The following is a 57,265-nucleotide window of genomic DNA, read 5'->3' as shown; positions in this document are numbered from 1 at the left end:
TGATTCGAGAAAGTCACGTCGTGAACCCCATTCTCCCCATGGACGTACCCTGGGCCTTCGAAGGGCACGGGTCGGCGTGGGTGGAATCCCCGCTCCAGTTCCTGTCCGCCGTGGAGGCCTACGCGGCGCACGGACTGTCCACCCAGGGCTGCATCCTGCTGCGCCAGGACTCGGCCGGGCTCGGCGACGTCCACGCCGCGCTGCGCGGCCTCTTCCCCGCCACCCCGCCCGCCGCGCTTGCGCGGCGTCCCACCCGCCCCAAGACCGCCGACTTCAACTGGGTCATCGGCGACGCCTTCTCCGGACAGGTGCAGCGGTCGCTGTTGCGGGCGCCACGCTGCCGCCTGGTGCTGGTCGACGACGGCCTGGCCGTGCGGCACCTGCTGCGGCTGCTGGTCTCGCCCACCGCGCAACCCGTGCTGCGCGCCCGGGTGAGACGCACCCCGAGCCGGCTGGCACTGGGCGCCGCGGCCGGGCACGTCCTGCGCCGGGCCGTGGAGGAGGGGCGTCTCACCGTCTTCACCATGCTCCCGCTGCCCGAGGACCTGTTGGCGGCGGCGAGCACCGCCGGGATCCGGGTGATGCGCCACGACTTCCCGCTGTTGCGCTCCCTGCCCCGGTACGATCACCCGGTCGAACACCGGGTCGTCCTGGGCACCGCCCTGGTCAACGACGGTCTGGTCCGGGCCCCGGAGTACCTGGGGTGGGTGGACCGCCAACTCGCGGAGGGTCCCGTGGCCTACCACCCGCACCGCCGGGAGGATCCCCGGGTCCTGGAGCGGCTGGCCGCCGATCCGCGGGTCCGGTTGGTCCGAGACGGACTGCCCGTCGAGCTGTCCCTGCGCGGCCTGGGACCCCGGCACACGGTCCGGTCGCTGCCCTCCACCGCCCTGGTCTCCCTGCGCCTGCTGGTGCGCGGGGCCGGGATCGGCGTGGACGGTGTTCCCGAGCACTGGTGGACGGATCTGGCGTCGCCCGGACTGCGCGAGGAACTGGCGGTGACCACCGCCCTGGTCAACGATGAGGAGCACACGGGTGGAGCGTGACGGCGACGGCCGGATCCGGGTCACGGCGATCGCCGACTCCGCTTCCCACCTCACGTGGTCGGCGGCCCTCCTGGGCTCCCTGCCCGAGGACACGTGGGACACCGGGCCGTGTTCTTGAGCGGAATCCCCTTGGAACCACCCCGGGCGGGAATGACGGCGGTGACACGCAAAGCACGGATCCGAGGGTGAACGAGGTGATGGAACGGGGTGCCGAAGCCGATCGGCCTCGATCATGCCATTCCCCTGGATGGGTGTCGTCCCTTTTTCCGGAAGCCGAACGATCCCCTTTCGTGAGCGTGTGCCTACGCGCGGAAGTCGGCCTCCTGGAGGGGATCGGCCCTGCTGAGCACAAGTCGCACGGGGATTTCCGCGACTTCTCGGGATTCTTTCAGGAGTGTTCCTCGGGGCCGCGTTCGCGCCGGGGCTCTCATGACACTCCTTCGGCGCTTCGTCTGTTGGCGCGGTAGATGCATGCGTTGTCTCGACCGTCTTGACGAAGGCTTCGGGGAAGGGCGGATGCGTTTTTCTCGCGGTGATGTGCGCCACTTTCGGTCGCGCGGGGCGGGGCGGGGTGAAGGGGGTCGGAGCGCCGTGCCCGATTGACCGAACCCGGTTCTAGTGCGTGGGTCACATCCTCTGTAGAGTGCGGCCCATGGATCTCAACGGAATCTCCGCCCTCGTCTCGGGCGGCGCGAGTGGCCTCGGTGAGGCCACCGCCAGGGAACTCGCCTCCGCCGGTGCCACCGTCGTCATCGCCGACCTCAACGCCGAACGCGGCGAGGCCATCGCCAAGGAACTCGGCGGCGTCTTCGTCGCCACCGACGTCTCCGACGAAGACCAGGTCAAGGCCGCCGTCCAGGCCGCCGTCGACACCGGCGCCCCCTTCCGCGTCGCGGTCTCCTGCGCCGGCATCGGCTGGGCCACCCGCACCGTCGACAAGTCCGGCAACCCCCACGACCTGGCCAGTTACCAGAAGGTCATCCAGGTCAACCTCATCGGCACCTTCAACGTGCTGCGCCTGTCCGCGGCCGAGATCGCCAAGACCGAGCCCCTCAACGAGGACGGCGAACGCGGTTCCATCGTCAACACCGCCTCCCTCGCCGGCATCGAGGGCCAGATCGGCCAGATCGCCTACTCCTCCTCCAAGGGCGGCGTCATCGGCATGACCCTGCCCGCGGCCCGCGACCTGGCGGCCGTCGGCATCACGGTCAACACGATCGCCCCCGGCATCCTGGAGACCCCGATCTACGGTGAGGGCGAGGCGTCCGAGCAGTTCAAGCAGCGGCTGGCCGCCCCGGTGCCCTTCCCCAAGCGACTGGGCACCGCCGCGGAGTTCGCCAAGCTGGCCCGCACCCTCCTGGAGGTCAGCTACGTCAACGGTGAGGTCGTCCGCATCGACGGCGCCCTCCGCATGCCGCCGAAGTAGGGGGAGACCGTGTCCGACGAGGTTCTCTACACGGCCGAGGACGGCGTCGCCGTCATCACCATCAACCGGCCCCAGGCCAAGAACGCGGTGAACGCCGCCGTCGCGCGGGGGATCGCCGAGGCTCTCGACGATCTGGACTCGCGCAAGGACCTGACGGTGGGCATCATCACCGGCGCCGGGGGCACCTTCTGCGCCGGGATGGACCTGAAGGCCTTCATGAGGGGCGAGGTCCCGCTGGTCGAGGGCCGCGGGTTCGGGGGGTTCGCCGAGTCCCCGCCCAAGAAGCCGCTGATCGCCGCCGTCGAGGGCTACGCCCTGGCCGGCGGGTTCGAGGCGGTGCTCGCCTGCGACCTGGTCGTGGCCGCCGAGGACGCCCGGTTCGGCATCCCCGAGGTCAAGCGCGGCCTGGTGGCCGGCGCCGGTGGTCTGCTGCGCCTGCACCACCGCGTCCCGCGCAACCTCGCCATGGAGTTCGCCCTCACCGGCGACTTCGTCGACGCCCCGCGCATGGCCTCGCTCGGCCTGGTCAACCGGGTCACCGCCAAGGGCGGTGCCCTGGACGGCGCCAAGGAGCTGGCGGCCAGGGTCGCCGCCAACGGTCCGCTGGCGGTGCGCGTCTCCAAGCAGATCATCACCGAGTCGGACGACTGGTCCACGGCCGACATGTGGGATCGGCAGAACGAGCTGGCGGGCCCGGTCTTCGTCAGCCGGGACGCCATGGAGGGCGCGACGGCCTTCGCCGAGAAGCGCGCCCCCGTGTGGCGGGGCGAGTAGTCCTCCCACACGTCACCCGTGGTTCGCGCGCGACGGTCGCCCTCATCGAGGGCGACCGTCGCCGTGCCGTCACTCCTTCGCGCCCGGTTCGTTCACGGCCGGCTCCTGAACGGCCGGGTCCCGCGTGACCGCCGGAGCGGTCGCGTCCGACCCGTCGCGCACCACCACGCGGGCGGCCCACCGTGAGATCGCCGTGGTCGGCCGCTCCATCGGACCGGCGCCCAGGGTGAGGCGCCACACCGTGGCGAAGACCAGGGAGGCCACCAGGGTGATCTCCACCGTGTACGTTTCCACCGGCCACGCCCATGCGGGCAGGAGCATCCCGTAGACGGCCCACAACAGCACCCCGTGGGCGGTGTAGAGGGTGAGGGTCATGGCTCCGATGGCCCCGATCGGGTACAGCGCGATCCGTGCCGGTCGGGTCTCGGCCAGGAGGAGGCACAGACCGATCACGGCCATCGCCACCCCGGTGTTGCCCACCACTTCGACGGTGGTGTTGCTGTGCGAGTAGGCCTCGAACAACGACCACCAGGAGACGTACTCGCCGTCCTCGGGCAGGAACCGGCTCAGCGGGCCGAGCAGCAGCCAGGACGAACCGTAGCCGAGGGCGGCCATGCCGACCCCCGCTCCGACCAGCCACAGGCGCACCCTCCGGGACCGCAGGCCGGTGCGGGCGACGATCATCCCGGCCAGGACGTAGGCCATGAACACCGCCGCCGGGTACAGGCCCAGGAACAGGAAGTCCAAAGGGCCTTCCAGCATGTCGAACGTGAACAGCGGCATGCCCTCCACGGAGTCCCCCTCCGAGAGGAGGTCCTCGCCGTCGGACCCCTCCAGGGAACTCCAGTACGCCTCCTTGGACTCCGCCCACTCCGGGTCCCCCCAGGTGGACGCCCACTCCGCCTCGTCCTCCTCGGTCCATCCCTCCTCGTCGGACACGCTCTGGAACCAGCCGTCCACGGGCATCAGGTACTGGGCGGCCAAGGTCGCCTGCGGGCCGATCAGCGCCACCGCCACGGCGAGCGCCACCAGGTGCCGGGTGCGCAGCCACAACAGGGGGATCGCCAGGAGGAAGAACACCCCGTAGAAGTGCAGGATGACCGCCAGGGAGCCCAGGACCGCCAGACCGTAACCGATCGCGATGAGAATGAGCGCGCGCACCGCGATCCGCACCCGGACCCGGTTGCGTTCCGTGCGGGTGCCGGGGCGGCTCCGCCCGGCCAGGAGCACCAGGGAGATCCCGGCCAGGAAGGCGAACAACGCCGCGGACCGGCCGCTCACCGCGATCGAGATCCACTCCACGAGGGTGCCGCCGAGCCCCTCGATCTCCTTCTCGGCGTCGTGGACGTCGACGCCCCCGGTCAGGAGGAGGGCCAACGGCACCCCCATGTGCGCGATGAACACCCCGAGCAGCGCGACCCCCCGAGCCGCGTCCACCCCCACCAGGCGTTCGCGTGGCCGGACGGCCCTCGGTTCCTCGGCGTCCCCCGCCGGCCCTACGGCCTCGACAACGGCCATGCGCCCCCCTGTGCGTCATTCCTCAACGTGCACTGCGATCAACGCGCACCGCGAGCCGGACGGTTCGGTGATGGAGGTCACCGAGGCCGGGGAGCCATCGCCCACCGGGACGAACAGTCATTACTCCGAAGGGTATCGGGGTCGATACTTTGTGTGTGTAGGCTGTCGGCGTACCCCGCCACCGTGGCGCCTCGGTGTTCCCGGTGCCGCACGGACACCTCCAGGAGGACCGACGTGAGCGACCCCGACCTCGGCGGCATGGACCTGACGGTCGTGGCCGTGGCGGACACCGAGCAGTACGTCCGGTTGTCCGCGTCCATGTTCGACGCCCTGCCCGGGCACGGTCACACCGTCGGCCTCGCCGTCGTGCGGTCACCCGTCGCCCCCGCGCCCGCCCGGCTGCGGGGCGCCGTCGCCGACACCGGGCTGGCCGGCCGTCGCGTACCGGTCCTGACCCTGCCCGAGCTGCGCCGTCTGATCCGCCGTCGGGTCCCCGACGTCGTCATGCTCAACTGCACCGCCCGGGTCACCGACGCCCTGTCCGGGATCCTGCCGACCGGTCGCCGCCGACCCGTCGTGGTCTCCACCCTTCCGGTGCCCGCGCTTCCCGCCGGCGAACACGAATGGCTCCACCGGTCCCGCGTCGACCTTCTCGTGCTGCACAGCCTGCGCGAGGTCACGGCGTTCTCCGAACTGGGGGAGAAGATCGGCGTCGGCGCCGAGGTCGCGCTGGCGGGGACACCGCTGCCCATCGTGCGCGAACCCCGCAGGGCCCGCCCGCACCGTGTGGTGTTCGCCGCCCAGGACCACGTTCCGGTGCCGCCGCGCCACCGCGAACGGATCCTGGAGGCGCTCGCCGACCTCGCCGAGAACCGGCCCGACCTGGAGGTCGTCGTCTGTCCGGGCGAGCGGCGGACGGCCGCCCCGGGCGGGGACTACGAGGAGCTGTGGCGTTCCCTGGTGGCGGCCGGTCGCGTCCACGACCACACGGTGCTCTTCCGGGCCGGTCCCGTCGCGGCCCAGTTGGACCGGGCACGGGGACTGGTCACCGTCGGTTCGCCGACGGCGCTGGAGGCGATCTCGATGGACGTCCCGGTGATCGTCCTGAGCGACGTCGGGGACGACGTCGGGGCGACGGTGTTCGAGGACGGGGACCTCTTCGGGACCCTCGACGACGTGCGCGCCGTGCGCTTCCGGGTCCCCTCGCCCCGGTGGGCGCGGGAGAACCACTTCCACCCGCCGGAGCGGGAGGACTGGACGCGCCGCCTCGCCGGGCTGGTGCTCCGTGCCCGGCGCGGGGAGCTCCCGGCCCGGCCGCCCCTGCTCGACGAGTCGGTCCACCGCCGCGCCCGCCGGCGGATCCTCGCCGATCTGGGCGGAGCCCCGTCCCTCCTGCGCCCGGGGCCCCGCGCACCCTGGCCCGCCCACTGAGCCCTCGCCGTCCGCACCCCACCCGAAGGCTGTCCGTCGCGACCGGCGGGTCCCGCGTCCGGGGCCGCCCGGCCCCCTCGGGGAGGCCGGGCGGGGGTCAGCGGAGGGTGACGGTGGGATCGGCGGCTGCCTCGGTGCGCCCGTCGATCAGGGTGGAGGTGTGGTCGGTGAGGGTGGTGTCGGCGACCGGGGCGTCCGGGAGTGCCTCCAGGAGCAGCGGCTCCAGCAGGACCGCCAGGGACGACGAGAACGCGTACGAGAAGTGGTTGTCGTCGTAGTAGGCCAACTGGTTGCCGATCACCCCCGGGCACCGACCGTCCCGGCACAGGTAGTCCGACAGGTCCACCACCCGCACTCCCGCCGGCAGGTCCTCGGCCTCCTCCAGGGGCGAGACCTCCGCCAGGGTGTACGCCCGGTCCTCGGCACAGGCCCCGGCGCCGCCGCGGTCGACGCAGTCGGCCACGTCGAAGGAGAAGCGGGGCGTGTCACGGACCGCGACCACGTCGATGTCGCGCTCCTCCAGCCACCGCCAGTTCTCCACGAACCCGGCCGGCACGTGCTCCAGGCTTCCGTCGCCCTGTTGCGTCAACGTGCCCAGGGTGAACACCGCGTTCGGGCGCATCCGCTCCAGCTCCGCCGTGACCTGGTCGTTCCAGGCGTTGCACTCCTCGTACACCGCGCCTTCGAAGACCTGCTCCTCGGCGCTGAACTGGCAGGCGTTCTTGGTCATGATCACCAGCCGCCACCCGTGGTGTTCGGCGATGGGCAGGAGCGCCTGGAACCAGTGCCGTGCGTGCGAGCTGCCGGTGAGGACCAGTGTGTACTCCGAGTCCACGGCCCCGAACTCACAGGAGATCAGCTCCGCGTCGGGGATGGTCACGTTGCACGCGCTGGTCTGGGAGATGGTGTCCCGCTTCACCGTGGTGGTGTCCGGATACACCGGAAGCGACGGCAGGCTCGCCGCCAGCTCCGGGCTCAGGTGCACGGCCGCCCCGGGGTAGGCGGTCGGGTCGGCGCTGAGTCGCGCGCGCAGCTCGCGCTCGTGCTCGATCCCGGCGTTCCAGAGCAGGGAGCCCAGCAGGACCGGGACCGCGAACAGCACACCGGCGGCCAGCGACCACGACGGTGACCGCCGGTCGCGCAGGACCCGGTCGACACCGCCGTCGACGATCCACGACGTGGCCAGGGCCGCCGCGAAGGAGGCGCCCAGGACCATGAGGCCGCCGGTCATCGACGGCTTCACCCGGTTCGTGACCTCCAGGTAGAAGACGAGCACCGGCCAGTGCCACAGGAACAGCGTGAAGGAGTGCCGGCCCAGCCACGTGAGCAGGCGCAGTCCCAGCAGTCGGTTGGCGGACCACCGGCCGGGCTCCCCGTCGGCGCCGGCCACCAGGATCAGCGCGGCGGCCGTGATCGGCCACAGCGAGGCGTACCCGGGGTAGGGCAGCGAGTCGCCGATGATCACGCCGCAGGAGATCAGGGCGAGCAGGCCGACCCACCCGGCGACGGCGCGCACCGCCCGGGGCACGCGCAGATAAGGCATGAGCAGCGCGAGCAGTCCGCCCAGGGCGGGTTCCCACAGGCGGGCGCCGGTGTCGAAGTAGGCCCACGTCGGCTCGGTCGAGGTGATCCACAGGGAGTAGCCGAACGACAGGGCGAACACCCCGGTCACCGTCGCCGTCACCGCGGTCCGGACCCCGCCGCCCAGGCGTACGGCGGCCAGGGCGACGAGGGTGAGCAGGATCGGCCACAGCAGGTAGAACTGCCCCTGCACGCCCAGCGACCAGAAGTGCTGGACCGGGCTGGAGGCGGAGTCCCGCGCCATGTAGTCGACCGAGCCCAGCGCCAGGTGCCAGTTGACGTGGTAGAGCGCGGCGGCCCGCACCTCGGCGATGACAGCGGTCCAGCCCGACCGGGGCAGGAACAGGAAGGCCCCGATCAGGACCGCGCCCAGGACCACGGCCCCGGCAGGGAAGAGCCGCCGGGCGGTCCGGCTCCAGAACGCGCCGATGCCGATGCGCCCGTCGCGTTCCAGCGCCCGCACCATGGATCCGGTGATGAGGAACCCGGTGAGGATCAGGAAGACGTCGACGCCGCCGGAGACCGTCCCGAACCAGATGTGGTAGACGGCGATGAGCAGGGCGGCGATCCCCCGCAGTCCCTCGATGTCGTCGCGTCGGCGACGGACCTCGGGCACGCGGAACACGGGACTCTGGGCGGAAGAGGACACGGATGGGCCTTGGGCTCGGTGAAGATGAGGGCGCAGGGGGCGGCGGCCATGGGCGCGCGGCTGAGCGCCGGAGGGATGACGGCGCTCGGGGAATGCCCTGCTTTTTCAGTATCCGATGGCTTTGACCGGATCTGGCCATATAAGGGTCGACGTTGTCCAGTCGAGATGAAATCTGTGTTGATGTGTAGCCCTGAGCTGCGGAAACAGTGTCCGAGTTCACACCTGGAAGGCTTATCGGCCTTCCCGTGCCCGTGTTCTTTTTGTTGATGTACGGGGCATTCACGGCAACGTGTTTGACCGAACCCGCGTCCTGTTCACAGCCGGTCGCACGACAGGAGGGAACACGTATGGGGTCGCGCTTCGAGGAGGACGAGTAGGAGGAAGAGGGAGGAGAACTTCTACGCCGACGAGGGCACCTTCGGGGTGCTCGCACCGCTGGACGCCGAAGAGCCTGACAGTGGCTGGTGCCTCCCGGACACACGAGCCCTCCGGATGTACGAGGACCCCCGGACCTGCGCGGTCAGGGGTCCTCGTACATCCGAAAGCGCGCTCAGCCGCGCCCGTCCAGCATGCGGTCGACGCCCCGCTCCGTGGCCGTCCGTCCGGCCGTGGAGACCGGCGGTCAGACTCCGGGTTTCTCGAACCGGGAGGGGAAGGGGAAGCGGTCGGTCAGGACCCGGTGGACCATGGCGGTGGCCTCTTCCTGCTTCTCGGGCGGGGTGTCGAAGTCGTTGAGGCAGAAGAACTCGACGGTGGGGTCGGCCTCCAGCGCCGCGAGCTTCTCCGCGGTGTCGTCGGCGCCGATGTCGATGTAGCGCATCGCGTACTCGCCCGGAACCGCCCGACCGGTGAACAGCGCGTAGTGGTGGTGCAGCGTGGCCGCGACCCCCACATCGGTCAGCGCCCGGAAACGGGCGTGCACCGTGCGGTCGATCGCCTCGGCGTAGCGCTCCTCCAGCTCGTCCAGAACCGAGCGGATCTGCGGGTGGGGGACGTGCTTGAACTTGTGGGTGATGTGCCGTCCGAAATCGGCGGCCAGCAGCTCACGCACGTTCTTGCCCGCCGAGTTCGGCGCCGCCTCCCCGGTCACCGGCTCGCCCACTCCGAACTGGTGCGGGGAGAACGGCAGCCGCGCCGCACCGCTGGCGTGGAAGAACCGGTCGGTGCCCACCGGTCGGGCCAGGAACACGTCGTCGTTGAAGTACAGGTAGTGCTCCGACAGCCTCACCTCTCGGTTCGTCTACGACGCCGAGGGCGAACGCCTGCTGCGCGACGACGGCGACACGGTGACCCTGTTCCTGCCCGGAACGGAGATCTCCTTCAACAAGCAGGAGCTCACCAGCCAGGGGACACGCCTGTACGAGCACCAGGGGGAGGTCATCGCCAGCCGCTCCAGCGGCGGGGACTTGCACTGGATCTTCTCCGAGCATCACCAGATCGGGCAGCTCGCGATCAACTCGCTGACCGGTGAGAGCGTTCGCCGCAGGTTCACCGCCTTCGGCACTGAACGCGGTACCGCCACGGGGACCTGGCCGAACTCGCGCGGCTACGTGGGCGGAGTGGTCGACGAACAGGCCGGCTTCACCCGACTGGGGGTACGCTCCTACGACGGTGAAACGGGGATGTTCATCTCGGCGGACCCGGTCGTCGACTTCGCTGATTCGCAGCAGATGAACGGGTACGCGTACGCGAATAACAACCCGACGTCGTTCACGGACCCCGACGGGTTGTACTACCGTAAGAGCTTCTCCCAGGCCCGCAAGTGGGCCGCTGTCTACCGGGCCCGGCAGGCCGCCATCCGTGCTTACCAGGCCCGCATGGCCGCCATCCGTGCTTACCGAATCCGCCAGGCCGCGATCCGTGCTTACCAGGCTCGGCAGGCTGCCATCCGCGCGGCCAAGATCCGCGCTGCCCAGATCCGCGCCGCGAAGGCCGCCAACGCTGCCCGCAAGGCCGCGGCAATGCGCATCGCCGCCGCCCGCAAGGCCGCGGCCGCGAAGGCCGCCCGTGAAAAGGCGAACCGGGAAAAAATTATCGGGCAAAGAAGTCTCCAAAAGGGCGAAAGGGGAAATTCTTTCCATGGGCCAATGGCGATCTCTCGCGTTATGGGCAAGGGGAAATCCAATGGTTCTAATTTTGGGATGAATGCGATATCCTTTTCTGTTGTAAGATTCAACCGTCCTGAGCCCACGGATGAGCCCTCTGGCACAGAACCAGAGGGGACAAATTATGATCCACGAAATCAGTGTGTCAGGGCAGTTGTTATAGCGGTCGGGGCTGGAATGACTGCGTTTGCTGCAGGCGCGATGGTGGCAGCCCCTGGAACTCCAGTAGTCGCTGTAGTCATTGGAGGGATTGCCTTTGTTGGGGGGTCTGCGCTGATGTACGTTTCAATTCAGGATGCCGCGTATGTCTGCTGATCGTTAGCTTTGTGTAGGGGTGCGTGGAGGAATTTTGATAGATTTTCTTTAGTGCAAGAACAATTGTTTGGGGCTGTAGGTGGCGGGGTAAGATGTCTGTGCTCCGCCACCTGTTTCTATCTCGCGTCTTGCCTGTCTTGTTGTTGTATAAGCTCAAGGGTCATGTGAGTGAAGTATCGCAAAGCGATCTTCGCGCCGTATGTCGTCTCTGTAATGTCTGATTTTGAATGTCCGCCTGATCGGTAATATCAGGAGGCCCCTTCAGTGATCCTGTGGTGATATTTTGTTTCATCCAGAAATTAATTTTTGGCAAAAATGAAAGAGTTTCAATGTTTTCGCGTTTTTGTGCGACATGGTGAATTGATTGGGTGAAATTATGGGTTGGAGAAAATTCATATTTATCTTGCTTGCGGCATCTTTCATTTCTTTCATGCTTGCTTTGTCTGTTCTCTTGTTTGATATATTTTCCCGGGGGTCTGTGGATCCGATTCCTTTGTTGGCTATTTTCTTGTCTCTTATTCCATTGGGGCTTTCGATTTACCATCTCTTCTGGAACGATCGAATAAATTGAGTTCTTTTGTAAGCATTCGGAAGGGTGAAAGCATGCGCTTGCTGGTCACGCCGATGCGGGGACGGGTGGCATCGACAACCTCGATTCTTCGTGTGTCCCGAACGGGAAGGAGGGTTCGATGCAGGGCGGTTTCAAAGTTGCTCTTGGGGTTTGCCGACCGTGAGCGCGTTGAGCGCCCAGTGGGTGTTGCGGGCATAGGCGCGTACTGATCTTTGATGTGTGGGTTGACGTTCGAGTGAGCTGGGAAAACCCTGCTCATGGAGCTTCCCCTCTCCTCTCCCCGCACCCCTGCCGAGTACGAGAAACGACGCCTGGTCGCCGCGGAGCTGTTCGACCAGGGCGAGCTGTCCCAAGCCGCGATCGCCCGCCTGCTCGGCGTGAGCAGACAAGCCGTCCACACGTGGCACACCATCTGGAAGAGCGAGGGCCCCGCCGCGCTGGCGGCCCGCCCCCGCGGCGCCGAACCCTTCCTGAACGGCGCCCAGGAACGCGCCCTGGCCGCCCTGCTGGACTCTGGCCCCACCGAGCACGGATGGCCCGACCAGTCCTGGACCCTGGATCGGGTCAACCACCTCATCAACGAGCACTTCCGCGTCTCCTACGCCGATCCCTCCGGGGTGTGGCGGCTGCTGCAGCGGATGGGCTTCTCCCACCAGGTGCCCGCGACGCGGGCCGCCGAAGGAGACGAGGAAGAGGTCGACCGGTGGCGCACCCAGGTGTGGCCCCGGGCCAAAAGAGGACGCTGAAACCCGTGGTGCGTGGATCGTCTTCGCCGATGAGTGCGGGGCGAGCACGTCCCCGCCCACCCGCCGCACCTGGGGGCGCAGGGGGCGCACCCCGCTGGTGGCCACCCGCCGGGGCCGACGGGAGCGGGCCAACGCCGTCGGATGGCTGTGCGTGCACCCCGCCACCGGGACGGTGAAGCTGTTCCACACCGTGCAGCGCTCTGCGATCACCGCCGCGATGCTGCCCACCCTGCTGGACCGTCTGCACCGGGCGTTGCGGAGCACGGTGGTGCTGATCTGGGACAACCACTCCTCGCACTCGGGCAAGCGGATGACCGCCCAGATCACGGCACGGGACCGGGTGCGGGTGGTGTTCCTGCCCCCCGGTACGCGCCCGAGCTGAACCCGGTGGAGACGCTGTGGGCGCACCTGAAGCGGGTGCTCAGAAGCCGTCTGTTCCGGAGCCTGGAGGAGCTGGAGCAGGTGATCAACGCGCATCTTCGTCTGGTGCGCAAACGCACCGATCTGCTGCGGGGGTTCATCGACTCGGTGGGCTTGGACAGGGCCCGTGCAAGTTCCGGATCAGTGAGGATCGTCCGGTTCGGGCAGACCACAACCGTGCACGCAGACAGGCACGGGAACCCGCGATCATTGTGGTGTCGAAGCCAAATGATCCCGAAGGTCTCCCGTGCCCGCCCTCTCATCATCCCCGATCCCGACCGTGCTCGCGAACCTGAGCCCGATCGATCCACACACCATTCCCGACCTGCGCACCTACCTACGAGCGATCCCCGACCCCCGATTCCTGCGCGGCCTGTGGCACCCCCTGGACGCCATCTTGGCCATCTGCGCCTGCGCGGCCGCCTCCGGCGCCAAGACCATCGAGGAGATCGCCGAATGGGGACAACGCGCCCCCCTGCGCCTCCTGACGGCGCTCGGCGTGCGCCCCCACCCCCTGCACTACCGGCGCTCCCCGGCGGCCTGCACCATCGACCGCGTCCTGTGCCGCATCAACGCCCACGCCCTGGACGCGGCCATCTGCGCCTACCTCGCCGACCGACACCACGCCACCACCGCCACCGGTGATGACGGCGACGGTGCCACCGACAACGCACGGCCCGCACTCCCGGCGATCGCCGTGGACGGCAAAGCCCTCAAGGGCTCGGCCCGGCTCGACCAGCCGCGCCGCCACCTGCTCTCCGCCCTGGCCCACCACCCGCCCCTGACCCTGGCCCAGAGTGAGGTCGGTGCCAAAACGAACGAGACCCGCCACTTCCTGCCCCTGCTCCAGGGCCTGGACCTGGCCGGGCGGGTGGTCACCTTCGATGCCCTGCACACGGTCAAGGAGCACCTCAAACGGTTGGTGAAGGGCAAGGGCGCCCACTATGTGGCCATGGTCAAGGGCAACCAGCCCACCCTGCACGCCCAGATCTCAGGGTTGCCCTGGGGCAGGACACCCATCGCCCACACCCGTTCGGAGAAGGGCCACGGGCGCCGCGAGTCCCGGTCGATCAAGGTCATGGGCATCGCCGACAGCCTCGGCGGTATCTGCTTTTCCCACGCCAGGCTCGTGCTGCGGGTCCACCGCCGCCAGCAGGAGACCGGCAAGAAGCAGACCCGCGAGACGGTGTTCGCCGTCACCAGCCTGGACGCCCACCAGGCCACACCCGCCGATCTGGCCGCCTACGTGCGCGGACACTGGGCGATCGAGAACTCCAGCCACCACATCCGGGACGTGACGTTCGGCGAGGATGCCTGCACGGTCCACACCGGCAGCGCTCCTCGGGCGATGGCGGCGTTGCGCAACCTGGCCATCGGGGTGTTGAAGTCGGCGGGGGCGGACAACATCGCCAAGACCACCCGCGCGATCCGGGACCTACCCGAACACGCTCTGCCGTTCTACGGGATCGGTTACGAACCCGACCTCTCGGGAACTTGAACGAGCCCTGGAGGTGCCGGGAGACGGCCAAAGCGGTGAACACGATGGTCAAGTGCGCCTCGATCGATTCGCGCACGTGGTGAAAGACCGGCCGCGCGGCCAGATCGGACTTGGCCATCCGGAAGGACCGCTCCACTTGGTAGAGGTCGTGATAGGCGTCGATCACCGCCTGGCCGCCCATCACCTCGGGGCCGATGTTGGTGATGTAGCCTTCAGCCCGGCCAGGTCCCGGGCCCGTTGGACCAGGCCCCAGTCCACCCCTTTGGCAGCGCCGTCCAGGCGCACGAACCGGTCCTTCTTCAGCGGCCGAGACCCGTCGGCGACCTTCTCGGCCCGGGTGATCTGGGCGTTGATCGCCCGCTGGTCGCGCTGGTGGCGTTCGAACAGGTACTGGTAGACCACCCTGCGGGTGCGGGCGTTACGGCCGGTGCCCATCACCCGCGCCGATTCGAGAGTCTGCCCATCGGTGAAGTAGGTGCCGCAGGTCTGGAAGTGTTCGGCCAGATCGTAGGGCGCCTTGGTGATGCGCGAGCTGACGATGAACCGTGGTCCCGCTTTCTCCAGGGTGTTGAGGTTGGCGGCCGAGAGCATGCCGGCATCGGCCACCACGACGACGTCCTAGGCCTCGGGCAGGCCTTCGATGAGGTCGGTGACCACGGGCAGCAGCGTCTTGGCCTGGGCTTTGTTGCCCTCGAAGCAGTGCACCGCCAGCGGGAACCCGGTGGCGTCCACCAGCAGGCAGACGAGGATCTGCGGGTCCACGCGGCTTTCCTTACCCATCCCGACCTTGCGCAGACCGTCCTCTTTCTCGGCCTCGAAGTACACGGTGGTGCAGTCGTACATGATCAGGGCCAGGCCCGTGGTGGAGCGGCCGTGGGCCAGGCAGGCGTCGGTGATTCGTCGGCGGTAGTCGTGCTCCTGGCAGCGGGCCAGGCACCGAAAGACGGTCCGCAGCGAGGGTACGGACACGCCGAGTTCTCCCAGGACCCGCAGGGTGTCGGCCTTGGAGGTGGGTTCCACGATGTGGGCGAGCACGAGCTTGGCGAAGGTGGCATCGCGCACGGCATCGAAGCCCAGGCGGGTGTAGGCATCGGCCAGGGTGTCCCACAGCAGTTCGGAACGGGCGCCCACGCCCCTCGGGCCGCTGCCGCTGCCGGTGCCGGTGTGGGGCGCGGGTTCGGGTTCTGTCGCAGGTGCCGGTCCCACATCCAGGTCCAGGGTGAGCTGGCCGGGGTGCAGCCGTTGGTGGCGATCTCCATCAGCGCGGCGAGTTCGGCGTCGTTGTGGGCCGAGCCGATGTGGTCGATGTCCACGATCTGGCGGCCGTTCTTATGGACGATCTGGACCGCTTGCGCGCCTGATGCGGTGGTGACCTTCCGGATGAACGATGCCACTCGTTCACGCTATGGCCGGCACCTTGATTAGTCACCCCAGCCATCCTTCCCGAGCACTATCAGACCAGTTCAGCAGCTTGTTCCTTGCCGCGATGCTCAAAAGTGGCACGAGTCAGGTCGGACACCGGTCACGACCGGGTAACGCATGTCCCACGTCACTGTGACGTGCACAGGGGTGTGGGGCCGCACCGGACGGTGCGGCCCCCACGGATCGGGTGTTCTCCAGGTGTTCTAGGCGTCCGTCTTCTCCGGGCCACGCTGCTCCGGTTCGCCGGCGTCCGGAGCCGCTCCGGCGTCACCGGTGGCCGGGACGCGCACCGGTGCCACCAGGTTCAGCACCCAGTACAGGACGAAGGCGCTGACCAGTCCGACCACCCAGCCGTAGTCGGCCAGCGGTGCCAGCGGCGGGATCAGGCCGTCCTCGGGGAACGGGCCCAGCTTCGCGCCGGTCGCCGCGTCCACACCCGAGTGGGAACCGCCGACGGCCAGCAGGGTGCCGGTGCCGAACGCGACCAGCGCCCGCCAGTTCCAGCCGCCGCCGTACCAGTACTCCGACCCGCGCCGGTACAGGCCTGGCAGGTCCAGCCGGGTCCGGCGCACCACCCAGTAGTCGGCGAGCAGGATGCCCGCCACCGTGCCCAGGACACCGCCGACGGTGCCCAGCCAGGTGAAGATGTAGACGCTCTCGTTCTCCAGCAGCTTCCAGGGGAAGATCAGCACCCCCAGGAAGCAGGTGATGATCGCCCCGGTGCGGAAGTCGATCAGGCGCGGCGCCAGGTTGGCCAGGTCGTAGGCGGGCCCCACCAGGTTGGCGGCGACGTTGGTGGAGATCGTCGCCAAGAGCACGACGAAGATCGCGAACAGCAGTCCCAGGCCGCTGCCCATCTGCGCGACGATGTCGATCGGGTTCCACAGCGGTTCGTCGTAGACGGCGGCGGTGCCCGCCGTCACCATGACGGCCAGCAGCGAGAACAGGGTCATCGTGGTGGGCAGGCCCAGGGACTGGCCCACCGTCTGGGCGCGCTGGGAGCTGGAGAAGCGGGTGAAGTCGCTGATGTTCAGGGTCAGCGTGGACCAGAAACCGATGACGCCCATGAGCGAGGGGAAGAACAGCGCCCAGAACGACGGACTCCAGTCGAGTCCCTCGGGGGCGGCGGCGAGCATGACGCCCACGCCGCCGGCCTCCACGGCCATCCACACCAGCAGGGCCGCACCGCCGACGATCATCAGCGGGGCCGCCCACACCTGTACCTTGCGGACGCCCTCCATGCCCCACAGGATGATGAGCACCTGCACCACCCAGAACACGGCGAAGGACAGCCACAGGGTCCACGGGTTGCCGCCGACCTCGGCGGCGCCGAGCCAGCCCTCGCCGAACATCCGCCCGGCGAGCACGTACACGCCCTGGCCGCCCACCCAGGTCTGGATGCCGAACCAGCCGCAGGCGACCGCGCCGCGCAGCAGCGCCGGGAGGTTGGCGCCGCGCAGGCCGAAGGAGGCGCGGGCGAACACCGGGAACGGGATGCCGTACTTGGCGCCCGCGTGGCCGGTCAGCACCATCGGCGCCAGCACGATGACGTTGCCCAGGACCACGCAGAGGATCGCCTGGCGCCAGTCCATGCCCGCGGCGATCAGGCCGCTGGCCAGGGTCCAGGCGGGGATGCTCACCGACATGCTCACCCACAGGGCGGTGAAGCTCCCGGTGCCCCAGGTGCGCCGGGACATCGGCACCGGCTGGAGGTCCTCGTTGACGTAGGGGCTCTCGGGCATGGACGCGCCCTCGGCCAGGGAGACGCGCCCGTCGGGGTGGGTGACGGCGCTCGGTTCCGGGGTGGGTGGGGCTTGGGTCACGGGGCACCTGCTCTTCGGGGATACGGGGGATCAGGGGGTGGGCTCGGCGTCGGGCCCACGGGTGACGGGGCTTCGTCGGAACGCTGGAGAACTCCGGACCCGTTTCGGGCCGTCGGATATCCTCGCACGTCACCGAGGGTGCGAGGACGGCTCGTAGCGGCTGTCGCCGTGCCCGCCCCGGCAGTGTGCGCGCCCCGTGTGACTTCCGTGTTCCGGGTGGGGCATCGGTCGGTGAAGTCCCCTCGGGCCGCCCGGGGCGCGGGCCCCGGGCGACCGCGTTCAGGACCGTCGGGACACGGCGGGGACCACGTCGCGCCCGTAGACGTCGATGACCCCGTCCACGTCGTCGTGCATCGCGTAGACCGCGAACTGGTCCACGCCCATCGCGCGCAGCCGCTCCAGCTTGGCCACGTGCTCCTTCACCGGCCCCAGCAGGCAGAACCGGTCCACCACGCTGTCGGGGACGAACGCGGTGTCGGGGTTGTCGGCCCGGCCGTGGTGGCTGTAGTCGTAGCCCTGCCGGGCCTCGATGTAGTCGGTCAGCTCCTGGGGGACCGCGTCCGAGTGCCCGTACCGCGCCACCAGGTCGGCGACGTGGTTGCCCACCATCCCGCCGAACCAGCGGCACTGCTCGCGGGCGTGCGCCAGACCCTCCGCCGACCCGTCGGTGACGTAGGCCGGGGCGGCCACGCACACGGTGATCTCCGCCGGGTCGCGGCCCGCGTCGACGGCGGCCTTGCGCACCGCCTTGACCATCCACTCGGTCAGGTACGGGTCGGCCAACTGGAGGATGAACCCGTCGGCCTGCCGCCCCACCAGCTCCAGGGCCTTGGGCCCGTAGGCGCCCATCCAGATCGGCAGCGCACCGTCGCGCACCCACGGGATGCGGAAGGTCGCCCCGTCCACGTCCGCCTCCCGGCCCTCGGCCAGGTCCTTGATCGCGGTCATGGCCTTGGAGAGCCGGGCCAGGGTGGCGGGGCTGCGCCCGGCGACGCGCATCGCCGAGTCGCCTCGGCCGATCCCGCACACCGTCCGGTTGCCGAACATGTCGTTCAGGGTCGCGAACAGGGAGGCGGTCACCTCCCAGGTACGGGTGCCCGGGTTGGTGACCATCGGGCCCACGACGAGGTTCTCCGTGCGCTCCAGGACGCGGCTGTAGATGACGAACGGTTCCTGCCACAACACCACCGAGTCGAAGGTCCACCCGTGGGTGAACCCGAGCCGGTCGGCCCGAGCCATCCGCTCCACCAGCAGATCGGCGGGCGGGTCGGTCTGGAGGACGAGTCCGATGTCCATGTGCTCTCCTCGCGGGTCAGATCAGGTACTGGCAGGTGCCACGGGTCAGGTAGCGGCCGTCCCCGGCCGTGCCGAGGTACGCGCCGCCGTCGACGATGACCCGGCCGCGCGACAGGACGGTGCGGGCCCGGCCCGTCACCCGCCTGCCCTCGTAGGCGGAGTAGTCCACGTTCATGTGGTGGGTCTCGGCGGACATGACGTGCTCGGCGTTCGGGTCGTAGACGACGATGTCGGCGTCGGCGCCCGGCGCGATGGTGCCCTTGCGCGGGTAGAGCCCGAACATGCGCGCCGGGGTGGCGCAGGCCAGCTCGATCCACCGGCGGCGGCCGATGTGCCCGTCCAGCACCGCCTGGTGCAGCAGGTCCATCCGGTTCTCCACCCCGGGCATGCCGTTGGGGATCTTGGAGAAGTCGCCCCGGCCCAGTTCCTTCTGCCCGCTGAAGCAGAAGGGGCAGTGGTCGGTGGAGACCACGGACAGGTCGTTGGTGCGCAGCGCCCGCCACAGGAGTTCCTGGTGCTCCCGGGGCCGCAGCGGTGTCGAGCACACGTACTTGGCGCCCTCGAAGTCCGGCTCGGCGAGGTTGTCCACGGACAGGAACAGGTACTGCGGACAGGTCTCGCCGAACACGTTGAGCCCCAGGTCGCGGGCGCGCGCCAACTCGTCGACGGCCTCGCCCGCCGACACGTGCACCACGTACAGCGGCGCCCCGGCCACCCGGGCCAGCTGGATGGCGCGGTGGGTGGCCTCCGACTCCAGCAGGGCCTTGCGGACCTCCCCGTGGTAGCGGGGGTCGGTCTTCCCGGCCGCCAGCGCCTGTTCGACCAGCACGTCGATGGCGATCCCGTTCTCGGCGTGCATCATGGTCAGCGCGCCGTTGGCGGCGCCGCGCTGCATGGCCCGCAGGATCTGTCCGTCGTCGCTGTAGAACACGCCCGGGTAGGCCATGAACAGCTTGAACGAGGTGATGCCCTCGTCCACGAGCACGTCCATCTCCTTCAGGGACGACTCGTTGACGTCGGACAGGATCGCGTGGAACCCGTAGTCGATCGCGCAGTTGCCCTCGGCCTTGGCCATCCAGGCGTCCACCCCGGCGCGCACCGGCCGCCCGGGGGTCTGCACCGCGAAGTCGATGATGGTGGTGGTGCCGCCCCAGGCGGCGGCCCGGGTCCCGGTCTCGAAGGTGTCGGAGGCGAAGGTGCCGCCGAACGGCAGCTCCATGTGGGTGTGCGCGTCGACCCCGCCGGGAATGACGTAGTGCCCGGTGGCGTCGATGACCTCGGCGTCGCTCCCGGCCCAGGTGTGGGCGGTGTCACCGCCCCTCAGGGCCAGCCCGACCACGGTCCCGTCCTCGATGAGGACGTCGGCCTCCAGCTCGTCGGCGGCGGTGATGACCAGTCCGCCGGTGATGAGGGTGCGTCCCATGGCCGTCCCCTAACCCTCGACCATGGGCCCGTAGGCGTCCGGGCGGCGGTCGCGGTAGAACGCCCACTGGGTGCGGACCTCGTCGATCAGGTCGAAGTCGAGGTCGCGTACGACCAGTTCCGCGGTGGTGTCCGAGGCCACGTCCCCCACGAACCGTCCGCGCGGGTCCACGAAGTAGCTCGTTCCGTAGAAGTCGTTGTCCCCGTACTCCTCGACGCCGACCCGGTTGATGGCGGCGATGAAGTACTCGTTGGCGACGGCGGAGGCCGGCTGCTCCAGCTTCCACAGGTAGCCGGACAGGCCCCGGCTGGTCGCCGACGGGTTGTACACCAGCTGCGCCCCGGCCAGGCCGAGCGCCCGCCATCCTTCCGGGAAGTGGCGGTCGTAGCAGATGTAGACGCCGACGCGGCCGACGGCGGTGTCGAAGACCGGCCAGCCCAGGTTGCCGGGGCGGAAGTAGTACTTCTCCCAGAACCCCTTGACCTGCGGGATGTGGTGCTTGCGGTACTTGCCGAGGTAGGTGCCGTCGGCGTCGATGACGGCGGCGGTGTTGTAGTAGAACCCGGGCTTCTCGATCTCGAACACCGGCAGGACCATCACCATGTTCAGTTCCCGGGCCAGGGCCTGGAAGCGGGTGACGGTGGGTCCGTCGGGGACGCTCTCGGCCCAGCGATAGTGCTCCGCCTCCTGCACCTGGCAGAAGTAGGGCGCGTTGAACACCTCCTGGAAGCCGATGATCTTCGCGCCCTGGGCTGCTGCGTCGCGCGCGTATTGCTCATGGGCGGCGATCATGGAATCGGTGTCGCCGGTCCACTCGGTCTGCACGAGTGCGGCGCGGACGATGTGCGGCATTGTTCCCCTCGTTCCCCCGGAGCCGTCGCGGCCGGCCCGGAAGCGGTCGGTGAGTCCGCGTATGCCCTGCTGGCACGTGGGTGGCGGCGGGGCGGTGCGCGATGAGAATCGCACCTTAGAGAGAGGGGAATGGCCGGTCAATGTCCGACATCCTTGCGAACGCGATTCCTTTGTGTTGCGCGATTTCACAAAACCACACAATGAGGGGCGATGTCCCTTTTTCGCGGCGTGAGGATATGGAGAAAGATCCAGGTTTGGAGGCCCCTCCGGGAGTGGATTTCATAGGTCCCTCCACACCCCGGTCGCCCGCCCGTGAGCCCGGACGTTCGGACGGTGCCGGCCGGGGCGCCTCGCCCTAGGGTGGGGGCATGGCACGTCTGCTCATCGTTCACCACACCGTCTCCCCGGCCACCTGGGAACTCCTGGAGGCGGTGCTCGCCGGGGCGCGCGACGACGAGATCGAGGGGGTCGAGATCGTCTCCCGGCCGGCGCTGGCCGCCTCCGTGTCCGACGCGCTCACCGCCGACGCCGTCGTCCTGGGCACCCCGGCCAACATCGGCTACATGTCGGGGGCCCTCAAGCACTGGTTCGACCTCGTTCACTACCCGGCCCTGTCCTCGGGGCGCACCGTGCCCTACGCCCTGTACGCGCACGGCAACGACGACACCACCGGCGCGGTCCGCGCCGTCGAGGCCATCACCAAGGGCATGGGATGGGTCCGCCACCGGCCGCCGGTCACCGTCGCGGGGGCGCCGACCGCCGCCGACCGGGACGCCTGCCGGGAACTGGGCGCCGTCATCGCGCTGGCGGCCCTGGGCATGTGAGAGCCCCGCCCCGCGCGACGCGGGACGGGGCTCGGGGAACGCGGGGACGTCCTACTGGACGGGCGCCACGATCGGGTCCTCCATGCCGAAGGTGGGGTCGTAGCGCACCTCGGTCACGGTGACCTCCCCCGTCACGGCGACCTGGCCGCTGGCCTGCTCGCCCGGCATGATGGTGACGGCGTCCAGCGGGTCGATGTCGGCGAGGATCGCCCAGTCGTTCACCACCGAACCGTCGTCCAGCACGTAGGTGAAGTAGAGCGGGTTGATGTCGAACGGCTCTTCCGAGTCGTTGACGAAGGTGACGTCCAGCGCGGTGTAGGTCTCGGTGTCGCCGAGGGTGCCGCCGACGGTGCCGGCCTGGGAGACGGTGATGCTCACACCGCTCCCGTCCACCGGGGCCTCTTCGGTCTCCTCAGCGGCGGGGCTCTCGTCGTCGCCGGTGTCCTGGCTCGCCTCGCCGGAGGGCGAGACCGTCGCGGTGTCGTCGCCCCCGCCGGCCATCAGCGCGATCACGCCGAAGATGAGCAGCACCACCAGGATCAGACCCAGGCAGCCGCCCACGCCGAGGCCGACCTTGGCCCCGGTCGACATGCCCTTCTTCGGCGGCTGCGAACCCGGAACGCTGTACGGGTCCCCATAGGGGTCGCCGTAGGGAGGCTGTCCTCCGGGCGGACCGCCGTACGGGGGTTGCCCGCCGTAGGGGGGCTGTCCACCGCTGGGGTCGCCGTAGGGGGGCTGTCCACCGCTGGGACCGCCGTACGAGGGCTGGCCGCCGGTGGGACCGCCGTAGGAGGGCTGTCCTCCGGGCGGACCGTACGGCGGCTGGCCGCCGGTCGGCCCGCCGTAGGGGGGCTGGGGGCCGGACGGGTTATCGGGGTAGGACATCGTGAGTGCTCCGGTCTCGAATGCGAGGCGGCGAAAGGGTCAGGTGCCGCGAGAGGTGCGTCGTGTGCCTCGGACGGAACACGCGCGGCCGTGAAGGGACACTATCCGACGGCGATGACGCGGCGATGGCCGCCGTGATCGTCGCGGAACCTCCACGCACACTCGGATGACGACCGGCGCCCGGAGGTTCGCACAAGAGCCGGGGACTTCGTTCCGGAAGCCGTGATCGGAGAGCGACGCCCTTGGTACGTTGCGCCTATGCGCACGGACTACCACCCCACTCCGACGGAGGTCGTCGCCTCCTGGATCCCGCACGATGCCCGGTGGCACGAGGCGGCCCGGGCGTCGGCCGCCGTCGGTACCGACGAACTGCGCCGCTACGTCATCGGGCTCGTCCACGAACACCGGGACCGGGACCGGGGGCTCACCGACGAGTACGACCTGCGCTCGATCGGCGCGGTCGTGGAGGACCTGGGGGTGGGCGGTCTGGCCGCCGTCGAATGGGGCAAGGTCCGCGACGCGCTGCTGCTGCCCCTGACCAAACGGGTCTAGTCGTCCTCGGGAGGGTGACACTCCAGACATTCGGGCCCGCAGGGGTAGTTGGTCATCGCCATCGACCGGCAGCGCACGCACATCCGGCGTCTGCCGTCCGGTGGGTCGTGCCGCCACCGGTGGTGTCCCGCACGGCAGATCCCCGAGGGTTTCATCGCGGTGTCATCGCGGGCTGCGCTCATGCCCGCACCGTAGCGGAACCGGGACCCGCCCGGAAGGCGTTCGGGGGAGGGCGGTGCCGGGTGGTCAGGCGCCGGTACTACCGTGTGTCGTGGAACGCGCCGCCGACCTGGGCGGACGTGAGCGGGCGAAGGGGGAGGCGGCGTGGTCGACTGGCTGACCATGACCATTCAGGTGGCGTCCCTGGCGATGGCCGGGTGGTGCCTGATCTCGACCTTCCGCGACCGGCCCATGCTCGTGCCGCACCTGATCGGCATGGGGGTCCTGTGGCTGCTGGTGCTCGGCCAGGCCGTGGCCACCGTCGTCGCCATGGTCGGCGGAGAGCGTCCCGAGGAGACGGCCATGTTCGTCTCCTACCTGGCCACCGTCGTCCTGCTCCCGCCCGCCTGCGCCGTGTGGGGGTTCATGGAGCGCAGTAAGTGGGGGCCGGCCGTCATCGCGTTCGCCTGCCTGATCCTGCCCGTCCTGTTCGTCCGCCTCGAACAGCTGTGGAGCCCCGTTGTCTGACACCGCCCCGGACGCCGTGACCGCCGCGACCCTGCGCACCGGCCCCGGTCGGCTCCTGGTCGCCGTGTACGGCGTGTTCGCCCTCGCCGCCACCGCACGCGGCGTCTACCAGTTGGCCACGAAGTTCGAGGAGGCGCCGGTCGCCTACCTGCTCTCGGTGCTGGCCGGTGTCATCTACCTCGTCGCCGCCGTCGGGCTGGCACGCGCCGGGCGGACCTCGCGGCGGGTCGCCCTGGTCTCCTGCCTCATCGAGATGGTCGGCGTCCTCGTCGTCGGCGCCGCGAGCCTGGCGTTGCCCGAGGTCTTCCCCGACGACACCGTCTGGTCCGGGTTCGGCAGCGGCTACTTCTTCATCCCGCTGGTCCTGCCGGTCGTCGGGTTGTGGTGGATCCTGCGGATCCACCGTCTCGACCGTGATTGATCCCGCCTGCGCCGTGACCCGGACGTGATCCGGCCTATACCCTTGGCCCCATGTCAGAGCCCCTTCCTCTGCCGGTGGCCGTCTCGGCCGACTGGCTCAGCGCGAACCTCGACCGGGTCGTCGTGGTCGACTCCCGGTGGTATCTCGACGGTCGGTCCGGCCACGACGCGTACCTGGCCGGGCACCTTCCCGGAGCGGTGTTCGCCGACGTGGACACCGACCTCGCCGCCCCCGCGAGTCCCGAGGGCGGGCGCCATCCCCTGCCCGCCGCCGCGGACTTCGCCCGGACCCTGGGCCGCCTGGGCATCGGCGACCACTCCCGGGTGATCGTCTACGACGACGCCGGCGGCTCCATAGCCGCCCGGCTCGTGTGGATGCTCCGCGTCCTGGGCACCCCCGCCGCCTTCCTCGACGGCGGCCTCCAGACCTGGTCCGGTGACCTGGAGAAGGGGGAGCACACCCCCGGGCCCGTGCACCGCACCCCCCAGCACTGGCCCGCCGACCGGGTCGTGCACACCGACACCGTCCTGGCGACCTCCCGCGAACCGGGTCAGCTCGTCCTCGACGCCCGCGCCCACGGCCGTTACACCGGTGAGCACCCCGCTCCCGTCGACGCCCGCCCCGGCCACATCCCCGGCGCACGCAGCGCCGAGTGGACCGGCAACCTCGGACCCGACGGGCTCCTGGCCGCACCCGAGACGCTGCGTGAGCGCTTCGCCGCCCTGGGCGCCGAGGACTCCGTCACCATCACCGTCTACTGCGGTTCCGGGGTCACCGCCTGCCACGACCTGCTCGCCCTGGAGCATGCGGGTCACCGCGGCGCCCGCCTCTACCCGGGCTCGTGGAGCCTGTGGGGAGGCGACGACTCCCTCCCCGTGGAGACGGGGGTCCCCGCCGGCCGCTGACATCGCCGACAACGGGGGAGGGCCGCCCGCGCCGCAGTGCGCCGGCGGCCCTCTTACGAGCCGAAATAGGATGTAAAGGGAACCAACCCCCCTTATAGGGCGTCCAAAAGGTCAGTGGCCTCCCCCACGCGAAACGAGGAACCTTGCCCATCGAAGTCCTGCTCCTGGTGATCGTCGCCGTGACGGTGGCGGTCGTGGCCGTCGTCTACGCGGTTCGCGCCGCGAAGCGGAGCACCCCGCCCCCGCCCCGGCCCGCCCCCCACGACCCCTTCGCGAACACCGGTGACAGCACCGCCGGCGACCCCCGCGCCATCAAGGCCGGCGACATGATCGACTGGGGCACCGAGCGCACCTGGATCCGCGGCACCCTGCGCCTGTCCGAGGGCGGCTATGACTGGGCCGAGCACTTCCTGGAGGTCGAGGGCGGCAAACGCTGGCTCTCGGTCGAGGAGGACCCCGACGTCGAACTCGCCCTGTGGTCCGGCCGCCCCGACCTGGACCTGACCCCCCACGGCAAGAAGATCGAACTCGAAGGCGTCGTCTACCGGCTGGAGGAGAAGGGCAGCGGCTCCTACCGCTCCGAGGGCACCACGGGCCTCAAGCCCCAGGGCGGGTTCGACTACGCCGACTACGAGTCCGACGACGGCCTGCTGTTGGCCTTCGAACGGTTCGACCACGGCTCGTGGGAGGTCAGCACCGGCACCAAGGTGGCGCCCGGCACCTTCACCATCTACCCCGGGAGCTGATCCGGCACATGCGAGTCGGCATCAGCGCACCCTTCGTCGACACCCGGGCGGCCGACCTGGTGTGGGCACTCGGGCACCCCCTGATCGACCCACTGGCCGTCCGCGCCCTGCGGTCGGGGCCGGTCGGGATCGAACTCCGGGTGCTCGGCGCCTCCCACCAGGTGGTCGTCGCGTCGGCGTACGGGGAGCTGGTGGAGACGGTGGCCTGTCTGCCCGGAGTGGACGGGGGCCTGCCCGGCAGCGCCGAACGCGCGCACGGCGTCGGCCGCTACCGATTCGACTCGCTCGTGGAGACCCTCACCCGCACCGAACTCACCCACAGGGTCGACCGCCTCCACCGTGAGGTGGCGGACGACCCCGGCGGTCTCCTCGTCGCCTTCCCCGGTGACCCGTTGGCCGTGACCGCGCTCCACCTGAGCTCCGATGGAGCGCGCGACGGCGGGGGCCCGCTCCGCTGGCGCACCTGGCACGTCTACCCCCAGAGCGGAGAACTCGTGACCACCGACACCACCCTGTCCGCCCACGTCCGCGGAGAGACCCCATGAGTCACCAGTACGGCAACGCGGAACCGCAGGACAACCGCAACACCATCATCACCCTCTTCGTGGTGATCGGTGGTGTCGTCCTGCTGCTCATCCTGCTGAGCGCCTGCGACAACAGCAGGAACAACAGCGCCCACTGCCCCGACGACGATCACGTGTCCGACCCCTACTATGACGACGACGATTGCCGGTCCTCGTCGGGGTCCTCCTCCGGAGGCGGGGGGTTCTTCTTCTTCGGCGGCAGCGGCTCCAGCGGTTCCAGCGGCTACAACAGCGGCGGCAGCGGCTCCAGCGGCGGCGGCAGCGACTTCCGCGGCGGCGGCACCGGCTTCGGCAAGTGACCCACCGGACCTCCATCCCCTACCGAGACCTGGACTATGAACGAGATCCTTTTCAACAGCCTCGCGGCCCTCGCCTACGCGGGTGTGGGCGTGGCCATCCTCCTCGTGGGCTACCTGCTCATCGACCTGCTCACCCCGGGCAAGCTGCACAAGCTCATCTGGGAGGAGCGCAACCCCAACGCCGTGCTCCTGGTGTCGGCCAACACGCTGGGCGCGGCCGTCATCGTCACGACGGCGATCCTCTCCAGTGACTCGGAGATCGGCCTGGGCGCCGGCCTGCTGTCCACCGCCGTGTACGGGCTGATCGGTCTGGCGGTGATGGCCGTGTCGTTCCTGCTGATCGACCTCGTCATCCCCGCGAAGATCGCCCACATGATCAGCAACCCCGAACCCCACCCGGCGACCTGGGTGAGCGCCTCCGCCCACCTGGCGATCGCCGCGGTCGTCGCCGCCGCCCTCACCTGACCCGCGGCGCGGAGACGCACGGCACAGAAAGCAGTACCCCATCGTGATCGAGTCCCCGGCCCCGAGGCGGCCCCGACTTCCGGTGCCGCCCCGGGTGGCCCGAATCCTCGTGCTGGCCGCGGTGTTCCTGTGCGCCGCCTGCGGCCTGGTGTACGAACTGGCCCTGGTCGCGATCGGCAGCTACCTCCTCGGTGACACCATCACCCAGGCCTCCGTGGTCCTGTCGGTGATGGTGTTCGCCATGGGCGTGGGATCGCTGCTGTCCAAGCGTTTCCAGGGCAGCGCGGCACTGTCGTTCGCGGTCATCGAAGGACTGTTGTCGCTGGTCGGCGGTTTGTCGGTGCTGCTGTTGTACGGGGCGTTCGCCTGGTTCTCGGCCTATCAGCCGGCCCTGGTGCTGTTGGCGTTCGTCATCGGTGTGCTCATCGGCATGGAGATCCCCCTGCTGATGACGCTCATCCAGCGGATCCGCAGGCAGGAGGCGTCCGAGGCGGTCGCCGACCTCTTCGCCGCCGACTACGTGGGCGGCCTCGTCGGAGGTCTGGCCTTCCCGTTCCTGCTGCTGCCGCTCCTGGGCCTGCCCAAGGGCGCGCTGGCGGTGGGCGCCCTCAACGCGGTGGTGGGCATCGCCGTGGTCCTGTGGTTGTTCCGCGCCGAGCTGTCCCGGCGCGCGTACGTCGGCCTCGGGGTGGGGCTGGCCGCGATCCTCGCCGTGCTCGGCCTGGCCTACCTGTACGCGGACCGGTTCGAGGTCGACGCCCGACAGGCCATGTACCGCGACCCGATCGTGCACGCCGAACGCACCGAGTACCAGGAGATCGTGCTCACCCGGTCGATCGACGGCCGGGACGTACGGTTGTTCCTCAACGGCGACCTCCAGTTCTCCACCCTGGACGAGTACCGCTACCACGAGTCGCTCGTGCACCCGGCGATGGCCGGTCCCCACGAGGACGTCCTGGTGCTGGGCGGCGGCGACGGCCTGGCCCTGCGAGAGGTCCTCGCCTACGAGGACGTGGACTCGGTGACCCTGGTGGACCTGGACCCGGCGGTGATCGAGCTGGCCTCCACGGAACCGGTCATCACCGAACTCAACGAGGGCTCCTTCGAGGATCCCCGGGTGGAGGTGGTCAACACCGACGCCTTCCAGTGGCTGCGCGACAACGGCGACGACTTCGACGTGATCGTCGCCGATCTGCCCGACGGCCAGGACGTGGGCCCGTCGAAGCTGTACTCGGTGGAGTTCTACGCCCTGGCCCGGCACGCCCTGGCCGATGACGGGCGCATGGTGGTGCAGGCCGGGTCGCCGTTCTTCGCCCCGGACGCCTACTGGAGCGTGGGCCGGTCCCTGGACGAGGCGGGGTTGCCCGCCACCCCCTACAACGTGGACGTGCCGTCGTTCGGGAACTGGGGTTTCTACCTGGCGACCTCGCACACCGCCCCGGACCTGCGGATCTCCGAGGACGCGCCGACACTGCGCTTCCTGGACGAGGCCCTGCTGGCGGCGGCCCAGGTGTTCCCGAGGGACCGCAGGGAGGGCGAGGACGTGCGGGCGTCCACGCTCATGCACCCGCGCGTCATCGCCTACCACCAGAACGCCTGGCGCGGTTACTGAGCCGTTCCCCTTCGGGGCTCCGCTCCGGCCCCGGCCCGGAACACGGGAACCGGGTCGGAGGAGACGCGGTGGCCGCCGCGTCGACGTCCGCGCCCTCGAAGGGCGGTCGTCGGCCGACGCGCTCCTTCCTCGAAGGCGTCTCCTGCCCAGGTCTCCGGAACCCCGTGGGCGCCCGCCCCGGACGGACGGCGCCCCGACCCGGGTGACCCGGGCCGGGGCGGGCCGACACCGCGCAGCCTTCGTTGTAGGGCCGGTGGGCGGCCGCGCGGTGGATCGGGGAGGGGCCCACGGGAGAGGTCCCGTGGTCGGCTCCATCCTGGCCCACACCGGCTGAGCGGGGCCCTCGCCGCGCCGCGCGGGACGATCCCCTTTACCCCGTCCTACCAACCTTTTTCCGACACGCCGCACGAACCATCACATAACGTCAGCTGTCGAAGCCCAGGCCCATCGCGTCCAGGCTCCGCAGCCACAGGTTGCGCCGCCCGCCGTTGCGGTCCGCGGCGGCCGTGGCCCGCAACGTCAGTTCGATGCCGAGCGAGCGCACCGGTTCGGGCGGGAACGGCAGCGGCTTCTCCCGCACCATCCGCAACCGGGTCCGTTCGGTGTCCAGCCCGTCCAGGCGGTCGAGCATCACCTGGGCGCCGAACCGCGTCGCCCCCACGCCCAACCCCGTGTACCCGGCGGCGTAGGCCAGCCGGCCGCCGTACCCGGTGCCGAAGAACCCCGAGAACCGGCTGCACGTGTCGATCACCCCGCCCCACGTGTGGGTGAACCGCACCCCCTCCAACTGCGGGAACGTCGTGAAGAAGTGCTCGGCGAGCCGCTGGAACGTCTCCGGCCGCTGGTCGTACTCCGGCCGGACCTTCCCGCCGTAGTGGTGGACGACGTCGTACCCGCCCCACAGGATCCTGTTGTCGGCGGTCAACCGGTAGTAGTGGAAGAGGTTCGCCGCGTCCCCCACCCCCTGACGGCCCTCCCACCCCAGCGACGCCATCCGCTCCTCGCTCAGCGGTTCGGTCATCAGCGCGTAGTCGTACACCGGTGCCAGGTAGTGCTTGAGCCGCCGCAGCGGCCCCGGGAACGCCCCGGTGCCCCAGGCGACCTTGGGCGCGTGCAGGGCCCCGCCCCGCGTCTCCAGACGCAGCCCGGTCGGGGTGGACCCGATCGCCCGTACGGGCGTGTTCTCGAAGATCCGCACCCCCGATCGCAGACAGGCCGCCCGCAGTCCCCAGGTCAGCTTGGCCGGGTGAACCATCGCCACCCCGTCCCGCTCGTACAGCGCCCCCAGGTAGGTGGGGGAGGCGATCTCCGCGCGGGTCCGCTCGCCGTCCCACACCTCCGCCGTACCGCCCAGGGCGTTCATCGCCTTGGCGGACGCGTCGAACCCGTCGGCCTGCCACGGCGCGGTGGCCACGAGCAGCTCACCGGTGCGCTCGAACTCGCAGTCGATCCCGTACCGCTCCACGGTCTCCCCGATGGCGTCCAGGTTGGCGCGCCCCTGGCGTTCGAGTTCGGCGATCTCCTCCGGCCAGCGCTCGGCGCCGTTGTCGTACCCGTGGGTGAGGCTGGCGGCGCAGAACCCGCCGTTGCGCCCGGAGGCCGCCCACCCGGCGGTGCGCGCCTCCACCAGGACGACCTCCCGGTCCGGGTCGCGCTCCTTGGCGATGAGCGCCGTCCACAGTCCGCTGAACCCGCCGCCGACCACGGCCAGGTCGGCGAACACGTCGCCGACCAGGGTCGGCGCGGGCTCGGGCACGTCGTGACCGGGTACGTCGGGATCGAGCCAGAAGACCCGGGGGAGGGCGCCCTCCAGCGCTCGGGAGGCCCCTGCGGTGACCGCGTCGGCCATGGGTATCACACACTTCCGTCGGTGATGGGAACGATTCCTGATCCTGATACGTGCCGGGGCACCGACCCGGGCGACGCGCGCCCCGCCGGTGCCCCGGAGCGGGCCCTCAGGCCCGGCGTCGGGCCGCGACGATGTTGACCACGGCCATGATGAGTCCGACCGCGAACAACAGCGTGCCCATGACGTTGACCTGCGGAGGGATTCCGACGCGCGTGGCGCCCCAGATCCACAGGGGGAACGTGGTCACGTCGCCGCTGACGAACGAGGTGATGATGTAGTCGTCGATAGACAGGGCGAACGCCAGCAGCCCGCCCGCCATGATGGCGGGGAACAGCATCGGGAACGTCACCAGCCGGAACGTGGTCCACGACCCGGCGCCCAGGTCCCGGGCGGCCTCCTCCAGGCTCGGGTCCAGGGTGATGACCCGGGCCCGCACCGTGATGGCGACGAACGACACACAGAACATCACGTGTGCGATGACCGTCGTCCAGTAGCCGGTGGTCACGTTCATCATGAGGAACGTCGACAACAGGGCGGCGCCCAGCACCACCTCGGGAGCGCTGATGGCCGCGAACATCACCAGGTTGGTGAGCTGCTTGCCGCGGAAGTCGTACCGGCCCAGGGCCAGACCCAGCAGGGTCCCCAGCGCCCCGGCGACGAACATCGTCAACAGCGCGATGGTCACCGAGTTGTACATCGCCTCGTTGAGGTCGCGGTAGGCGAACGCGTCGGCGTACCACCGCAGGGTGAACCCCTGCCAGGTGATGTTGTGCCGCCCGGCCGGGTCGTTGAAGCTGAACACGATCATGAACGCGATCGGCGCGAACAGCCAGGCCAGAACGGCCCACGTGTACCAGCGTCCCCAGTCGGTCCGGCGTCGGATCCGGGGTGTGGACCGCTTCCGTTCGACGGGGCGGTCGGTGGTCTCGAACGTGGCGCTCACGACGTGTGCACCTCCATGACCCGTTCGGTGCCCAGTGCCCGGGCGTAACTGAAGATGCCGATGAGGAGCAGCCCCATGAGCACGAAGGTGATCGACGCGGCGATGGGGTAGTTGTTGTTGACCAGGTACTGGGTCCGGATGACGTTGCCGATCATCGTGTTGTCGGTGCCGCCCAGCACGGCCGCGTTGACGTAGTCCGCGCTGGTCGGGATGAACGTCATCAGCACGCCCGCGAACACGCCGGGCAGCGACACGGGCAGGATCACGTGGAAGAACGCCCGGAACCGATTCGCGTAGAGGTCGTGGGAGGCCTCCACCAGGTGGGGGTCCATCCGCTCCAGCACCGCGTAGATCGGCAGCACCATGAACGGCAGGAAGTTGTAGGCCAGCCCCAGGATCACCGCGGGAGCGGTGTTGAGCACCGCGAACCCCTCCGGGAGCAGTCCCAGGTCCTTGAGCGGACCCAGCGCCACGCCGTTGTCGGACAGGAAGAACCGCCAGGAGATCGTGCGCAGCACGAACGACACGAAGAACGGCAGCAGGAGCAGCAGCAGGTACGTGGTCTTGTAGGCGCCGCCCTTGAAGGCGATCCAGTAGGCCATCGGGTAGCCCAGGGCGATGCACACCAGGGTGGCGCACCCGCCGTAGAACAGGGAGCGCAGGATCTGCTCCCAGTAGGTCCCGATGGCGTTGACGTAGTTGCCCACCTCGAAGGTCTGCTGGAAGCCGGTGATCACGTTGCCCGTGGTCAACGACAGCGACAGCATCCCACCGATGGGGATCACGAAGAACAACGCCAACCAGGTCCACGCCGGCAGCACCAGGACGTAGGGCGTCAGCTTGCGGTTTCTCATGGGAAGACTCGGGATCGTCCGGCGTCAGCTCTGCGTGACGGCCTGGAACAGGGACGAGAAGCCGTCCTGCTCCTCGGTCGGCAGGACCACGAAGTTGTGCAGGTTCTGGTAGTCGCCCTCGGAGGGGAACACCAACGGGCTCTCGGCCATCTCGCGCAGCGCGTCGGCGCGTTCGCCGTCCTCGGCCGCGGCCCACTCCAGCATGACCTCCTGGGCGTGCGGGACCGGCGAGATGTAGGCGATGTACTCCGTCAGGCCGGTGGCGATCTCCGGCTCGTACAGGAAGTTCATCAGCTCGATCGCGTCCACCGGGGCCTGCGTGGTGTAGGGGATCATGAGGTTGTCGGTCCACAGGGTGGCGCCCTCCTCGGGGATGACGAACTTCAGGTTCGTCCCCTCCTCGGAGTTCTGCTGGTAGATGTCACCGGACCAGGCCATGGTGATCCACAGGTCGCCGTTGGTGAGCGGCTGGATGAAGTCCTGGTCGTAGTAGGCGCGCACCACTCCGGAGTCGCGCTGTTCGCGGAGCTTGTCGGCGGCGGCCTCCCAGTCCTCCGGGGTGGAGTCCGCCGGGATGACGCCGTTGGCGAGCAAACCGAAGTTGGCGATCTCCTGCGGGTCGGAGAACATGCCGACCTTGCCCTCGAAGGCGGGGTCCCACAGGTCCTGCACGCTGGTGATCTCCCGGTCGATGAACTCCGGGTTGTAGGCGATGCCGGTGATGCCCGAGGCGTAGGGGACCGTGTACTTGTTGCCCGGGTCGAAGGTGCTGTTCCTGTAGATCTCCCCCGCGTACTCCGTGAAGTTGGGCAGCCGGGCGTGGTCGAGCTGGACCAGGTAGCCCAGTTCGATGAGCTTGGCCAGCTCGAACCCGTTGGGCAGCACGATGAGGTCGTAGCCGAGGTCGTCCTCGTTGGCCAGTTTGGGCTGGATCTGGCCGAAGAAGGACGCCGCCTCCTGCACGTCCTCCTTGTACTCCACCTCGATGCCGGTGGCCTCGGTGAACTGCTGGATCTGGGTGCGCTCCGAGTCCATGTACAGGGGCCAGTTCGCCCAGCGCAGGTTCCCGGTGCGCTCCTTGCCCTCCCAGAAGTTCGCGTCGGCGGCGGGGTCGCGCTGCTGGCCGCCGACCCCGCAGGCGGACAGGGCGAGGGCCGCCGCGGCAGCCCCGCCGGCCTGGAGGGTGCGACGGCGGGTCAGCCCCGGGAGTTCCAGCGGGCTGCGGCGTGCCCTGGTGAGACCGCGAAGGAGTGCGGGGTCGAGACCGGTGCGCGAGCGGTTGTGCATGTCGTCGTTCCTTGACTTCGGTGATCCGCAGGGGGATGGCGGGGTTTCGGGCGTGGTCGGCGCCGACGGTCGGCGCTCTGAGGTCGTGGATCGCTGCCGCTCGGTCAGGCCAGGAGCGGGTAGGAGTGCCGGGCGTGCCAGGACAGCCACACCGTGGCGCCGCGTTCGGCGACCGGTGCCGAGTCCGAGGCGTTCTGCTGGTACACGGTGATCTCCTCTCCACCGCCGATGTCGACCTGGTAGTGGGTGGCCGCGCCCAGGTAGACGGTCTCGGTGATGACGCCCTGGACGGCGCTGACGTCGTCGCCGGGGCGGTCGACGCCGATGCGGATCTTCTCGGGGCGCACGGTCAGGTGCAGGTGGGTGCCGCTGGTGACGGTCTCGGGCGACCCGGCGACCAGGGCGGTGGCGCCGTCGGCGATCTCCACCCGCCACACACCGCCGACATCGCCGCGCACCACGCCGCGGATCAGGTTGCTGGTCCCGATGAAGTCGGCGACGAACCGGGTGGCGGGCCGCTCGTACACCTCGGCCGGGGTGCCCAACTGCTCCACCCCGCCGTTGTTCATCACCGCGAGGCGGTCCGACATCGTCAACGCCTCACCCTGGTCGTGGGTGACGTAGACGAAGGTGATGCCGACCTCGCGCTGGATGCGCTTGAGTTCCACCTGCATGGCCTGGCGGAGCTTGAGGTCGAGAGCGCCCAGCGGCTCGTCCAGGAGCAGGGCGGCCGGCTGGTTGACCAGAGCCCTGGCCAGGGCCACGCGCTGCTGCTGGCCGCCGGAGAGCTGGGTGGGACGGTGCCTGGCCCGGTGCCCCAGCTCGACCAGGTCGAGCATCTCCGTGACGCGCCGCTTGATCTCGTCCTTGGCGACCCTCTTGCGCTTGAGGCCGAAGGCGACGTTCTCGGCGACGTTCATGTGCGGGAACAGGGCGTAGCTCTGGAAGACCATGTTGACGTCGCGGTGGTTGGCGGCGACACCGGTGACGTCGCGTCCGCCGAGCCGGACGGTCCCCTCGGTGGGGTCCTCGAACCCGGCGATCATGCGCATGGTCGTGGTCTTGCCGCAGCCGGACGGGCCCAGGAGGGAGAAGAACTCGCCCTGCTCGATGGTGAGATCGACGCCGGCGACGGCGTGCACCGTCTCGGAGCCGGAGCGGAAGGACTTGTACACCCCTTCCAGGCTGATCGCGGGTTCCGGCGACGGCGTGGTCCCCTCGTCGGAGGTCGCGGGTGCTGTGGTGCTGATGGAGGCCATGGTGGGGGTGGTCCTGTCGCTTGCTCGTTCCGTACCGGATGGTGGCCGGTCCGCCCGAGCGGACCTGCCGGGGTGGGTCACTCGCCGATGTAGCTCATGACGTGCTTGACGCGGGTGTACTCGTCGAAGGAGTACATGGACAGGTCCTTTCCGTAACCCGAGTGCTTGAAGCCGCCGTGCGGCATCTCTGCGGTGATCGGGATGTGGGTGTTGATCCACACGCAGCCGAAGTCGAGGCGGCGTGAGACCCGCAGGGCCCTTGCGTGGTCCTTGGTCCACACACTGGAGGCGAGGCCGTACTCGACCGAGTTGGCCCACGCGACGGCGGTGTCCTCGTCGGTGAACCTTTGCACGGTGATGACCGGGCCGAAGATCTCGTCGGTGACGAGTTCGTCGCCCTGGCGCAGGCCCGAGACGACGGTGGGCGCGTAGAAGAAGCCCTCCTCGCCGACCCGGGAACCGCCGGCCAGCACCTCGGCGTGGTCGGGGGCGCGGTCCAGGAACCCGCTCACCCGCGCCAACTGGTTCGCGTTGTTGACCGGTCCGAACGCGGCGTCGAGGTTGCTCGGCGGACCGGTGACGGTGCCCCGGGCCTGCTCGGCCAGGGCGGCGGCCAGGTCGTCGTGGACGCCGGGCGCGGCCAGGACCCGGGTGGCTGCGGTGCAGTCCTGGCCGGCGTTGAAGTACCCGGCCTCGGCGATGCCCGCGGCGGCCCGCTCGACGTCGGCGTCGTCGAACACGATGACCGGGGCCTTGCCGCCCAGTTCCAGGTGCAGGCGCTTGAGGTCCCTGGACCCGGCCTGGGCGACCTCGTAGCCGGCCCGGGTGGACCCGGTGAGGGAGATCAGGCCCGGGACCGGGTGCTCGACGAGGGCGCGGCCGGTGTCCCGGTCGCCCGCGACCACGTTGAGAACGCCCGGGGGCAGGAACTCGGCGGCGATCTCGGCGAGCAGGAGGGTCGAGACCGGGGTGGTGTCGGAGGGCTTGAGGACGACGGTGTTGCCGGCGGCCAGGGCCGGACCGATCTTCCAGGCGGCCATCGCCATCGGGTAGTTCCAGGGGGTGATCTGCCCGACGACACCGATGGGTTCGCGGCGGACCCAGGAGGTGTGGTCGGCCATGTACTCCCCGGCGGCGCGGCCCTCCAGGTTGCGGGTGGCGCCGGCGAAGAACCGCAGGGCGTCGAGGACCTGGGCGATCTCCTCGCTCTTGGTGAGTTCGACGGGCTTGCCGCAGTTCTGGACCTCGGCGGCGACGAGCTCGTCCGCCCGCTCCTCCACACGGTCGGCGAACTTGTTGAGGGCGATCTGGCGCTGGGCCGGGGTCTGGTCGCGCCACTCGTTCTCGAAGGCGTTCCGGGCGGCACGGAAGGCGGCGTCGACGTCCTCGGCGGTGGAGACGGGGGCGGTGGCGAAGACCTTCCCGGTGGCCGGGTCGATGAGATCGCTGCGGATTCCGTCGGCCGTGTCCACGTACTCGCCGTTGACGAAGTTGCGCAGGTCTTGGGTCACGGTGCTCTGCTCCCGGGTCGGTCGAGCGCGTCGGTGCGCCGACTGGGCTGTTGGTGCGCGCGCATGGCGCTGTGATCTGCCACACTGCCATCCGACCACGGCGAGATCAAGATCTTCCAATGGATTCCGTTGTAAAGATTAGGTTTCTCAACGGATACTTGACAGAACACTCATAAGTGCGACTATTTCTATTGAGAGGGTCTTGTCACGAGGCCCCCGGGTCGACCCGATCGTGGTCCCCGCGAAACCAGACGACCTTGGAGTACCAAGTGGCAGCGCACCTGAGTCCTGAGCACCTCCAGCGGGCGGCCAAGGACCACCTGTGGATGCACTTCACGGAGATGGCCGCCTACAACGACGCGGACGTTCCCGTCATCAGCCGCGGTGAGGGCGTGTACGTCTACGACGACAAGGGCAAGCGGTACCTGGACGGTCTGGCCGGGCTCTTCGTCAGTCAGGTGGGGCACGGTCGCACCGAGATCGCCGACGCCATCGCCGAGCAGGCCCGGGAACTGGCGTACTTCCCCATCTGGACCTACGCCCACCCCAAGGCCGTGGAGTTGGCCGACCGGATCGCCTCCCTCGCCCCCGGCGACCTGAACCGGGTCTTCTTCACCACCAGCGGCTCCGAGGCCGTGGAGTCCGCGTGGAAGCTGGCCCGCCAGTACTTCAAGGCCATCGGCGAGCCCACCCGTCACAAGGTGATCAGCCGGCGCATCGCCTACCACGGCACCAGCATGGGCGCCCTGTCCATCACCGGTCTCCAGGGGATCAAGACCCCGTTCGAGCCGCTGGTGCCCAGCACCCTCCAGGTGCCCAACACGAACTTCTACCGGGCGCCGCACCACGGCGACGACGTGGAGGCGTTCGGCCGGTGGGCCGCCGACCAGATCGAGGAGGCGATCGTCCAGAACGACCCGGACACCATCGCCGCCGTGTACGTCGAGCCCGTGCAGAACTCCGGCGGCTGCTTCCCGCCGCCGCCCGGCTACCTCCAGCGGGTCCGCGAGATCTGCGACCGGTACGGCGTGCTGATGGTCTCCGACGAGGTCATCTGCGCCTTCGGCCGCCTCGGCGAGTACTTCGGCGCGACCAGGTACGGCTACGTCCCCGACATCATCACCTTCGCCAAGGGCGCCACCAGCGGTTACGTCCCGCTGGGCGGCATGATCGCCCGCGAGCGCCTCATGGAGCCGTTCAAGGAGAAGGGCGCCGCGTTCCTGCACGGCATCACGTTCGCCGGGCACCCGGTGGCCGCCGCCGCGGCGCTGGCCAACCTCGACCTGTTCGAGAGCGAGGGGATCCTCGACAACGTCCGCGAGAACGGGCCGGTGTTCCGGGCCACCCTGGAGCGGCTCCTGGACCTGCCGATCGTCGGCGACGTGCGCGGCGACGGGTTCTTCTACGGCATCGAGCTGGTGAAGGACAAGGAGACCAAGGAGACCTTCACCGACGACGAGTCCCACCGTCTCCTCAAGGGGTTCCTGTCCGGTGCGCTGTTCGACGCCGGCCTCATCTGCCGCGCCGACGACCGCGGCGAACCCGTCATCCAGCTCTCCCCGCCGCTCACCTGCGGGCCCGAGCACTTCGACGAGATCGAGACGATCCTGCGCAAGGTCCTCACCGAAGCCTGGAACCGGCTCTGACCCCGGACCCCCACCTCTCGGTGCCCCCGTCCCCTCGGCGGGGGCACCGCCTTGTCCGGATACGGGCCGCACCTGGACCGGGACGGGGACGGGGTGGGATGTGAGTAGGGGCCGGGTCAGGAGGACCAGGTGAACACGTCGGCCTCGGCGCACACCAGGTGGGCGTCGGTCTGGCCGAACTGGACCACGCGCACGCCCACCCGGCCGCCCGGCGGCACCGCGCCCTTCCAGGAGTACGCGAACCGGCCGCGACCGGTGGCGTGCACCTCGCCGCCCGCCGGGCGTTCGGAGAGCGGGTCCCCGTTCGCGTCGAACTCCACCGCCCGCACCTGTACCTCCGTGCCCGGGGCGATCCCCATGAGGGTCACCCCCACCGACAGGTCGTACAGCCCCTCCTCCGCCAGCGCCCGGACATCGGTCGCCCCGTCCTCACGGCGGTCGAACACGATGTCGTGCCAGACGGCCGGGGCCAGGTCGTTGCGGGTGTCCTTCGTGAAACGGTGATGCTCGGGCATGGAGGTCTCCTCGGGACGGTCCGCCGGTCGGGTCCAGCATCCGTCCCCCAGGGTCACCGATCAACCACCGAAGGTGTCCGTGTCACCTGGGCCAGAAGAACACGTCGGCGGTGGCCGCCGTCACCCGGGCGGGTCGGTCGCCGAACTGGGCCACCCGCACCCGCACCCGGCGCCCCGCCGCCAGGTTGCCCTTCCACGCGTAGGTGAAGTGCGCGTCGCCCGTCGCCTGCACGGGGGAGTCGATGGGCCGGTTGCGGGCCACCCTCCAGCCGCCGTTCCCGTCGGGTTCGTACTCGGTGGCGCGCAAGCGCACCTCCGTGCCCGGGGCCAGACCCTCGATGGTCACCCCCACCGACAGGTCGTACAGGGCGCCGCCCGGCTCATCGGTCCCCACCAGCGCGTACAGCGCCCCGGTGCGCCCGTCGTGACGCCGGTCGAACCGCAGGCTCGCCCACGTCCCCGGTACCAACTCCTGGGCCTCGTCCTTCTCGAACCTGCGGTGGCCGGGCATGTCATCGTCTCCCTCGGAGTAGCTCGGGGGCCGGGCGAAGGTGCCGTCCCGGACCATGCGGTAGGCCTTGTCACCGGGGCAGGAGGTGGCGACGAAGTCCCGGTGCCCCAGCACCTTCCCGGAGATGGAGGTGGCCGGTTCCATCAGCCACGCGCGCAGTCGCCGCACCGCCTCGACCTGCTCCCGGGGGATGCCGTCCCCGGGACCGGTGGCCAGGGTGACGCTGTAGTGCGAGGAGTTCCCGCCCGGCTGGGCCGCCTGGACGCGGTACAGCCCGCGTCCCTCCAGGACGTGGCCGTGCGCGCAGGCCATGAACGAGTTCCCGGTGAAGTACACCGTGCCCGCCCGCCGGGCCAGCCAGGTCCCGTCCGGCGTGGTGGGACACCAGATGTGGCCCTCGTACCGGATGCGGCAGACGACGAACCCCGGCGTGCGGGCCGCCACCGCCCGGGGGCTGAAGCCGTGCTCGGGGGACAGCTCGACCCGCCACCCCCCGAGCGGCACGCCGCGCACCGTCGCGGCCTGTCCGGCCAGGATGACGGCGAACCGGAACGCCTCCGCCCCCGCCCGGTCGGGGCGTTCGAGGAACCGGCCGTCGCGCCCGCCCGCCGACATGGTCACCCGCAGGAACAGGTCGAGCTGGGCCCGGGTGAGCGAGCGCAGGAACGCGTGGGAGGGCACCCGCCCCGGCATCTGCTCGGTCAGGATCCGCTCCGCGGCGGGCGACAGCCGGAACACCGCCGTGTCCACGGTGTACCGCTCCCACCACCCGGGCCGGGCGTCCGCGGTCGTGTCGGGTTCCATCGCCGCCCCGAACAGGGCGTGCAGTGCCGTGCGCACCCGGACGGCGCTCTCGCCGTCGCGCTTCCTCGGCCGCCGGATCACCGGCCGGTGCCCCTCGGTCGTCCACGCCCAGCCGACCAGTTCGACCAGGGCGTCGGGCCACTTGGGCTGGACCGGCAGGTCGCCGCAGGGCGCGGCGGTGCGGATGCGATCGCGTGAGGTGAGCTCCTCGGTGACCGCCCACGCGCGCTCGAACCCCGGGCCCGGGCGTTCGTCCCGGCCCGGCCGCCGGGTCGGGCGGCGTTCCACCGGCCAACGGTGTCCCGGGGTGGTCAGCGACGAGTGGGCTCTGCCCTCCATGAGGACGAGCTCGCGGGGCAGCGCGGGGAACACGTTCACCGCCTGGAGGGGCTGCCACCGGGACAGGCCGGTGGTGTGGTCGAGCGTCAGGACCAGATCGCCCTCGGCGATGTCGCGGAAGGTCCGCCACCCGTCCTCGGTGAGGATCTCCGTCTCCTCGTCGACGCAGTAGCCGATGTCCGCCCAGCCTCGGGAGGGGCCCGTGTGGAAGCGACGGGTGGCGTTCCAGTAGGCGACACAGGCCGAGTGATCCTTGCCGGCGAGGTTCTGGTCGACACTGTCGTAGTGGACGACCAGGCCGGAGCGGGGGTTCGCGCGGCCGGCGGGGGAGGGGCCCCAGCCGAGATCGGACCGGGAAGTGTACTTGCTCGGTCGTGGCATGACTCCATTGTGTCAAGAGGCCACTCCGTTGGGTGCTCGAATGGTGATATTCGATCGGGGGATCCCCGCGTGGCGTCGGGGGTGTCCGACCCTCCCGGTGGGGCACGATGGTGCCCACGTCACGTTCCGGGGAGGTCCACCCGTGCGCTCCGCACACACCGTCGGCATCGTCCGTGAGGCCGAGGCCGCGCTCATGGCCCGCCTGCCCCAGGGGGCGCTCATGCGCCGCGCCGCCACCGGCCTGGCCGTCGTCTGCGCCCGGCTGCTGCCGCGCGTGTACGGATCCCGTGTCGTGCTGCTGGTCGGCGGGGGCGACAACGGCGGCGACGCCCTCTACGCCGGCGCCGACCTGTCCGCCCGGGGCGCCGACGTGCGCGCCGTGCTCGCCGGGGACCGGGCCCACGAGGGCGGACTGGCCGCCCTGCGCGCCGCCGGGGGCCGGATCGCCGACTTCCAGGAGGACACCGCCGAGGACACCCTGTTCGACGCCGACCTCATCGTCGACGGCATGCTCGGCATCGGGGGTCGCGGCGGGCTGCGCGCGCCGCACGCCGTCCTCGCCGGGCTGGCCGCCACCGCCCCGGCCCCGGTGGTCGCGGTCGACCTGCCCAGCGGGGTGGACGCCGACACCGGAGAGGTGACCGGGCACGCGGTCCGCGCCGACGTCACCGTCACCTTCGGCACGTACAAGCCCGGCCTGTTCATCGACCCCGGGGCCGACCGCGCCGGCCGCGTCCACCTCGTGGACATCGGCCTGGGGCCCGAACTGCCCGGTCCGTCCCTGCTGTCCTTCGAGGACGCCGACATAGCGCCGCTGCTGCCCGTCCCCGACGCCGAATCCGACAAGTACCGCCGGGGCCTCCTCGCCGTCCGCGCGGGTTCGGCCCACTACCGGGGCGCCGCCGTCCTGACCGTCGGCGGGGCGCTGCGCACCGGCGTGGGCATGGTCCGCTACGCCGGTCCCTCCCCGGTGGTGGACCAGGTGCTCGCCCGCTGGCCCGAGGTGGTCGCCGACGACGTGGATCCGCTCAGCAGCACCGACCTGGACCCGGGCCGGGCCGCCGCCGTCGTCATCGGTCCCGGCCGGGGTGTGCTGCCCGGCAACGTCGACGAACTCCACGTGGTGCTGGAGAGCGACCTCCCGGTGCTGGCCGACGCCGACGCCCTCACGATCATCGCCGCCGGCACCCTGTCCGACCTGGTCCGCACCCGCACCGCGCCCACCCTGCTCACCCCGCACGCCGGGGAGTTGGCCCGCCTCCTGGACACCGACCGGGAAGAGGTGGAGGCGCGACGCCTGGAACACGTCACCCGGGCGGCCCGCGAATTGAACTGCACGGTGCTGCTCAAGGGATCGACCACGCTCATCGCCCATCCGGGATCGCCGGTGGCGGCCAACGGGACGGGCACGCCGCTGCTGGCCACGGCCGGTTCCGGCGACGTGCTGTCGGGGATCATCGGCGCGCTCATGGCGTCGGGCCTGCCCGCGACGGAGGCCGCGGTGTGCGGCGCGCACCTGCACGGCCGGGCGGCGGTCCTGGCCCACGACGGCGCCCCGATCAGCGCCTCGGACCTGCTGTCGGGGATCCCCCGGGCGATCGCGCGGATCCGTGGCCACAACAGGACGAAGGGGATGTGAGGTGAGCGGAATGTGACACTCTGGGTGCTCCTCGACCGTATGGCCGGATGGATTCCCCCATGTCCCCGATCCCCCCTCCCGCGCTCCTCCTCGCGGCACCGCTGCCGTCCGCCCTCCGGTCGGCGTCGTGATCCACGTCCTGCTCTTCGCCACGGGTCTCGCCGTCGCGCTGTGCCTGGAGGCCCGGTTCATCGTGCACGACCGCCGGGTGTCCCGCGAGCCCGTGGACGGCCTGGTCCGCCTGGTGCTGCGGGCGGTCCCGCTGCCCCTCTCCTGCACGCGGCTCTACCTGGGACTCGTCGTCATCGTGCTGGTGGTGTGGAACGTGGAGCCCACGGCCGTGCTCCAGGGCTGCGCGATGATCACCGCCTACGGGGTCGTCGGCATGCCGGCCGTCGACAAGGCGCTGCGCCGCCTGCGCACCGGTAGGGGGCCGGGCGGCCGGCCGGAACCGCACCCGCTGCCACCGCGCACTCTCGCCCACCGGAAGAGGAGGGTGGTCGGGGTCGTGCTCCTCGCCGTCGTGATCGCGCTCTGCGGGGTGACGGTCGACCTCACCGACGGCCTCACTCGGGGTTCCGGGGCCGTCCTCGTGGCTCTGGCCGTCGTGGGGTCGGTGGTCGTGCAGGTCCTCATCGTCCCGCGCATCAGGCTGGCCGGCACCCATCTGTACCTGCGCGGAGGGCGGCGCACCACGATCGTCCCGGTCGAACTCGTGGCCGGCGTCGAGCCGGGGAGGCGTTCCCTCACCGTGCGCCTCGCCGATGGGACATCGGTGACCTCTGGTTCCTGGGGCCGCACCCCCGGCCGTAACCGTTGGCTCGCGGACCGCGTACGCGACTTCGTCGCCGCCACCCGACCCGCGACCGAAGACCTGCCGCCTCGGGGCTTGGACCGGGAACGGACGATCCAGGGGAACCTGTTCATGGCCTGGACCGGTGCGGGACTCCTGGCCCTGCACCTCTGGTGAACGGCAGGGAAACCGTCGGCCCGGTCGACGCGTCAATGAAAAAGACGAATCGGATGTCCCCTGTCCCGGAAGGATCCCCCGTGTCCCGTTTCCCCGGCGCATCTTTCCGGCACCCCATCGCCCCGCGCGGGGAAACCCGGTGACACGGCGCGGGAAGACCCGCCACCGCCCCCACACGACCCCCGAATGGCAACGCCGCGGGGCACGGCGGCGCGCCGACCGCCACGTACGCGCGTGGCCCGCCGCGCGCCCCGATCCGGCCGACGCACCGATGCGACCGCTCACCGCCTGGACGTTCGCGGTGCTCGCCGTGATCGCCGTCGGCGGCTTGGCCGGCACGGGTCTTGCCGCGCTGGCCTCATACCAGGAGGAACACCGGGTACTCGCCGAGCGGGGCCACCCGGCCACCGCCCGCGTCGTGGCGGTGGTGAACGGCGATCCGCGGGTCTCCTTCACCACCGCCGACGGCACCGAGGTCACCGCCATCGCCCGTGGTGGCCACGACCACGGCGGGCCCCGCGACGTCGCGGTCCGCCACCTGCCCGGCGACCCCGCCGTGGTGGTCACCGAGGGGTACACTCCGCGCCCCTGGTGGGTGGTGGCCCTCACGCTCCCCGCCGTCCTCGGCCTGGGCCTGTGGTACCTCCCGGGTTCGCTGCGCGACGCCCACCACCGGCACCGGGTTCGCGCCCACAAGGACGGTGCCGAACGCACCGCGCGCGAGGCGCGGCGGCGGGTCCTGCCCTGGACGGTAAGCGCGTCGACCCTGGTCACCGCTGCGGCCGCCACCGCCGCCTTCGTGAGGATCGCGCCCTACCCGGCCCTGATCGCGGCGGGCGTCCTCGCCACGGGCGCGCTCGCCCTCGGCGCCCGGGCACTGCTGCTCCACGCCGAGCACGCCCCGGCACCGCGGCCGCCCCGCCCCATTCGGCTGCTGCCCCGGGGCACGGGCGTGGTCCTGTGCTGCGCCGCCTTCCTGAGTGTCCCGCTGGGGTTGTCGGCCCACGGCCTCACCGGCCTGTACCTGGAGCACCGCGCCTTCGCACGCGACACCACCGCGGCCGGCACGGCCGAGATCCTCAGCCAGGGCGAGGTCGGCGGCCGAGGCCCGTGCCGCTGGTCCGCCGACCTGCGATACACGGCCGACGGTCTCACCTACGAGCAGCGGGTGACGGAGTTCTGCTCCGACGACGCCGTGGACCTCCTGAAGGGCACCACCGAAGTCGACGTGGAATGGCCGGCGTCCGACCCCGCTCGCGTTCGTGTGGTGACGGCCGAATGAGCGCGCACCGTCAGCGGCGATCGAAGCGCAGGCCGGCCTCGCAGCGGCGGCCCTACCGTCCGAGCCAGGGCCGTTCCTTCCTCGAACCGGTCGGACTTCCCCGGGGTCTGGCCGAGGTCCGCCTGGACCGGCTCTCGACCCGGGACGCCATCGGAATCAACATCGGGCTCGCGCTCCGCGGGCTCCTCGGCCTCATCGGACTCTTGGGCGGCGGGGGCGACCTCATCACCCGCTGGGAGTACGCGACCCGCGCCTACGAGGTCGACGGCCTCGCCTGCACGGCGACCACCGACATGCCGGGCCTGGACCTGGAACCGGGCGAGGAGGCCCGGGTGGCCTGGGACGCCGACGACCCGAGTCTGGTCCGGGTGGAGGGCGTTCGGTGAGCCACAAGGGCAAGCTGCTGGTTCCCGCCGGCACCGGGTCAGCGCTCAACGCCCTGTACCGGTACGCGGAGCGCGCACCGGTGAGGGTCCGTCCTCCGGCGCGTTTCCGGGTGCTTCCGGGCGGAGCCGTCCGGGCACTCCGGGTGTCCGCTGCGGTCATCGGGATCGCGGGAGGCTGCGCCGCGCTCCTGTGGGGGAAGTACGCGGTGCGGTCCACAGCCGCCCTGACCGGGTCGGGCACCGCCGAGGTCGTCGACGTTCGGACGGTGCCGTCCCGCAACGGGGAGTGCCCGGGTCGTGCCCTGGTGGCGTACAGGGCGGCCGAACCGCCCTATCGGACGACCCTGAAAGTGGAGTGCGACGACCTGCCGGCGCTGGAGTCGGTGGGGCGGATCGACGTACGGTGGTCCGCCACCGCCCCGGAACACGTCCGGTGGGTGCGATGAGGCATCCCGAACAGGCGCACGTCGACCTCCTCGAACGCCTCATGCCCGAGCACCGCGTCGGCAAGAACGACAAGCCCATGAGCGGTTGCGGGTTCCTCCTCCTGGTCCTGCCGCTCGCCGTGGTCCTCGGCCTCGTCCACGGTCTGGGTCTCGCCGCCGCCACCGAGGCCCACCTCAAGCGGGCCGCCTTCACGGCGGAGGGCCTCCTGGTCGAGGCGACCGTCCTCGAAGTCTCCTCCGGTCGGATCATGGTGGACTTCGAGACCGACGCCGGGGAGCGGCTGATCACGTGGGCGGACGGCCACCACCGGCCCGACCCCGACCGCACCGTCGAGGTGCTCCACCTCCCGGACGCCCCCTGGGTCGCGCAGACGGTCGACCACGAAACGTGGCCGGGGTGGCCCCTGGTCCTGACCGCCCCGCTCCTGCTCCTGGGGGTGTTCGCCCTCCACCACCGGAACGGTCTGCGGGCCGGCTGGTTCGTGCGCCGGTTCCGGGTCCACGTGCAGGGCCCGCCGCAGCCTCCCCGGCCCTTGGCGCCGCTCCTGACCATCGCCGTGGTCCTGGCGGCGGTCGCGATGGTGCCGGTCGCCGTGGTGGCGTTCACCGACCGGACGGCGGTGATCACGGCCCAGACGTCCTTCCTGCTCGTTCCCGTGCCCGCGCTGTCGGCGTGTGCGCTCATCGCGGCCGTCCGGGCCGCGCTGCGGTACGCCGAGGACCGCCCTGTGCGACGGTTCCCCCGCCCGTTCCGGCTGCTCCCCCCGGGCACGGCGCGCGGACTGCTCGCCGCGCTCATGGCAGCCCTGACCGTCTCCCTGTTCCTGCTCGGCGGCTCGGCCACGGCACCCGACGCCTTGCGCGAACCGGTGGCGGGCACCGCGGAGGTGGCGGATGTCCGGGCCGCGGAGGGTGGGACGTTCGTGAGGCTCCGCTACGAGGTCGACGGGATCGTCCACGAACAGGAGGTCCGCGTCGGAGAGGCCGCACTGGAACGGCTGTTGACGCGGGACACCGTGCCGGTCGAATGGGAGGCCGACGATCCCGCCCGGGTCCGGCTGAGAGGAGGGACCGAATGAGCGCACGTCCCGACCGGCGACCCGCGCCGACGGCCGCGGACCTCTCCTGGCTGTGGTGGGTGCCCTTCCTCGTCGCGGCCCTCGCCCTGGTCACCGAGTTCCTGTCGGAGTGGGTGGTGCGGTGGTTCGCGGTGGTGCCCCGCCCCGCGCGGATCGTCGCCGTGCGCGACGGGGACCCCGTGGTGCTCGTCGATGTCGGCACCGGGACCCCGCTGGAGGCGCTCGCCCACGGCTCGCACACGTCCGGGGACCCGGTGGAGACCACCGTTCGGCACGTCCCGTTCGTACCGGAGGCGGTGGTGCTGGGCGACCACGTGTCCCCCTGGCCGTTCGTCGTGCTCACCGTCCTCCTCTGTCTCGGGTCGCTCGTGGTGTGGGCCCCCTGGGGCCTGCGCGCCGCCTGGAACCTGCGCCGCCGACGCCCGCCCCGCAGCCGCCGCCGTCCCCACAGGGACCGGGATCGGGGGACCGACCTGTGGGGTCCGGTCCTGTCACGGGCGATCCCGGGGGCGGCGTGCGCGGTGGGCGGCGCGCTGCTGGGCGGATGGGGTTTGATCCGGGCCTCCGTGAGCGGGGAGTCCCCCGACCTCGGGGCGTTGGCATCGCTCTTCGCCGCCTGGCTGCTGCTGCCGCCCGGGATCGTCCTGGCGCTGCGGGCCCTGCTGCGCTACGCCGACCGCGCCCCCGTGCGCGTCGTCCCGGACCGGGTCCGGACCCTGCCCCCGAAGGTGGCTTCCACGGTCCTGGTCCTCGCCCTGATCCTCGCGGCGCTGAGTCTCCCGGCCGGGTTCGGCTGGGGCGCCTACCGGGAGCACCGCGCCATGGCCGTCACCGAGACCGGCACGGCCCTGGTCTCCGAGGTTCGGACCAGGGACGACCGAGGCGCTTGCCGGGCCGAGGCCGACCTGCACCACACCGTCGCGGACCTGCCCTACCGGACGACGATCGACGTCGACTGCGCGGACGTGTCGCACCTGCGGAGTGAGCGATTCGTCCCGGTGGAGTGGTCCGTGGCCCGGCCCGAACACGTGAGGTGGATCCGGTGAACCCGTCGGAGCACGATCAGCGGCTGATCGACTTCCTCCACCGCCTGAAACGGGAGCGCGGCCCGGCCGCGACGCGTCGGCGGCCCCGACGGGACCACGTCCCCACCCTGATCGCGGTCCTCCTCCTGGGGGGTCTGTTCGGTGCCCTGGTGTTCCTCGCCTCGGCCGAGACGGTCCGGCAGATCGCCTTCGCCCACCACTCCCGCACCGTCGAGGCGACCATCGTGGAGATCCGCCACGGCGAGCCGGTCGTGTCCCTGCGCACCGAGGCGGGCGAGGAGGCCACCGTCCTCGCCCATGGGACGTACCGGCACGGCGACCCCGTCGGGGTCACCGTCCGCCACCTGGTCGATCACCCCGAACAGGCGGTCCTGGCCGACCACCGGTGGACCCCGTGGTGGGCGCTCCCCCTCGCGGTCGTGGTCCTCTTCGGCGTACACGCCCTGTGGGCGCCGACGGGGATCCGGGCCGGGTGGGCCTGGCGCCGGGCCAGGGCCCACGTCCAGGGCCCCGAACCGGGCGGGTGGACACCGCGCGCCCTCGTCGGCCCCGTCGTGGGCGCGACCCTGCTGTCGGTGGTGGCGATCGGTCTCGCCGCGCCGCCCTTCGCCCGGGGAGGAGTGCCGGCCCTGGCCGCCGCTCCCGAGGGCCTCGTGCCGGTGGGGGTCGCGGCGATGTTCGTCGTCGGCGCGGGCACCGTGGTGGTCCGGGCCTGGTACCACCGGACCGAGCGGGTCCCCGCGGCGCGCCCCCCGCGCCCGTTCCGTCTGGTGAGCGGTGGCGTGTTCTGGGTCCCCGCGCTGGTGGCGTGCGCGGTGTCGGTGATCGTCGTCCTCGTCTCCTGGCCCCTGGACGCCCTGGTCGACTGGGAGCACCGGGAGGAGGGCGTCGCCGAGGTCATCGGGGTGACCTGCCGTTCCCAGGGGCGGGGGAGCTGCGCCGAGTACCTGGTCCTGCGCTACGAGGCCGACGGTCTGACCTACGTCGAGGAGGTCTCGGGGGACTTCGCCCCCGGTGGTGTCCCCGTCGAGTGGAACGCCGAGGACCCCACACGGGTGCGGGTCATCGGATGAGCGCCGGCCCGGTGGTGGTCACAGGTCCCGGGCGGCGTCCAGTCCGAGTTTGACGATGTCGGTGATGAAGTAGTCGCCCGGGTCGCGTTCGTCGCGCAGCAGCGGCAGCCGCTCCTCGTCCACCCACATGAACTCGGTGTGCTTCTCCGGCTCCAGCCGGGGCGCGTCCAGGTCGCCCTCCACCCGCACCAGGTAGTCCACCTCGTGCCGGGTGACCCCGTCGCCCGGGTCCCAGTCGATGCGGAACAGCTCGGCCACGACGGTGCGCAGCCGCCAGCCGGTCTCCTCCTCGACCTCGCGGACCAGTCCGGCCAGCATGGTCTCCCCGGACTCGACGTGCCCGCCGACGATGTCCCAGCAGTGCGGGAACACCTTGCGGTGCGCGGACCGCCGCTGGGCGAAGATCCGCCCGTCGGGGGCGGCGATGATCGCGCCCGCCACATGGACGCGTCCGTCGGAGGTGTCGGGGAAGACGATCCCCGGCGCCACGTCGATGTCGTCGATCCCGTGTGTCATCGGCCCTCCCGTACGGTGTGCCCCCACCCTACGGCTCCTCCGCGCCCCCGTCCCCGCCGCCGCCCCGGTCGCGGCGGGGGAGCCGCAGGGTGAGGAGTTTGGCGCGCGGGGCCAGTCGGCCGGCCAGCTCGAACACGCCCTCCGTGCGCGAGCGGTCCTCGTCCAGCACCGAGAACAGGTTGACGCCCAGGTAGAACGTGATCGCCCCGTAGGCGACCTCCCGGGCGGGCAGCAGCCGGCCCAGCGCAGAACCGCCCACCACGCGCTCCCACTCGTGCTCGATGAACGCGATCCACGGTTCGGCCCGGTCCCGGATCTCCTCGCGCAGCTCGGGTTTGGTCACCGCCGCCGCCACCAGCTCGGAGAACTCGGTGATGTAGCCGCGTTCCAGGTCGGTGCGGTAGATGCGGGTGGCCGCCTCCACCAGTTCCTCCAGGGTGCGGGCCTCGGCGACGAGTTCCCGGTACATGGCCATGCGCTCGGCGCTGGACCGGTCCAGCGCGGCCAGCAGCAGTCGATCGACCCCGCCGAAGTGGTAGAAGACCAGCGCCGAGTTGGCCTCGGCGCGCGCGGCGATGGCGCGGGCCGACGCCCCGGCGTAGCCCTCCTCGCGCAGCACCTCGGTGGCCGCGCCGATCAGTCGTTCCCGGGTCTCCTCACTGCTCCGCCGCCCGCCGCCACCGCTCTTGGCCATGCCCTCACCCCTCCGGCTGTTCCGATGTACTTCATCATACGGTTTAATCGAGTGATTAAACCGGTTGATTCAACCGATCGATGAAGGAGTTCGCCGTGTCCGAGAATCCCTTGACCAGCGGTTCTCGCTGGTTGCTCGCCGGCCTGATCCTGATCCTGCCGATCACGGTGCTCGTGATCCGGGTGACCCACTGGGGCATGCTCGACCAGACCGCCCTCTTCTACCTGGGGCTGCCCACCGCGATCGCCCTCCTCGTGGTGTTCACCGCCCGCCCCAAGAGCGGCACCGGCGTCTCCATGGCGGCCCTCACCGTCGTCCTCGCCATGGCCGCCCTCCTCCTCGGCGAGGGCATGGTGTGCCTGATCATCGCCGCACCCCTGCTCTACGGCATGATCGCGATCGTCTCCGGGATCGCCTCGCTCATCGCCCGCGGCGGTCGCGGCTCCCAGCAGGCCCTGTTCGCCGTCCCGCTCCTGTTCGTCCTCACGCTGGAAGGCGTCGCCGGGATCACCTTCCTGCCCCGCGCCGACCAGGGCGAGGGCTCCGTGTTCGTCGACGCCGCCCCCGCCGACATCGCGTCCGCGCTGGCCGCCCCGCCCGCCTACGGCCCCTTCGAGGCCCCGTTCCTGCGCGCCGTCCCCTTCCCCGAACCGGTCGCCGCCACCGGCACCGGCCTGGCCGTCGGCGACACCCGCGCCGTCGAGTTCACGCCGCGCACCACCTTCCAGATCGGCTCCGAGCCCACCCCGCGCCACCTCGACCTGGAGATCGTCGAGAGCGAGGTCCGCGCCGACGGCGGTCGCGTCGTGTTCGAGGTCGCCGAGGACGCCACGTTCGCCCGGTGGATGGACATGCACCGCGCCACCGCCACCTGGACGGCCGAGGCCGACGGCACCCGCATGACCTGGACCATCGACTACGACCGCACCTACGAACCCTCCTGGTACTTCGGTCCGATCCAGGCCTACGCCACCGACCTGGCCGCCGGCTACCTCGCCGACACCTTCGCCGACGAGGCCCTGCGATGAACCCCGAACTCCCCGCCCTCCTGGTCCGGGGCGTCGGCCTGCTCGCCCCGTTGGTCCCGCTCGTCGGACTGTGCCTGTGGCGGGCGCCCCGACCGCGCGAGACCGCCGGAATGATCGTCTCCACCTCCTGGGCCCTGCTCACCCTCATCCCGCTCAACCTCTACGCGGTGCGCGTCGGCTGGTGGTCCTTCCACGCCGAGGGCGCCGTGTGGGCGGGCCTGCCCGTCGACCTGCTCCTCGCCTGGGCCCTGCTGTGGGGCGCGCTGCCCGCGCTCATGCTCCGGTTCCTCCCGGTGCCGCTGCTCACCGCGCTGCTCGTGTGGGTGGACATCATCGTCATGCCGCTCGCCGAACCCGTCGTCGTGCTGCACGACACCTGGCTCATGGGCGAGTTCGTCGGCTCGGCGCTGTGCCTCATCCCCGCGCTCATGCTCGCCCACTGGACCCGGCGGAGGCGGGCCGCGCCCGCGCGCGTGTGGGCCCAGGCCGTGCTCTCCTTCGGGCTGATGGTGGTGCTTCCGCTCGCGGTCGTCGGCGTTCTGCCCGGGGCGGAGGTCGCCGTCCCCGGCGGGGTGCCCGTCGCCCTCCAGCTCTTCGCCGTGGCCGCCCTGCCCGGCCTGGCCGCCGCCCGCGAGTTCGCCCGGGTCGGGAACGGCACCCCGCTGCCCTACGACCCGCCGGAACGCCTGGTGACCAGCGGCCCCTACGCCTACCTGCGCAACCCCATGCAGACCACCATCGTCGCCGTGTACCTGGTCCTGGCCCTGGTGTTCGCCGACCCCCGCCTCCTCGTCGGTGCCGCGGTCGCGTTCGCCTACGGGGCCGGGTTCGCCGCCTGGCACGAGGGCGAGGGGCTCCGCACGACCTTCGGCGACGACTGGGACCACTACCGCCGGGGGGTGCGCGCCTGGATCCCCCGCCGGCGCCCCTGGCCCGACCGGGCGCGCGGCACCCTGTACGTCGCGGCCGACTGCTCCATGTGCCGGGGCCTCGGGGCGTGGATCCGCGCGCGCGAGCCGATCGCCCTCACCCTCCGACCCGCCCACGAACACCCCGAGGTGCTCCACCGGCTCACCTACGAGAACCCCGACGGGGTCCGCTGGAGCGGGGTGTCCGCGCTGGCCCGCGCCCTGGACCACCTGAACCTGGGATGGGCGTTCCTCGGCTGGGCCCTGGACCTGCCGGTCCTGCGGCACTTCGCGCAACTGTGCGCCGACGCCTTCGGGGCCGGGCCCCGGCCCTCCCGGGCCCTCGAACCCGCCCCCTGACGCCCGGGGTCCCCGCCGTTATGCTCGGTCGGGCCGGTCGCCGTCGGGACGCGCCGGCCCCGAACCCGTTCGCCCCCCGACGGTACGAGGACCTCCATGGAAGAACAGGCCATGCTCGCGCGGGACCTGGTCCTGCGCGTCTGTGCCGGCGCGACCGAGCTCGACCCGCACTGGATCCGGGTCGACGGCAAGGTCACCACGCCGTTCCTGGTGCCCCGCGACCGCAATCTCGTGCGCGCCGTCATCGCGTCGGGCCGGGCCATGGGGGTGGAACGGCTGCTGGTGTGCCGGACCCGGCCCGAGTTCTCCTACGAACCCGTCACCGAGATCCCCCTCGACACCGACACCCTCATCGACCTGGTGCGCGGATGGGGACCGCACCCGACCGACTTCCTGGTGTGCGTCGAGGACTTCTCGGCGGCCGTCCTCATCACCGCCGACGACCTGACCATCGCCGCGGGCCCGGCCGACTTCGTGCGCGAACTCGTGGGCGCCGACATCCCCCAGGCCCGCTCGCACTTCGCCTCCCGCGCCGAGATCGAGAAGACCCCGGAACTGGTCCGCGCGGCCCGGCTCTACCGCTGCGCCGGCACGGATCCGAAGCGCGTGCCCGGCCCCGACCTCCACGAACGCCTCGCCGCCCACGGTGACCGGTTCAGACGGGGATCGCCCAAGGCCGCCCGCGCGCTGCGCGCTCTGCGCGGGGCATCGGGGTGGGCGGCGCTGGGAGTGGCGGCCATCGCTCCGATCGCGGTCTCCGCCATCGCGGCCCCGGTGCTTCCGGTGGTGATCACGCTCTTCGTGGTGCTGTTCCAGCTGGCGCTGATCGCCCGCTCCCGCACCGTGTCCTTCGCGACCCTCCTGCGGACCGCCGCCCTCGGGGCGATCCTGCTGTGGCCGCTGGCCCTGATCGAGGGAGCCGTCAACGAGGCGGTGGGGAGCGAGCCCCTGGGGGTGGTCGGCTACACCTACGTGGCCGTCACCGTCGAGGAGATCGGCACGCTCCTGCCGCTCGCGCTCCTGCCCCTGGTCGCCCTCCGGCGGGCCCGGCGTCTCGCCGCCGTCGACTTCGCGCTGCTGGCCGCCGCCTCGGGGGCCGGCTTCCAGCTCGCGGAGCACCTCGTCACCGCGCTCACGGTGGGCGGTACCGGGGGAGGGGGGTGGTTCCTGCCGGGGGGCAGCGGTGTCATGGACCGGGAGACCGGCGCGGTGGTCGCGGTGTTCTCGGGGCACGCGGTGACCACGGGGCTCGTCGGCGCGGCCCTCGGCCTGGCGATCGTCGGAGGGGGACGACGACTGTGGCTGCTGCCGCCGCTCGCCTTCGTCCTGGCGTTCCTGGAACACCTCAACCTCAACGCGCTCCTGGCGGGCGCGGCCCTGCACCCGGCCTCGGGCGTGGTGCTGAACCTGCTCGGCGGAGGCGCGCTCACCCCGTTCTTCCTGGTGGCGCTGCTGGTCTGCGCGGTGGCGCTGGACTACCGGCTCATCGCGACCGCGGCCGAGAGCACCCCGCCGCTGCCGGGGCTGCCGCCGCTCGCCGGGCTGCGCCGCCGGGCGCGCGGCCGGGCCGTGGCGACGCGGGTCCGGGTGCCGGGGGACATCGCGCCGGGGTTCCGCCGCGCCGCCCTGGCCTGGGCGGAACTGCCGGTCACGCTCACCACCACGCTGTCGATGATCGTCCACGAGCTCGCGGCCTCCACCATCGCCGCCCGACGGGGACCGGCGACCCTCGGCGACACCTGGCGTTTCCTGCGAGAGCGCCGCGCGAACGCCATGGGCGAGGCCCGTTCGGCGGGGCGGCCCTGGCGGCATCACCCGTCCCAGAGGGAACTCACCCGCACCGCCCGGGACCTGGCCCGACGCCTGGGCCTGGCGGCCACCGGCGGGGTCACAGCCCTGACCGCGTCGGCGGCGGTTTTCGTGGCCGTCGTCCCGGCGACGGCCCCCCACACCCCGGCGGGCGAACCCGGCTACGCCCTGCTCGCCCTGGACCGCCTCCAGGGGTGGTTCGCGCTCGCGTCGACGTCGGAGACCGTCTGGGCGACGCTCCTGCTGGCCTCGGTGTTCGTCCTGCTGCTCTCCGGCAACGGCGTTCCGCACGTCCACCCGCACATGCGCGACTTCCTGCGCTCGCCCACCGCCAACACCGGCGCGGTCTTGGGCATGTTGGCCCCCGGCCAGGTCGCCTACGCCGCCGTCGGTCTCGTCGGCCTGCTGCTCCCGCGCGCCGTCGACCGTCTCCTCGTCCGCTGAACCTCCGACACACCCGGCCTCGAACCCTCGTGGGGCGAGGACCGCGAGTGTAGACTGGCAATGAGCGGGTCTGTAGACCCGTTTCGAGAGAGCCCGGTACTCCGGGACGAGGGTGTGACGACAGAGCAGGATCCGGATCCGTTCTTCCGGGCCGCCATGCCACTTCGGCGCAGGCATGGAACCTGTCCCCTCTCCCGCACGCGCGTGATACGTTCACGCCCCCAACCGGCCCGGTGCGAGCACCGCTCGCCCGGCCCGGGGATCGTGGAGCACTCCACTCATGGCCGCTTTCACCCGACGCCCGCCCGCCGTCTCCGAGACCCCTCCTTCGGTCCCCCGGCTGAGGCTCAATCCCATCCCGCATCGGGGAGCCGTCCTGGACGGCGGCTGGTGGCCCAGGTCCGGTGACCCGGTGGCGGAACTGCCCGGACTGGTCCTGGCCATCGACGACCGGCTGGGCCCCGTCCACCTGCTCGAACTGGGGGTGACCGGCTGGTACCACCGCCCCGACCTCCTCGCGGTGGCCGGTCGCGCGATCCGTCTCTCCTGGTCGTTGGAGATGCCGCCCGACCTCGTGGTCGCGGTCGGCCGCAACGGCACGCGCACCCGCCTGTTGGTCGTACCGCCCGGCGCGACGACGTTCGCCGCCTGGTCCGCACTCGATCTGGCCATCCTGTCCACGAACACCGAGAAGGCCGCCGAGACCATGGACGTCGCCGGTATGTCCCCTCCATCACCCCGTACCGCTCCGGAAACGGACTGGGAGTCCGAGGGCGGTGAACTCTACGACGAGGATCGGCGTGCCCACCCCTCGCGCAGGGTCGCCGTCTCACGGGAGGAACGCGACGGGCGGACCCTCCTGCGCATCTCGGGCGACATCGACCTGATGACCGCCCCCGGGTACCGGACCCGTCTGTTCGAGGTGCTGCGCGACGGCGGTGACAGGGTGGTCCTGGACCTGTCCGGAGTCACCTTCTTCAGTGCCGCCGGACTCTCCCTTCTCGCCGAAACCCGTGCCCGCGCCGAGCGGGCGGGGGTCGACCTGCGCCTGGCCGCGCCCTCGGCACGGGTCGTCAGACTTCTGGAACTCACCGGGACGCACGGTCTCCCGCCACTTCACCCGACCGTGAGAGAGGCCTTGTCCAGATGACCCGTACGAACGGAACCTCTTCCGAGCGGCGAAGGGGGAGCGACTACGCGGTCCTCTCCCGCGAGGTGAGCGAACGCGGACTGCTGCGCAGACGCCGGGGCCACTACACGGCGCGGATCGCCATCACGCTGTCGCTTCTCCTGGCGGCCTGGACGGCCTTCGTCCTGATCGGCCCCTCCTGGTGGCAGATGGTGACGGCCGTGGTGCTCGGGCTGATCTTCACCCAGACGGCCTTCATCGGACACGACGCCGGGCACGGACAGATCGCCGAGAGCGAACGGGCCAACCGGCTCATCGGATGGATCCACGGGGACCTGCTGGTGGGGCTCGCGTTCGGCTGGTGGGTCGACAAGCACGATCGTCACCACGCCCACCCCAACCACGAGGGCAAGGACCCCGACATCGCCGGGGCCGCCCTGGCCTTCAGCCGGGAACAGGCCCTGCTCCGCCGCCGTGGGCCGGGCCGCTGGCTGGCCCGGAGCCAGGCGTGGCTGTTCTTCCCGATGCTGCTCCTGGAGGCCTTCCACCTGCACGTCGCCTCGGTGCGCTGGATCGTGAAGGGCACCGGTCCCTCCGTGAGGACCCGGATCGTGGAGGGGGTGCTGCTGGCGCTGCACCTCGGCGGCTACCTGACGATCGTCCTGATGACCCTCACCCCGCTTCAGGCGCTGTGCTTCGTGCTGGTGCACCAGGCGGTGTTCGGCCTGTACATGGGATGTTCCTTCGCCCCGAACCACAAGGGCATGCCGGTGTTGGCGGAGGAGGCCAAGGCGGGCTTCCTCCAACGCCAGGTCCTCACGTCCCGTAACGTGCGGGGCGGACGGGTGGTCGACCTGGTGCTGGGTGGACTGAACTACCAGATCGAGCACCACCTGTTCCCCTCGATGCCCCGCCCCAACCTGCGGCACGCCCAGCCGCTGGTGCGGGCCGCGTGCGAGCGGATCGGGCTGGCGTACTACGAGACGGGGTTGCTGCGGTCCTACGCCGAGGTGCTGGGCCACCTGCACCGGGTGGGCGGACCACTGCGGCCGGAACTCGAATACTGAGGCCCTGAGGCCCTGAGGCCCGGCGACCCCCTCAGCCGACGCGCCTGGCGAGGACCTGGCCGTGCCAGTCGCCGACGGTGAAGGTCTCGGTGGGGGTGAAGCCCTGGCGGGTGTAGTAGGCGACCAGACGGCCCTCGTTCCCGGCGAAACAGTCCACGCGGAGCAGATCGACGTCCCGGCGGCGGGCCTCCTCGGCGGCGTGCGCCAGGAGGGCCGCCCCCACGCCGTGGCCGGCGAAGCGGCGGTCGGTGACCAGCAGGCGCACGTACACCTCGGGTTCGTCGACGGGCGGGATCTCGGGGCCGGGGGCGGTGTCGAGGACGAGGGCCCCGACGGGCTCGCCGTCGATCTCCGCGATCCAGGGCTCCGAGTCGGTGAGCAGCCTCTCGACGCGTGCGACGGCCTTGGGCCGAGAGGACCAGGACTCGGTGCCCCACTGTCCGGTGCGGCCGTGGGACACGAGCCATTCGACGGCGGAGTCGAGCATGCCGAGCACGGTGGAGAGGTCGTCAGGGCCACCTGCTCTGATCTTCATCCCGGAACCCTAGACGGGGCCGGACGGGGCGATCAACGCCGTTTCGCTCTCCGACGGGCAGTCGCCCCGGCCTCGGATG

Annotated in this window: 54 protein-coding genes and 1 pseudogene; 34 read left to right on the top strand and 21 right to left on the bottom strand. The window is 70.8% G+C overall.

All coding sequences use genetic code 11. From position 1 onward, the window contains the following. Positions 1-38: 38 nt before the first annotated feature. The 4 genes from RM479_RS20540 (at position 39) to RM479_RS20525 (ending at position 3,246) form a co-directional block, all read left to right on the top strand. Positions 39-1,046: a hypothetical protein gene (locus RM479_RS20540; protein WP_311513404.1), complete on the top strand. Its 1,008-nt coding sequence runs from the start codon at positions 39-41 to the stop codon at positions 1,044-1,046. Further along, positions 1,036-1,164 (top strand): hypothetical protein, encoded by a 129-nt coding sequence (locus tag RM479_RS20535; RefSeq protein ID WP_311513403.1) that lies wholly within the window; start codon positions 1,036-1,038, stop codon positions 1,162-1,164. The genes RM479_RS20540 and RM479_RS20535 overlap by 11 nt, the downstream gene beginning before the upstream one ends. 534 nt (positions 1,165-1,698) lie before the next feature. After that, complete coding sequence (locus RM479_RS20530; protein ID WP_311513402.1) at positions 1,699-2,472, top strand: SDR family NAD(P)-dependent oxidoreductase; 774 nt, start codon at positions 1,699-1,701, stop codon at positions 2,470-2,472. Between the two features lie 9 nt (positions 2,473-2,481). Next, positions 2,482-3,246 (top strand): crotonase/enoyl-CoA hydratase family protein, encoded by a 765-nt coding sequence (locus RM479_RS20525; protein WP_311513401.1) that lies wholly within the window; start codon positions 2,482-2,484, stop codon positions 3,244-3,246. 69 nt (positions 3,247-3,315) lie between these two features. Here the strand turns inward: RM479_RS20525 and RM479_RS20520 are convergent, their stop codons facing one another. Then, positions 3,316-4,764: a DUF418 domain-containing protein gene (locus RM479_RS20520; RefSeq protein ID WP_311513400.1), complete on the bottom strand. Its 1,449-nt coding sequence runs from the start codon at positions 4,762-4,764 to the stop codon at positions 3,316-3,318. 234 nt (positions 4,765-4,998) lie between these two features. Between RM479_RS20520 and RM479_RS20515 the strand changes: the two genes are divergently transcribed. Further along, a complete protein-coding gene (locus tag RM479_RS20515; protein ID WP_311513399.1) occupies positions 4,999-6,195 on the top strand; it encodes a DUF6716 putative glycosyltransferase in 1,197 nt (398 codons plus the stop codon). Positions 6,196-6,292: 97 nt separating this feature from the next. Here the strand turns inward: RM479_RS20515 and RM479_RS20510 are convergent, their stop codons facing one another. Next, on the bottom strand, positions 6,293-8,392 hold the full coding sequence (locus RM479_RS20510) for an acyltransferase family protein (protein WP_311513397.1): 2,100 nt from the start codon (positions 8,390-8,392) through the stop codon (positions 6,293-6,295). Positions 8,393-9,047: 655 nt separating this feature from the next. Further along, positions 9,048-9,653, bottom strand: a complete 606-nt coding sequence (locus tag RM479_RS20505; protein ID WP_311513395.1) for a stealth conserved region 3 domain-containing protein — start codon at positions 9,651-9,653, stop codon at positions 9,048-9,050. A 58-nt stretch (positions 9,654-9,711) separates the two neighbouring features. On the opposite strand from RM479_RS20505, the gene RM479_RS20500 reads away from it, so the two are divergent. The 4 genes from RM479_RS20500 (at position 9,712) to RM479_RS20485 (ending at position 14,080) form a co-directional block, all read left to right on the top strand. Continuing rightward, on the top strand, positions 9,712-10,845 hold the full coding sequence (locus tag RM479_RS20500) for an RHS repeat domain-containing protein (RefSeq protein WP_311513394.1): 1,134 nt from the start codon (positions 9,712-9,714) through the stop codon (positions 10,843-10,845). An 828-nt stretch (positions 10,846-11,673) separates the two neighbouring features. After that, positions 11,674-12,162: a winged helix-turn-helix domain-containing protein gene (locus RM479_RS20495; RefSeq protein ID WP_311513392.1), complete on the top strand. Its 489-nt coding sequence runs from the start codon at positions 11,674-11,676 to the stop codon at positions 12,160-12,162. Positions 12,163-12,178: 16 nt separating this feature from the next. Next, positions 12,179-12,544 (top strand): transposase, encoded by a 366-nt coding sequence (locus tag RM479_RS20490; protein WP_311513410.1) that lies wholly within the window; start codon positions 12,179-12,181, stop codon positions 12,542-12,544. A gap of 318 nt (positions 12,545-12,862) precedes the next feature. Further along, entirely contained in the window at positions 12,863-14,080 is a 1,218-nt protein-coding gene (locus RM479_RS20485; RefSeq protein ID WP_311513391.1) for an ISAs1 family transposase, read from the top strand. Positions 14,081-14,087: 7 nt separating this feature from the next. Here RM479_RS20485 and RM479_RS27700 read toward each other — a convergent pair. The 5 genes and pseudogenes from RM479_RS27700 to RM479_RS20455 form a co-directional block, all read right to left on the bottom strand. Beyond that, positions 14,088-15,474 (bottom strand): annotated as a pseudogene (locus RM479_RS27700) (IS1634 family transposase); the annotation flags it as partial. Between the two features lie 231 nt (positions 15,475-15,705). Continuing rightward, on the bottom strand, positions 15,706-17,325 hold the full coding sequence (locus tag RM479_RS20470) for an NCS1 family nucleobase:cation symporter-1 (protein ID WP_311513389.1): 1,620 nt from the start codon (positions 17,323-17,325) through the stop codon (positions 15,706-15,708). A gap of 279 nt (positions 17,326-17,604) precedes the next feature. After that, the gene (locus RM479_RS20465; protein ID WP_274812118.1) at positions 17,605-18,621 is read right to left on the bottom strand and encodes a TIGR03842 family LLM class F420-dependent oxidoreductase; all 1,017 of its coding nucleotides are present in this window, start codon (positions 18,619-18,621) and stop codon (positions 17,605-17,607) included. Between the two features lie 16 nt (positions 18,622-18,637). Then, positions 18,638-20,044 (bottom strand): dihydropyrimidinase, encoded by a 1,407-nt coding sequence (gene hydA / locus RM479_RS20460; RefSeq protein WP_311513388.1) that lies wholly within the window; start codon positions 20,042-20,044, stop codon positions 18,638-18,640. A gap of 9 nt (positions 20,045-20,053) precedes the next feature. After that, positions 20,054-20,896, bottom strand: coding sequence for a nitrilase-related carbon-nitrogen hydrolase (locus RM479_RS20455; RefSeq protein WP_311513387.1), 843 nt, complete (start codon positions 20,894-20,896; stop codon positions 20,054-20,056). A 368-nt stretch (positions 20,897-21,264) separates the two neighbouring features. On the opposite strand from RM479_RS20455, the gene RM479_RS20450 reads away from it, so the two are divergent. Beyond that, the gene (locus RM479_RS20450; RefSeq protein ID WP_311513386.1) at positions 21,265-21,720 is read left to right on the top strand and encodes a flavodoxin family protein; all 456 of its coding nucleotides are present in this window, start codon (positions 21,265-21,267) and stop codon (positions 21,718-21,720) included. A gap of 51 nt (positions 21,721-21,771) precedes the next feature. Here RM479_RS20450 and RM479_RS20445 read toward each other — a convergent pair whose 3' ends face one another. Beyond that, on the bottom strand, positions 21,772-22,605 hold the full coding sequence (locus tag RM479_RS20445) for a hypothetical protein (protein ID WP_311513384.1): 834 nt from the start codon (positions 22,603-22,605) through the stop codon (positions 21,772-21,774). Positions 22,606-22,863: 258 nt separating this feature from the next. On the opposite strand from RM479_RS20445, the gene RM479_RS20440 reads away from it, so the two are divergent. Next, on the top strand, positions 22,864-23,157 hold the full coding sequence (locus tag RM479_RS20440) for a hypothetical protein (protein ID WP_311513382.1): 294 nt from the start codon (positions 22,864-22,866) through the stop codon (positions 23,155-23,157). Here the strand turns inward: RM479_RS20440 and RM479_RS20435 are convergent. Then, entirely contained in the window at positions 23,154-23,339 is a 186-nt protein-coding gene (locus RM479_RS20435) for a hypothetical protein (RefSeq protein ID WP_311513380.1), read from the bottom strand. The genes RM479_RS20440 and RM479_RS20435 overlap by 4 nt on opposite strands. 142 nt (positions 23,340-23,481) lie before the next feature. Between RM479_RS20435 and RM479_RS20430 the strand changes: the two genes are divergently transcribed. From RM479_RS20430 to RM479_RS20395, 8 genes are all read left to right on the top strand, one after another. Then, positions 23,482-23,844 carry a hypothetical protein gene (locus RM479_RS20430; protein WP_311513378.1) on the top strand — a complete coding sequence of 121 codons (363 nt, stop codon included), beginning with the start codon at positions 23,482-23,484 and terminating at the stop codon, positions 23,842-23,844. Continuing rightward, positions 23,837-24,265, top strand: coding sequence for a hypothetical protein (locus tag RM479_RS20425; RefSeq protein ID WP_311513376.1), 429 nt, complete (start codon positions 23,837-23,839; stop codon positions 24,263-24,265). The genes RM479_RS20430 and RM479_RS20425 overlap by 8 nt, the downstream gene beginning before the upstream one ends. A gap of 50 nt (positions 24,266-24,315) precedes the next feature. Then, entirely contained in the window at positions 24,316-25,170 is an 855-nt protein-coding gene (locus RM479_RS20420) for a sulfurtransferase (protein WP_311513374.1), read from the top strand. Between the two features lie 143 nt (positions 25,171-25,313). Continuing rightward, the gene (locus RM479_RS20415; RefSeq protein WP_274812128.1) at positions 25,314-25,916 is read left to right on the top strand and encodes a DUF4178 domain-containing protein; all 603 of its coding nucleotides are present in this window, start codon (positions 25,314-25,316) and stop codon (positions 25,914-25,916) included. A gap of 8 nt (positions 25,917-25,924) precedes the next feature. Next, complete coding sequence (locus RM479_RS20410; protein WP_311513371.1) at positions 25,925-26,461, top strand: DUF2617 family protein; 537 nt, start codon at positions 25,925-25,927, stop codon at positions 26,459-26,461. Further along, a complete protein-coding gene (locus RM479_RS20405) occupies positions 26,458-26,799 on the top strand; it encodes a hypothetical protein (RefSeq protein ID WP_311513369.1) in 342 nt (113 codons plus the stop codon). The genes RM479_RS20410 and RM479_RS20405 overlap by 4 nt, the downstream gene beginning before the upstream one ends. Positions 26,800-26,835: 36 nt before the next feature. Next, on the top strand, positions 26,836-27,264 hold the full coding sequence (locus tag RM479_RS20400; RefSeq protein ID WP_311513368.1) for a DUF350 domain-containing protein: 429 nt from the start codon (positions 26,836-26,838) through the stop codon (positions 27,262-27,264). 43 nt (positions 27,265-27,307) lie between these two features. Continuing rightward, complete coding sequence (locus tag RM479_RS20395) at positions 27,308-28,876, top strand: polyamine aminopropyltransferase (protein ID WP_311513366.1); 1,569 nt, start codon at positions 27,308-27,310, stop codon at positions 28,874-28,876. A 424-nt stretch (positions 28,877-29,300) separates the two neighbouring features. Here the strand turns inward: RM479_RS20395 and RM479_RS20390 are convergent, their stop codons facing one another. The 6 genes from RM479_RS20390 to RM479_RS20365 all read right to left on the bottom strand — a co-directional run bounded on the left by RM479_RS20390 (position 29,301) and on the right by RM479_RS20365 (position 36,579). Then, positions 29,301-30,725: an NAD(P)/FAD-dependent oxidoreductase gene (locus RM479_RS20390; protein ID WP_311513364.1), complete on the bottom strand. Its 1,425-nt coding sequence runs from the start codon at positions 30,723-30,725 to the stop codon at positions 29,301-29,303. Positions 30,726-30,831: 106 nt separating this feature from the next. Then, positions 30,832-31,668, bottom strand: a complete 837-nt coding sequence (locus RM479_RS20385; protein WP_397222702.1) for an ABC transporter permease — start codon at positions 31,666-31,668, stop codon at positions 30,832-30,834. Beyond that, the gene (locus RM479_RS20380; protein WP_274812135.1) at positions 31,665-32,522 is read right to left on the bottom strand and encodes an ABC transporter permease; all 858 of its coding nucleotides are present in this window, start codon (positions 32,520-32,522) and stop codon (positions 31,665-31,667) included. The genes RM479_RS20385 and RM479_RS20380 overlap by 4 nt, the downstream gene beginning before the upstream one ends. 24 nt (positions 32,523-32,546) lie before the next feature. Further along, positions 32,547-33,809, bottom strand: a complete 1,263-nt coding sequence (locus RM479_RS20375; protein WP_311513362.1) for an ABC transporter substrate-binding protein — start codon at positions 33,807-33,809, stop codon at positions 32,547-32,549. A gap of 104 nt (positions 33,810-33,913) precedes the next feature. Beyond that, positions 33,914-35,068 carry an ABC transporter ATP-binding protein gene (locus tag RM479_RS20370; protein ID WP_311513360.1) on the bottom strand — a complete coding sequence of 385 codons (1,155 nt, stop codon included), beginning with the start codon at positions 35,066-35,068 and terminating at the stop codon, positions 33,914-33,916. A 77-nt stretch (positions 35,069-35,145) separates the two neighbouring features. Continuing rightward, the gene (locus RM479_RS20365; RefSeq protein ID WP_311513359.1) at positions 35,146-36,579 is read right to left on the bottom strand and encodes a gamma-aminobutyraldehyde dehydrogenase; all 1,434 of its coding nucleotides are present in this window, start codon (positions 36,577-36,579) and stop codon (positions 35,146-35,148) included. Between the two features lie 269 nt (positions 36,580-36,848). On the opposite strand from RM479_RS20365, the gene RM479_RS20360 reads away from it, so the two are divergent. Together RM479_RS20360 and RM479_RS27620 are read left to right on the top strand one after the other, a co-directional pair. After that, positions 36,849-38,225: an aspartate aminotransferase family protein gene (locus tag RM479_RS20360; protein WP_311513356.1), complete on the top strand. Its 1,377-nt coding sequence runs from the start codon at positions 36,849-36,851 to the stop codon at positions 38,223-38,225. Between the two features lie 51 nt (positions 38,226-38,276). Further along, positions 38,277-38,333 carry an excalibur calcium-binding domain-containing protein gene (locus RM479_RS27620; protein WP_397222724.1) on the top strand — a complete coding sequence of 19 codons (57 nt, stop codon included), beginning with the start codon at positions 38,277-38,279 and terminating at the stop codon, positions 38,331-38,333. Between the two features lie 8 nt (positions 38,334-38,341). Here RM479_RS27620 and RM479_RS20355 read toward each other — a convergent pair whose 3' ends face one another. Together RM479_RS20355 and RM479_RS20350 are read right to left on the bottom strand one after the other, a co-directional pair. Next, entirely contained in the window at positions 38,342-38,740 is a 399-nt protein-coding gene (locus RM479_RS20355) for a hypothetical protein (RefSeq protein ID WP_311513354.1), read from the bottom strand. Positions 38,741-38,822: 82 nt separating this feature from the next. Next, on the bottom strand, positions 38,823-40,775 hold the full coding sequence (locus RM479_RS20350) for a hypothetical protein (protein WP_311513352.1): 1,953 nt from the start codon (positions 40,773-40,775) through the stop codon (positions 38,823-38,825). Positions 40,776-40,917: 142 nt separating this feature from the next. On the opposite strand from RM479_RS20350, the gene RM479_RS20345 reads away from it, so the two are divergent. The 8 genes from RM479_RS20345 (at position 40,918) to RM479_RS20310 (ending at position 48,696) form a co-directional block, all read left to right on the top strand. Then, a complete protein-coding gene (locus tag RM479_RS20345; RefSeq protein ID WP_311513350.1) occupies positions 40,918-42,414 on the top strand; it encodes an NAD(P)H-hydrate dehydratase in 1,497 nt (498 codons plus the stop codon). Between the two features lie 127 nt (positions 42,415-42,541). Continuing rightward, positions 42,542-43,384, top strand: coding sequence for a hypothetical protein (locus RM479_RS20340; protein ID WP_311513349.1), 843 nt, complete (start codon positions 42,542-42,544; stop codon positions 43,382-43,384). Positions 43,385-43,655: 271 nt separating this feature from the next. Next, positions 43,656-44,666: a hypothetical protein gene (locus RM479_RS20335; protein ID WP_311513347.1), complete on the top strand. Its 1,011-nt coding sequence runs from the start codon at positions 43,656-43,658 to the stop codon at positions 44,664-44,666. Then, the gene (locus tag RM479_RS20330) at positions 44,663-45,052 is read left to right on the top strand and encodes a hypothetical protein (protein ID WP_311513345.1); all 390 of its coding nucleotides are present in this window, start codon (positions 44,663-44,665) and stop codon (positions 45,050-45,052) included. The genes RM479_RS20335 and RM479_RS20330 overlap by 4 nt, the downstream gene beginning before the upstream one ends. Then, positions 45,049-45,498 carry a hypothetical protein gene (locus tag RM479_RS20325; protein WP_311513344.1) on the top strand — a complete coding sequence of 150 codons (450 nt, stop codon included), beginning with the start codon at positions 45,049-45,051 and terminating at the stop codon, positions 45,496-45,498. The genes RM479_RS20330 and RM479_RS20325 overlap by 4 nt, the downstream gene beginning before the upstream one ends. Next, a complete protein-coding gene (locus tag RM479_RS20320) occupies positions 45,495-46,577 on the top strand; it encodes a hypothetical protein (RefSeq protein WP_311513343.1) in 1,083 nt (360 codons plus the stop codon). The genes RM479_RS20325 and RM479_RS20320 overlap by 4 nt, the downstream gene beginning before the upstream one ends. After that, positions 46,574-47,623: a hypothetical protein gene (locus RM479_RS20315; RefSeq protein WP_311513342.1), complete on the top strand. Its 1,050-nt coding sequence runs from the start codon at positions 46,574-46,576 to the stop codon at positions 47,621-47,623. Before RM479_RS20320 ends, RM479_RS20315 begins: the two co-directional genes overlap by 4 nt. Continuing rightward, positions 47,620-48,696: a hypothetical protein gene (locus RM479_RS20310; RefSeq protein WP_311513341.1), complete on the top strand. Its 1,077-nt coding sequence runs from the start codon at positions 47,620-47,622 to the stop codon at positions 48,694-48,696. Before RM479_RS20315 ends, RM479_RS20310 begins: the two co-directional genes overlap by 4 nt. 18 nt (positions 48,697-48,714) lie before the next feature. On the opposite strand, the gene RM479_RS20305 is transcribed toward RM479_RS20310, so the two are convergent. Together RM479_RS20305 and RM479_RS20300 are read right to left on the bottom strand one after the other, a co-directional pair. Further along, positions 48,715-49,212, bottom strand: coding sequence for an NUDIX domain-containing protein (locus RM479_RS20305; RefSeq protein ID WP_311513340.1), 498 nt, complete (start codon positions 49,210-49,212; stop codon positions 48,715-48,717). Between the two features lie 28 nt (positions 49,213-49,240). Continuing rightward, on the bottom strand, positions 49,241-49,906 hold the full coding sequence (locus tag RM479_RS20300; RefSeq protein WP_311513338.1) for a TetR family transcriptional regulator: 666 nt from the start codon (positions 49,904-49,906) through the stop codon (positions 49,241-49,243). Between the two features lie 95 nt (positions 49,907-50,001). On the opposite strand from RM479_RS20300, the gene RM479_RS20295 reads away from it, so the two are divergent. From RM479_RS20295 to RM479_RS20275, 5 genes are all read left to right on the top strand, one after another. Continuing rightward, entirely contained in the window at positions 50,002-50,934 is a 933-nt protein-coding gene (locus tag RM479_RS20295) for a hypothetical protein (protein WP_311513337.1), read from the top strand. Further along, a complete protein-coding gene (locus RM479_RS20290; RefSeq protein WP_311513336.1) occupies positions 50,931-52,202 on the top strand; it encodes a methyltransferase in 1,272 nt (423 codons plus the stop codon). Before RM479_RS20295 ends, RM479_RS20290 begins: the two co-directional genes overlap by 4 nt. 96 nt (positions 52,203-52,298) lie before the next feature. Continuing rightward, complete coding sequence (locus RM479_RS20285; RefSeq protein WP_311513335.1) at positions 52,299-54,455, top strand: PrsW family intramembrane metalloprotease; 2,157 nt, start codon at positions 52,299-52,301, stop codon at positions 54,453-54,455. A 280-nt stretch (positions 54,456-54,735) separates the two neighbouring features. Next, positions 54,736-55,605, top strand: coding sequence for an STAS domain-containing protein (locus RM479_RS20280; RefSeq protein WP_311513333.1), 870 nt, complete (start codon positions 54,736-54,738; stop codon positions 55,603-55,605). Next, positions 55,602-56,651, top strand: coding sequence for a fatty acid desaturase family protein (locus RM479_RS20275; RefSeq protein ID WP_311513331.1), 1,050 nt, complete (start codon positions 55,602-55,604; stop codon positions 56,649-56,651). Before RM479_RS20280 ends, RM479_RS20275 begins: the two co-directional genes overlap by 4 nt. Before the next feature lie 31 nt (positions 56,652-56,682). Here RM479_RS20275 and RM479_RS20270 read toward each other — a convergent pair whose 3' ends face one another. Beyond that, complete coding sequence (locus RM479_RS20270; RefSeq protein WP_311513329.1) at positions 56,683-57,186, bottom strand: GNAT family N-acetyltransferase; 504 nt, start codon at positions 57,184-57,186, stop codon at positions 56,683-56,685. Positions 57,187-57,265: the final 79 nt, after the last annotated feature.

The sequence above is a fragment of the Nocardiopsis lambiniae genome (genome assembly GCF_031845465.1).
Taxonomy (GTDB): Bacteria; Actinomycetota; Actinomycetes; order Streptosporangiales; family Streptosporangiaceae; genus Nocardiopsis; species Nocardiopsis lambiniae.
Note: the sequence above shows the minus strand (reverse complement) of the source record. Positions and strands in the feature narration are given on the sequence as shown.

Bases quoted from the DNA above. Each gene is read 5' to 3' on its own strand.
- RM479_RS20455 (WP_311513387.1), bottom strand. From the start codon at position 20,896: ATGCCGCACATCGTCCGCGCCGCACTCGTGCAGACCGAGTGGACCGGC.
- RM479_RS20440 (WP_311513382.1), top strand. From the start codon at position 22,864: ATGCGCACGGACTACCACCCCACTCCGACGGAGGTCGTCGCCTCCTGG.
- RM479_RS20450 (WP_311513386.1), top strand. From the start codon at position 21,265: ATGGCACGTCTGCTCATCGTTCACCACACCGTCTCCCCGGCCACCTGG.
- RM479_RS20390 (WP_311513364.1), bottom strand. From the start codon at position 30,725: ATGGCCGACGCGGTCACCGCAGGGGCCTCCCGAGCGCTGGAGGGCGCC.
- RM479_RS20350 (WP_311513352.1), bottom strand. From the start codon at position 40,775: ATGCCACGACCGAGCAAGTACACTTCCCGGTCCGATCTCGGCTGGGGC.
- RM479_RS20300 (WP_311513338.1), bottom strand. From the start codon at position 49,906: ATGGCCAAGAGCGGTGGCGGCGGGCGGCGGAGCAGTGAGGAGACCCGG.
- RM479_RS20380 (WP_274812135.1), bottom strand. From the start codon at position 32,522: ATGAGAAACCGCAAGCTGACGCCCTACGTCCTGGTGCTGCCGGCGTGG.
- RM479_RS20320 (WP_311513343.1), top strand. From the start codon at position 45,495: ATGAGGCATCCCGAACAGGCGCACGTCGACCTCCTCGAACGCCTCATG.
- RM479_RS20270 (WP_311513329.1), bottom strand. From the start codon at position 57,186: ATGAAGATCAGAGCAGGTGGCCCTGACGACCTCTCCACCGTGCTCGGC.
- RM479_RS20495 (WP_311513392.1), top strand. From the start codon at position 11,674: ATGGAGCTTCCCCTCTCCTCTCCCCGCACCCCTGCCGAGTACGAGAAA.
- RM479_RS20420 (WP_311513374.1), top strand. From the start codon at position 24,316: ATGTCAGAGCCCCTTCCTCTGCCGGTGGCCGTCTCGGCCGACTGGCTC.
- RM479_RS20330 (WP_311513345.1), top strand. From the start codon at position 44,663: ATGAGCGCGCACCGTCAGCGGCGATCGAAGCGCAGGCCGGCCTCGCAG.
- RM479_RS20280 (WP_311513333.1), top strand. From the start codon at position 54,736: ATGGCCGCTTTCACCCGACGCCCGCCCGCCGTCTCCGAGACCCCTCCT.
- RM479_RS20355 (WP_311513354.1), bottom strand. From the start codon at position 38,740: ATGCCCGAGCATCACCGTTTCACGAAGGACACCCGCAACGACCTGGCC.
- RM479_RS20285 (WP_311513335.1), top strand. From the start codon at position 52,299: ATGGAAGAACAGGCCATGCTCGCGCGGGACCTGGTCCTGCGCGTCTGT.
- RM479_RS20370 (WP_311513360.1), bottom strand. From the start codon at position 35,068: ATGGCCTCCATCAGCACCACAGCACCCGCGACCTCCGACGAGGGGACC.
- RM479_RS20465 (WP_274812118.1), bottom strand. From the start codon at position 18,621: ATGGACATCGGACTCGTCCTCCAGACCGACCCGCCCGCCGATCTGCTG.
- RM479_RS20530 (WP_311513402.1), top strand. From the start codon at position 1,699: ATGGATCTCAACGGAATCTCCGCCCTCGTCTCGGGCGGCGCGAGTGGC.
- RM479_RS20305 (WP_311513340.1), bottom strand. From the start codon at position 49,212: ATGACACACGGGATCGACGACATCGACGTGGCGCCGGGGATCGTCTTC.
- RM479_RS20400 (WP_311513368.1), top strand. From the start codon at position 26,836: ATGAACGAGATCCTTTTCAACAGCCTCGCGGCCCTCGCCTACGCGGGT.
- RM479_RS20445 (WP_311513384.1), bottom strand. From the start codon at position 22,605: ATGTCCTACCCCGATAACCCGTCCGGCCCCCAGCCCCCCTACGGCGGG.
- RM479_RS20540 (WP_311513404.1), top strand. From the start codon at position 39: ATGGACGTACCCTGGGCCTTCGAAGGGCACGGGTCGGCGTGGGTGGAA.
- RM479_RS20520 (WP_311513400.1), bottom strand. From the start codon at position 4,764: ATGGCCGTTGTCGAGGCCGTAGGGCCGGCGGGGGACGCCGAGGAACCG.
- RM479_RS20335 (WP_311513347.1), top strand. From the start codon at position 43,656: ATGCGACCGCTCACCGCCTGGACGTTCGCGGTGCTCGCCGTGATCGCC.
- RM479_RS20410 (WP_311513371.1), top strand. From the start codon at position 25,925: ATGCGAGTCGGCATCAGCGCACCCTTCGTCGACACCCGGGCGGCCGAC.
- RM479_RS20435 (WP_311513380.1), bottom strand. From the start codon at position 23,339: ATGAGCGCAGCCCGCGATGACACCGCGATGAAACCCTCGGGGATCTGC.
- hydA (WP_311513388.1), bottom strand. From the start codon at position 20,044: ATGGGACGCACCCTCATCACCGGCGGACTGGTCATCACCGCCGCCGAC.
- RM479_RS20315 (WP_311513342.1), top strand. From the start codon at position 46,574: ATGAGCGCACGTCCCGACCGGCGACCCGCGCCGACGGCCGCGGACCTC.
- RM479_RS20405 (WP_311513369.1), top strand. From the start codon at position 26,458: ATGAGTCACCAGTACGGCAACGCGGAACCGCAGGACAACCGCAACACC.
- RM479_RS20375 (WP_311513362.1), bottom strand. From the start codon at position 33,809: ATGCACAACCGCTCGCGCACCGGTCTCGACCCCGCACTCCTTCGCGGT.
- RM479_RS20290 (WP_311513336.1), top strand. From the start codon at position 50,931: ATGAACCCCGAACTCCCCGCCCTCCTGGTCCGGGGCGTCGGCCTGCTC.
- RM479_RS20275 (WP_311513331.1), top strand. From the start codon at position 55,602: ATGACCCGTACGAACGGAACCTCTTCCGAGCGGCGAAGGGGGAGCGAC.